53 protein-coding genes, 1 tRNA gene and 2 riboswitches (1 of these 56 running past the window's edge) are annotated in these 57671 nt (G+C 54.5%); of the genes, 13 read left to right on the top strand and 41 right to left on the bottom strand.

The window, feature by feature from the left end:
- The 4 genes in view from JAO79_RS15125 to sstT are tightly spaced (at most 37 nt apart) and all read right to left on the bottom strand, a layout consistent with a single transcriptional unit that may run on beyond the window.
- A protein-coding gene (locus JAO79_RS15125) for an AAA family ATPase (protein ID WP_199008061.1) crosses the window boundary here: on the bottom strand, positions 1–952 show its beginning. 1676 nt of this gene lie to the left of the window's left edge; 952 of the gene's 2628 nt are visible here — the first part of the coding sequence; it begins with the start codon at positions 950–952; the stop codon falls past the left edge of the window.
- On the bottom strand, positions 949–2067 hold the full coding sequence (locus tag JAO79_RS15120; RefSeq protein WP_199008060.1) for a metallophosphoesterase family protein: 1119 nt from the start codon (positions 2065–2067) through the stop codon (positions 949–951). The genes JAO79_RS15125 and JAO79_RS15120 overlap by 4 nt, the downstream gene beginning before the upstream one ends.
- A 37-nt stretch (positions 2068–2104) precedes the next feature.
- On the bottom strand, positions 2105–2614 hold the full coding sequence (locus tag JAO79_RS15115; protein ID WP_199008059.1) for a shikimate kinase: 510 nt from the start codon (positions 2612–2614) through the stop codon (positions 2105–2107).
- A complete protein-coding gene (gene sstT / locus JAO79_RS15110; protein ID WP_199008058.1) occupies positions 2614–3837 on the bottom strand; it encodes a serine/threonine transporter SstT in 1224 nt (407 codons plus the stop codon). The genes JAO79_RS15115 and sstT overlap by 1 nt, the downstream gene beginning before the upstream one ends.
- A gap of 352 nt (positions 3838–4189) precedes the next feature.
- Between sstT and JAO79_RS15105 the strand changes: the two genes are divergently transcribed.
- Positions 4190–4342, top strand: coding sequence for a hypothetical protein (locus JAO79_RS15105; RefSeq protein ID WP_199008057.1), 153 nt, complete (start codon positions 4190–4192; stop codon positions 4340–4342).
- An 85-nt stretch (positions 4343–4427) separates the two neighbouring features.
- On the opposite strand, the gene JAO79_RS15100 is transcribed toward JAO79_RS15105, so the two are convergent.
- On the bottom strand, positions 4428–7058 hold the full coding sequence (locus tag JAO79_RS15100; RefSeq protein WP_199008056.1) for a penicillin acylase family protein: 2631 nt from the start codon (positions 7056–7058) through the stop codon (positions 4428–4430).
- A gap of 279 nt (positions 7059–7337) precedes the next feature.
- On the opposite strand from JAO79_RS15100, the gene JAO79_RS15095 reads away from it, so the two are divergent.
- Positions 7338–8279 (top strand): sensor domain-containing diguanylate cyclase, encoded by a 942-nt coding sequence (locus JAO79_RS15095; protein ID WP_199008055.1) that lies wholly within the window; start codon positions 7338–7340, stop codon positions 8277–8279.
- A 25-nt stretch (positions 8280–8304) separates the two neighbouring features.
- On the opposite strand, the gene JAO79_RS15090 is transcribed toward JAO79_RS15095, so the two are convergent.
- On the bottom strand, positions 8305–10788 hold the full coding sequence (locus tag JAO79_RS15090; protein WP_199008054.1) for a neutral/alkaline non-lysosomal ceramidase N-terminal domain-containing protein: 2484 nt from the start codon (positions 10786–10788) through the stop codon (positions 8305–8307).
- Between the two features lie 36 nt (positions 10789–10824).
- Entirely contained in the window at positions 10825–12132 is a 1308-nt protein-coding gene (locus JAO79_RS15085; RefSeq protein ID WP_199008053.1) for a YncE family protein, read from the bottom strand.
- Between the two features lie 255 nt (positions 12133–12387).
- Here JAO79_RS15085 and JAO79_RS15080 point away from each other — a divergent pair, with 255 nt between their 5' ends.
- Together JAO79_RS15080 and JAO79_RS15075 are read left to right on the top strand one after the other, a co-directional pair.
- On the top strand, positions 12388–12840 hold the full coding sequence (locus JAO79_RS15080; RefSeq protein ID WP_199008052.1) for an MgtC/SapB family protein: 453 nt from the start codon (positions 12388–12390) through the stop codon (positions 12838–12840).
- An 8-nt stretch (positions 12841–12848) separates the two neighbouring features.
- The gene (locus tag JAO79_RS15075) at positions 12849–13541 is read left to right on the top strand and encodes a haloacid dehalogenase type II (protein WP_199008051.1); all 693 of its coding nucleotides are present in this window, start codon (positions 12849–12851) and stop codon (positions 13539–13541) included.
- Between the two features lie 77 nt (positions 13542–13618).
- Here the strand turns inward: JAO79_RS15075 and JAO79_RS15070 are convergent, their stop codons facing one another.
- The 28 genes from JAO79_RS15070 to rpsB form a co-directional block, all read right to left on the bottom strand.
- On the bottom strand, positions 13619–14203 hold the full coding sequence (locus tag JAO79_RS15070; protein WP_199008050.1) for a HupE/UreJ family protein: 585 nt from the start codon (positions 14201–14203) through the stop codon (positions 13619–13621).
- 72 nt (positions 14204–14275) lie between these two features.
- A complete protein-coding gene (ureG, locus tag JAO79_RS15065) occupies positions 14276–14914 on the bottom strand; it encodes an urease accessory protein UreG (RefSeq protein WP_199008049.1) in 639 nt (212 codons plus the stop codon).
- A gap of 31 nt (positions 14915–14945) precedes the next feature.
- Positions 14946–15653: an urease accessory protein UreF gene (locus JAO79_RS15060; RefSeq protein ID WP_199008117.1), complete on the bottom strand. Its 708-nt coding sequence runs from the start codon at positions 15651–15653 to the stop codon at positions 14946–14948.
- A complete protein-coding gene (gene ureE, locus JAO79_RS15055; protein ID WP_199008048.1) occupies positions 15643–16167 on the bottom strand; it encodes an urease accessory protein UreE in 525 nt (174 codons plus the stop codon). The genes JAO79_RS15060 and ureE overlap by 11 nt, the downstream gene beginning before the upstream one ends.
- Positions 16168–16188: 21 nt before the next feature.
- Positions 16189–17892 (bottom strand): urease subunit alpha, encoded by a 1704-nt coding sequence (ureC, locus tag JAO79_RS15050; RefSeq protein WP_199008047.1) that lies wholly within the window; start codon positions 17890–17892, stop codon positions 16189–16191.
- Positions 17889–18230: an urease subunit beta gene (locus tag JAO79_RS15045; protein WP_199008046.1), complete on the bottom strand. Its 342-nt coding sequence runs from the start codon at positions 18228–18230 to the stop codon at positions 17889–17891. Before JAO79_RS15045 ends, ureC begins: the two co-directional genes overlap by 4 nt.
- Positions 18231–18241: 11 nt before the next feature.
- On the bottom strand, positions 18242–18544 hold the full coding sequence (gene ureA, locus JAO79_RS15040) for an urease subunit gamma (RefSeq protein WP_114333983.1): 303 nt from the start codon (positions 18542–18544) through the stop codon (positions 18242–18244).
- A 100-nt stretch (positions 18545–18644) separates the two neighbouring features.
- A complete protein-coding gene (locus tag JAO79_RS15035; RefSeq protein WP_227664712.1) occupies positions 18645–19553 on the bottom strand; it encodes an urease accessory protein UreD in 909 nt (302 codons plus the stop codon).
- A 431-nt stretch (positions 19554–19984) separates the two neighbouring features.
- Positions 19985–21154, bottom strand: a complete 1170-nt coding sequence (locus JAO79_RS15030) for a metallophosphoesterase (RefSeq protein WP_199008045.1) — start codon at positions 21152–21154, stop codon at positions 19985–19987.
- Positions 21151–22899, bottom strand: a complete 1749-nt coding sequence (locus JAO79_RS15025; protein WP_199008044.1) for an alkaline phosphatase D family protein — start codon at positions 22897–22899, stop codon at positions 21151–21153. Before JAO79_RS15025 ends, JAO79_RS15030 begins: the two co-directional genes overlap by 4 nt.
- A 171-nt stretch (positions 22900–23070) precedes the next feature.
- Positions 23071–23688 carry a trimeric intracellular cation channel family protein gene (locus JAO79_RS15020; protein ID WP_199008043.1) on the bottom strand — a complete coding sequence of 206 codons (618 nt, stop codon included), beginning with the start codon at positions 23686–23688 and terminating at the stop codon, positions 23071–23073.
- 22 nt (positions 23689–23710) lie between these two features.
- Positions 23711–23809: riboswitch (glycine riboswitch) on the bottom strand.
- A riboswitch (glycine riboswitch) is annotated at positions 23810–23896 on the bottom strand. It lies immediately after the preceding riboswitch.
- 59 nt (positions 23897–23955) lie between these two features.
- On the bottom strand, positions 23956–25569 hold the full coding sequence (locus JAO79_RS15015; RefSeq protein WP_199008042.1) for a methyl-accepting chemotaxis protein: 1614 nt from the start codon (positions 25567–25569) through the stop codon (positions 23956–23958).
- A gap of 291 nt (positions 25570–25860) precedes the next feature.
- Positions 25861–25937: transfer RNA gene (locus tag JAO79_RS15010), tRNA-Met, on the bottom strand.
- Positions 25938–26011: 74 nt separating this feature from the next.
- Entirely contained in the window at positions 26012–26695 is a 684-nt protein-coding gene (gene rnhB, locus JAO79_RS15005) for a ribonuclease HII (RefSeq protein ID WP_199008041.1), read from the bottom strand.
- Positions 26695–27873, bottom strand: a complete 1179-nt coding sequence (gene lpxB, locus JAO79_RS15000) for a lipid-A-disaccharide synthase (RefSeq protein WP_199008040.1) — start codon at positions 27871–27873, stop codon at positions 26695–26697. The genes rnhB and lpxB overlap by 1 nt, the downstream gene beginning before the upstream one ends.
- Positions 27874–27891: 18 nt before the next feature.
- Positions 27892–28683, bottom strand: a complete 792-nt coding sequence (gene lpxA / locus JAO79_RS14995; RefSeq protein ID WP_199008039.1) for an acyl-ACP--UDP-N-acetylglucosamine O-acyltransferase — start codon at positions 28681–28683, stop codon at positions 27892–27894.
- Positions 28683–29117, bottom strand: coding sequence for a 3-hydroxyacyl-ACP dehydratase FabZ (fabZ, locus tag JAO79_RS14990; RefSeq protein ID WP_199008115.1), 435 nt, complete (start codon positions 29115–29117; stop codon positions 28683–28685). The genes lpxA and fabZ overlap by 1 nt, the downstream gene beginning before the upstream one ends.
- Before the next feature lie 14 nt (positions 29118–29131).
- Entirely contained in the window at positions 29132–30157 is a 1026-nt protein-coding gene (gene lpxD, locus JAO79_RS14985; protein ID WP_199008038.1) for a UDP-3-O-(3-hydroxymyristoyl)glucosamine N-acyltransferase, read from the bottom strand.
- A 40-nt stretch (positions 30158–30197) separates the two neighbouring features.
- A complete protein-coding gene (locus JAO79_RS14980) occupies positions 30198–30695 on the bottom strand; it encodes an OmpH family outer membrane protein (RefSeq protein ID WP_199008037.1) in 498 nt (165 codons plus the stop codon).
- A 43-nt stretch (positions 30696–30738) separates the two neighbouring features.
- On the bottom strand, positions 30739–33057 hold the full coding sequence (gene bamA, locus JAO79_RS14975; RefSeq protein WP_199008036.1) for an outer membrane protein assembly factor BamA: 2319 nt from the start codon (positions 33055–33057) through the stop codon (positions 30739–30741).
- 45 nt (positions 33058–33102) lie between these two features.
- Complete coding sequence (gene rseP, locus JAO79_RS14970) at positions 33103–34452, bottom strand: RIP metalloprotease RseP (protein WP_199008035.1); 1350 nt, start codon at positions 34450–34452, stop codon at positions 33103–33105.
- A gap of 52 nt (positions 34453–34504) precedes the next feature.
- Positions 34505–35689 (bottom strand): 1-deoxy-D-xylulose-5-phosphate reductoisomerase, encoded by a 1185-nt coding sequence (ispC, locus tag JAO79_RS14965; protein WP_199008034.1) that lies wholly within the window; start codon positions 35687–35689, stop codon positions 34505–34507.
- Positions 35686–36537, bottom strand: coding sequence for a phosphatidate cytidylyltransferase (locus JAO79_RS14960; protein WP_199008114.1), 852 nt, complete (start codon positions 36535–36537; stop codon positions 35686–35688). Before JAO79_RS14960 ends, ispC begins: the two co-directional genes overlap by 4 nt.
- A 19-nt stretch (positions 36538–36556) precedes the next feature.
- Positions 36557–37327: an isoprenyl transferase gene (locus tag JAO79_RS14955; RefSeq protein ID WP_199008033.1), complete on the bottom strand. Its 771-nt coding sequence runs from the start codon at positions 37325–37327 to the stop codon at positions 36557–36559.
- Positions 37328–37389: 62 nt separating this feature from the next.
- Positions 37390–37947, bottom strand: coding sequence for a ribosome recycling factor (gene frr / locus JAO79_RS14950; protein WP_199008032.1), 558 nt, complete (start codon positions 37945–37947; stop codon positions 37390–37392).
- 18 nt (positions 37948–37965) lie between these two features.
- Positions 37966–38700 (bottom strand): UMP kinase, encoded by a 735-nt coding sequence (gene pyrH, locus JAO79_RS14945; protein WP_133005034.1) that lies wholly within the window; start codon positions 38698–38700, stop codon positions 37966–37968.
- A 194-nt stretch (positions 38701–38894) separates the two neighbouring features.
- Positions 38895–39764: a translation elongation factor Ts gene (gene tsf, locus JAO79_RS14940; protein ID WP_199008031.1), complete on the bottom strand. Its 870-nt coding sequence runs from the start codon at positions 39762–39764 to the stop codon at positions 38895–38897.
- 91 nt (positions 39765–39855) lie between these two features.
- Positions 39856–40605, bottom strand: a complete 750-nt coding sequence (rpsB, locus tag JAO79_RS14935; RefSeq protein ID WP_199008030.1) for a 30S ribosomal protein S2 — start codon at positions 40603–40605, stop codon at positions 39856–39858.
- 251 nt (positions 40606–40856) lie between these two features.
- Between rpsB and map the strand changes: the two genes are divergently transcribed.
- From map to dapE, 6 genes are all read left to right on the top strand, one after another.
- A complete protein-coding gene (map, locus tag JAO79_RS14930; RefSeq protein ID WP_199008029.1) occupies positions 40857–41627 on the top strand; it encodes a type I methionyl aminopeptidase in 771 nt (256 codons plus the stop codon).
- A gap of 1 nt (position 41628) precedes the next feature.
- On the top strand, positions 41629–44274 hold the full coding sequence (locus JAO79_RS14925; RefSeq protein WP_199008028.1) for a [protein-PII] uridylyltransferase: 2646 nt from the start codon (positions 41629–41631) through the stop codon (positions 44272–44274).
- On the top strand, positions 44271–45473 hold the full coding sequence (gene dapC, locus JAO79_RS14920) for a succinyldiaminopimelate transaminase (protein ID WP_199008027.1): 1203 nt from the start codon (positions 44271–44273) through the stop codon (positions 45471–45473). Before JAO79_RS14925 ends, dapC begins: the two co-directional genes overlap by 4 nt.
- The gene (locus tag JAO79_RS14915; RefSeq protein ID WP_199008026.1) at positions 45470–45811 is read left to right on the top strand and encodes an ArsC family reductase; all 342 of its coding nucleotides are present in this window, start codon (positions 45470–45472) and stop codon (positions 45809–45811) included. The genes dapC and JAO79_RS14915 overlap by 4 nt, the downstream gene beginning before the upstream one ends.
- Positions 45812–45912: 101 nt before the next feature.
- Positions 45913–46941: a 2,3,4,5-tetrahydropyridine-2,6-dicarboxylate N-succinyltransferase gene (dapD, locus tag JAO79_RS14910; RefSeq protein ID WP_199008025.1), complete on the top strand. Its 1029-nt coding sequence runs from the start codon at positions 45913–45915 to the stop codon at positions 46939–46941.
- Positions 46942–47005: 64 nt separating this feature from the next.
- Positions 47006–48136: a succinyl-diaminopimelate desuccinylase gene (dapE, locus tag JAO79_RS14905; RefSeq protein WP_199008024.1), complete on the top strand. Its 1131-nt coding sequence runs from the start codon at positions 47006–47008 to the stop codon at positions 48134–48136.
- A 124-nt stretch (positions 48137–48260) separates the two neighbouring features.
- Here dapE and JAO79_RS14900 read toward each other — a convergent pair whose 3' ends face one another.
- Positions 48261–48479, bottom strand: a complete 219-nt coding sequence (locus JAO79_RS14900) for a SlyX family protein (protein WP_199008023.1) — start codon at positions 48477–48479, stop codon at positions 48261–48263.
- Positions 48480–48646: 167 nt separating this feature from the next.
- Here JAO79_RS14900 and JAO79_RS16535 point away from each other — a divergent pair, with 167 nt between their 5' ends.
- A complete protein-coding gene (locus JAO79_RS16535; protein WP_320158969.1) occupies positions 48647–49186 on the top strand; it encodes a cold shock domain-containing protein in 540 nt (179 codons plus the stop codon).
- A 62-nt stretch (positions 49187–49248) separates the two neighbouring features.
- On the opposite strand, the gene JAO79_RS14890 is transcribed toward JAO79_RS16535, so the two are convergent.
- Both JAO79_RS14890 and JAO79_RS14885 read right to left on the bottom strand, forming a co-directional pair.
- On the bottom strand, positions 49249–49623 hold the full coding sequence (locus JAO79_RS14890; RefSeq protein ID WP_199008112.1) for a hypothetical protein: 375 nt from the start codon (positions 49621–49623) through the stop codon (positions 49249–49251).
- Positions 49595–51004: a hypothetical protein gene (locus tag JAO79_RS14885; RefSeq protein ID WP_199008022.1), complete on the bottom strand. Its 1410-nt coding sequence runs from the start codon at positions 51002–51004 to the stop codon at positions 49595–49597. The genes JAO79_RS14890 and JAO79_RS14885 overlap by 29 nt, the downstream gene beginning before the upstream one ends.
- Positions 51005–51183: 179 nt before the next feature.
- Here JAO79_RS14885 and JAO79_RS14880 point away from each other — a divergent pair, with 179 nt between their 5' ends.
- Entirely contained in the window at positions 51184–52092 is a 909-nt protein-coding gene (locus JAO79_RS14880) for a DUF1853 family protein (RefSeq protein WP_199008021.1), read from the top strand.
- A gap of 25 nt (positions 52093–52117) precedes the next feature.
- On the top strand, positions 52118–52558 hold the full coding sequence (locus tag JAO79_RS14875) for a VOC family protein (RefSeq protein ID WP_199008020.1): 441 nt from the start codon (positions 52118–52120) through the stop codon (positions 52556–52558).
- Between the two features lie 14 nt (positions 52559–52572).
- Here the strand turns inward: JAO79_RS14875 and JAO79_RS14870 are convergent, their stop codons facing one another.
- From JAO79_RS14870 to JAO79_RS14860, 3 genes are all read right to left on the bottom strand, one after another.
- A complete protein-coding gene (locus JAO79_RS14870; RefSeq protein WP_199008019.1) occupies positions 52573–53646 on the bottom strand; it encodes a hypothetical protein in 1074 nt (357 codons plus the stop codon).
- The gene (locus JAO79_RS14865; RefSeq protein WP_199008018.1) at positions 53643–56963 is read right to left on the bottom strand and encodes a toxin VasX; all 3321 of its coding nucleotides are present in this window, start codon (positions 56961–56963) and stop codon (positions 53643–53645) included. The genes JAO79_RS14870 and JAO79_RS14865 overlap by 4 nt, the downstream gene beginning before the upstream one ends.
- Positions 56960–57671: bacteriophage T4 gp5 trimerisation domain-containing protein (locus JAO79_RS14860; RefSeq protein WP_413785063.1), on the bottom strand; the 712-nt coding region annotated here is incomplete at its 5' end. The genes JAO79_RS14860 and JAO79_RS14865, both read right to left, overlap by 4 nt.

Here is a 57671-nt window from a genome sequence, read left to right as displayed (position 1 = left end):
GGACTTCGGTCTGCGCTTTATCCAATTCAACCTTACGGGCCGCCAGTTGCCGGCTCAGGTTTTCCTGGTGTTCCTTGTTTTGCTCAAGCAATCGCCGGCTCTGCTGAAGCTGATCAAACGTTGCCTTCTCCTGAGCCTGAGCCTGCTCCAACTGTTGAACCTGCTGGTAACGCACCCGTGTTTCTTCCAGCTGCCGCTGAGCGTCTTCCCACGGACGCTCGGCTTCTGTGCGCTCGTACTCTCTGGTGAGTTTGCCTAAGCGATCTACCTGCTCCTGATACCTCAGAATGCGCTCTTTAAGTTCGGCAATCACCTGTTCCGCTTCCAGGCGATCCTTGTCCAATTGCGCGTATTCGCCTCGAGGCTTTCCGGTTGCGGTCAGAAGCTGATGGCGCTGGGCGCGAACCGCTTCGATAACCTCGTCCCCGCCGGAACTGGCCACTTCACCCACCAGTGAATTCAAAGCCGATTTCAAATGGTCCCCGGCGTGTTCCACCGACTGTTCCAGATCCTGCCCGGTGCCCTGCTCAACCCAAAGCAAACCCGGAATACCCCAATGTTCGGATTTACTGGCGCCGCGCTTGGGATATTGATAACCCAACAGTTCCGCCAGCTTCTCTTCTGCATCGTCTTCGCTGAAGCTTTGAGTTCCAACGATCAGATCGCACCGCTTGCGCTGCAGGAAGCTTTTGGTCAACCGCCACGCTTCGCCCTGGTGCTCAAACTCAAGGGTCACCGCGGGCGCGGCCGCAGAATCGCCCCACGGGCGCAGGTCATCCACCGCCGTTGATCGGTAACGTTCGAAGAAAGCGGCACGAATCGCTCGAACCAACGTACTTTTACCGGACTCATTCGGGCCGTGTATCAGGTTCAAACCGGGCTGTAGATTATTAAGAACAAAAGGGTTTCGGAACTGGCGCAACTGCTCTATGCGCAAGCTTTGGAGTTTCATTGGCCCGCCTCCTGCTCGCGTTCTTTCAGCAAGCCGGCAAGAATCGCCAGGGCATCCCGCGCTTCTTCGCTTTGCAGTTCCTGTTGCTGCCGCAGTTCAGCGATCACTTCGCCGACGTAACCATCGGCATGCAGCGCGGCAATATCATCTTCCGTAGGCTCAAGTTGGAGGTTACTGCGGTCGCATTGAATGCTTCGAAACCGGGCTTCGGCTACCGAGAGTGCGTCCAGGAGCCGGTCTTCGCCGGCCAGAGTGATCGCCCCGTCAAGGCGGAGATCCACCACAGAAGCATCAGGCAATGCTTCCAGCCGCTTTAGAAGCTCCGCAAGATCAGACTCGACCGTCAGGGTTTCCCGCCACTGGTGCCATTGATACTTGCCGGTCGGCACTCGGGTGACAGAGGGAACAGCACCGGGGGCAGCAATTTCAACGATGAGAGCATTACCGGCATCGTTGTTCCGGAACCGCTCGGCTTCGTGAGTGCCTGCGTACCAGGTACGCTCATTGACCTGCTTGGTACCGTGCCAATCCCCCAAGGCAAGATAATCCAACCGGCTGACTTCCGCTCGGTCCGGTGCAATAGGGTTGGTGGCATCAATGTCATCGGATAGAAGCCCTTGAACACTGCCATGGGCCAGACCAATCCGGAGCAAACCGTTCGGGGTTTCGTAATGCGAGAAGGGTTCGGTAAGGTCGCCGTAGGTGTGACGCTGGGTCAGAGGGGCACACAGTATCGCCAATCCTTGAGATTCCAGGGCGACGACGCCGGGCTGCAGCGCCAGATGCACGTTGTCCGGCACTGCACCCAAGCGAAGAGCCCGGGTCCACACGCTTTCCGCGAGCGCGGCATCGTGATTACCGGGCAACATCACCCAAGGGCCGGAAAAACCCTTGGTGGCATTAAATACGCGGCGGATAGTACGATCAGACACCGTTTGCGCATCAAAGACATCTCCGGCCACCAACACAGCATCGCACTGATGTTCATTGGCCAACTGCGCAAGTTTTTCAATTCCTGCAAAGCGGGCTTCTACCAGCGCCGCGCCGTCTTCGATGTCAAACCGGCTGTAGGAACGCCCCATCTGCCAGTCCGCTGTGTGCAAAAACCTCGGCATAACACCTTCCTTAGAGACATCCGACAATCTATGCGTTTCAGGCTCCGAGCCCTGTGATCACAGCCTCGCAAACCTGATCCTGATTCATATCTTCGCCGTGTATCGTCAAATCGGCGTACTGCGTATACAGCGCGAAGCGCTCATCAAACAGATCCGACAACGACTGATCAGGGCGCCGGGAAATCCCTCGAAGACTGTAATCTCCAATGCGCTCGATAACGCACTCCAACGGGATGTCCAGAAACACCACCGTACCATTGGCTTGGAGGTGTTTCATCGCCGCCTCACTGTAGACCGCACTGCCGCCGGTACTGATGACCTGCCCCTGGACATTGAGGCCCAGCAAGACCTGCTCTTCGATATGGCGCAGGGCAACGTAGCCATCCTGATCGACAATGTCCTGCAGGGTACGGCCCGCCTCTTGCTGGATCAGCAGATCAGTATCAACAAAGCCGAGCCCCAGGCGCTTGGCAACCAATACGCCCACGGTACTTTTACCGCTGCCCGGCATACCGATAAACACAAGATTTCGCGTATCCGCTACCATCACTTGCCTTTCGCTTCAGCAGCGCGGCTGGCGGTCGCCGTAAACAATACGTCGGTTGAAGAATTCAACGCGGTTTCCATGGAATCCTGCACCACGCTGATCACGAAGCCAATGGCAACCGCTTGCATGGCCACTTCGGTTGGAATACCGAACAAGCTGGTGGCCAATGGAATCAGCAATAACGAACCGCCGGCCACGCCTGATACACCACAAGCCGCCAGCGCTGAAACCACACACAGCAACAATGCTGTCGGGAAATCCACGGGAATGCCCAGGGTGTTGACCACCGCCAACGTAATCACGGAGATGGTAATCGCAGCGCCCGCCATGTTGATGGTCGCACCCAGCGGAATTGAAATTGCGTAGGTGTCTGCGTCCAGCTTCAGGCGCTCACTGAGCTCAAGGTTAACCGGGATATTGGCCGCAGAGCTGCGGGTAAAAAACGCAGTGATGGCACTGCCGCGCAGGCATGCAAACACCAACGGATACGGGTTCTGACGCAACTTAAGAAAAACGATCAGAGGGTTGGTCACCAGCGCGACAAACAACATGCAGCCAACGATCACCGACAGCAGATGACCAAAGCCCAGCAGCGCGCTAATACCGGCGGTAGCAAGGGTATTCGCCACAAGGCCAAAAATGCCCAGCGGTGCCAAGCTGATAATCAAGCGCACAACGCCGGAGACGGCCTCGGACATATCGCTGAGCACATTGCGGGTCGCTTCACTGGAGTGACGCAGCATCAAACCCAGAGCAATTGCCCAGGCAAGGATGGCAATGAAGTTGGCATCCATCAGCGCCGTTACCGGATTGGTAACCGCACTCAGAACAAGATTGTGCAATATTTCAACAATACTACCCGGAGGATTACCGCTGACTTCCGGGATATCCAGGACCAACTCCGTCGGAAAAGCGAAGCTGGCACCCACTGCCACCAGTGCCGCGACCAACGTACCTATGCCATATAGGATGATCACATCCTGAATATTCGTGGGCTGGCCCTTCTGGTGCCCTGAAATGGCTGTCATCACCAAGACAAAAACCAATATCGGTGCGACTGCTTTCAAGGCTTTAATGAATAGCTGGCCAAGCAATGAGAAGGACTGAGCCATTTCGGGCAGGAAAATCGCCAGAATCACGCCTGCAACAATACCAATGGCAATCTGGGTTATCAGGCCCAGCTGGAGAACCGGGCGAAACATACTGTAAAGCCGAGCGGACATAAAAAGCTCCTGTTGAGTGTTCAAAAACGGGCGCACTCCCCGGCACTCATGCGCCACCGGAACAACTGTCACCCAGAAAACAAAAAGGCAGATCAGCCTGTTACTGATCTGCCCTTTTATATGATCGTGGGATTTCGTTTCGTTGAAGAAAAAACGCGCACCCACGTCTGCTCCGCCTCGCGGCGAAACTTTTCTGTATATCCATATAATGGGCGAATTATTCCAGACCTGACTCCGAGAGGCAACGGGCACAGGGATGTAACAAGGGCGTCTCTTGCGTGTCTATCAGGTAACCGCAGCAACCACAAAAGCTCGTTGCTGGCAGTACCCGATAGCAAACAGGGGAACAATCATGAACAAAACCATACTGATGCTCGCAGCTGTCTTACTCGCCTTATCAGCCACAACAGTTCAATCCATGGACGGGCACGCTGACCGGGTTAATGAAGCGAAAACCTTTCCTAATAAAACTGTAGTGATGATGGATGATCACGGTAAACGGTAACGAGGCAAACCAATTGGAACAGACTTGTAGCCGTTCGCACAGCATAGGCAGCCCGGCTTGCCATCTGGCAGGCCGGGCTTTCTAGTTATGGCTTAGCAGTAGTGAATGGTGCCTGAAGCGTCATCGTCTTCTGATCCGGATCTGCACTAATATCCGCGTCCGTGTATGGGAAGCGAATCCAGTTTTTCTCAGCATAAGATTCCGTCATGTCCCGATAATAGGGCGAAGCCGGATCGGTGGATTGAGAATAAGTCACGAACCCCTCTGCCAGCGGTGTACCATCCTCTCGCCACGTGACCGTTTGGATATAGCTGTTTCCATAAGTCACCGGGTATTCTTTGCCATCAGCCAACCCCACACCTTTGGTGGCGGCAATGGTAAAGGCGCCTTCAAAACTCTCTCCTCCAAAGACCGGAATTCGGTCACCTTCATGAATACCGGAATACTGAATCTCCCTCAGCTCGGCATCGAAAGGCACCCCCGAATCCTCAACGGCCTGAATCGCCTCGGCAAAAGCCTTGATGGCTGCTGGATTAGCCGCATTGAACGTATTGGGCGTGTTGACAGGGTCCTCCACAAGGAACGGTACCACCCACTTCAAATCAGGGCCTACCGGCAAAAGGTTAATGCGGCGCCAGAACTCTCTCCAGATGTGCCCGCCGCGGGAATCCAGATTGTACTGACCGTCCCATTTTGCGAGCGCGTTACACGCCTCAGTTCTTGTCTGCTCCGGAAGGTCGGCTCCTGCACCTACGCCTACGCTTGCATCTACACCTGAGCCTGGACTTAAATCTTTGCCTGCACTCGCTTCCGAGCTACAGTAGGTGGTCAGCACTGCGTCTCGGGCTAAACGCTCAGACATCACGGCGCTGCTTAAGACAATATCCTGAAGATTGCTCATATCAAAGCCAAGGGTCCCAGCACCGCCATCCGAGCCGCTGAGGCGCTCCTCAACCTGTTTGATGCACAATCTCGTTCGCAGGGTTCGTGCGGTCTCTTCATCACCAATGATGCTTGCATAGCCGGTAAGTGGCTCGTCGGGATTTGTAAGCCAGTAACTGTCGTTACAGTTGTGTACCCAGTCGTTACGAACGAGACTCGGCAAATTCTCAGGGCCAAACACCCCTTCAGCAGGGGCATCATTGTCGGTACCCCAGGCGCAGTCAGGCCGGCTGCCGTCCAGAACCGGCAATCCAGGAGCTAATAGGGCGAAAGCAGGAGAAATGGAAGAAGAACACTCCAACGCCTGTGTGTCGGTTACATGGGGAACAACAGTAAGATCGCCATAATAGGCTGGCTGGCCGGGGCCTGTTGCGATGGTGTTAACCCATGGGACACCCAGAACACTGGCGTGTAGATCCTTGAATTCATCAAAACTGCTAGCCTGATTCCAACGGAAGAACTGATTCAGCATCCGGTTGTTTTCCGCATTGGCGTCCCGTAGGGTATAGGCTTTCGCCGGAGTCCACGACAATACAGGAACGCCTGACACCTCATACTGCAACATCGGCCCATATTGCGAGTGGTAAAGCGTTCGAATTTCCTCAGTGACTGAACCATCAGGCTGCAAAACTTCCACAGTGATTTCCGTCGATGTCATATCGACAAACTCACCATTGTAGAGATACTGAGTGGCGTCTGCCGGGTTAAGCGTTAACTCGTAAAACGTAAATCGATAAGCGGTCGAAACGGTGTGGCTCCAAGCAAAATGCTCGTTAAAACCGATCAGAACTGCAGGCAAGCCGTACAATGCTGCGCCCATGATTTCCGCTTTATCAGCCACTTTTAGATGCGCAAGGTATAAGCGCTCCGTTTTCTCCCAGGGGAAATGCGGATTTCCGAACAACAGTGATTGGCCATCTCGGGTAGCGTCCTTCGAAAACGCATACATGTTGCTACCGATTGGAAGTGCCCGAGACATCGGGAACGGGAGTGACGCTGAATTTTCAGTGAGTTTCGCGATATCATCCTCGCTCAGCTCGGGCGGCACGGGTGTACCGGGAGCCGGGGGTTGGGCGTTAGCGATACCTTCAACAAACACTGACGAGCTTGCCAGGATTGCAAGCCGGAAGTAGCGACGGAACATATCATCGAGAGTAATCGGAAGTAACCAGTCACTGTTCCGACAATCTTCGTGGCGCCCGGAATGTTCACCTACCCGAATTTCCTCAAGGTAGCGGTTGTAGCCATCTACAAACCCCTGCGAAGCTGCGAGTACTTCGGGGTCACTTTCATTTTTAAGCGATTCGAGCGCTTCGTTCGAGATAACCGAGCGCCAGAAGAAATCCGCATCAACGTTGCCCGTCTCCGCGCCATTGGAAGGTATCGTGTAACTTCCGCCTCCTCCGAGATACTTGGACCGCAAGCCTCTAACGGTCAGCGTGTCCTCAGCAAGCAGACACAGATTATCCTCCGCTTGCACATAGCCGTAGCCATAGCCCATGCTCGCGAAATCCGCAGCTTCAATATGCGGGATACCGTATGATGTGCGGGTGATTTTTGCGCTGTAACCGTCGAATTCCGGCGGAACATCGTCTGGCGGTGTGTCGTCCTTCGGGAGAGTTTCATTTTTCGGAGGCGTTTCAACCTTGGGAGGGGCTTCAACTCCGCTCGATGCGCCGTCAGAGCTTTCTTTTCCGGAGCCACCGCCTGAACCAAAACAGCCGGTCATTCCACTGATCGCGACTGCTAGAAGTAGATGCCTAGCTTGAATCATTGTATAGATTCTCTTTGTTGTTGTTGTGGTTGTTTTTATTTGTTTTACGAGCCATTCGCCACTCGCGCGACTATCCTATAACCCACAACACATCTCCGCAACGGCATACTAATTATTAGCCCACTATCAAACTGGCACCTCTCCCTGCTTTGGAAATATTCGATCCACCTTCTTTATGTCAGTACGACGCCTCAATAGAAATGAATAGGATTTCAAACATTCACAATATATACTTCAAGAGTACACATATTTAAGGTTCCCCGACCGGATACCGCTGCTATGACGGCCATCAACAATAACACTCCGCTCACCACGACCTCTGGCAACCTGTTGCCGTTCATCGAGTCGTTACCAGATGCGGTGGTTATCGTTGATCAGAACCATAAGATCGTGCTCGTTAACGCACTTGCAGGCAGCATGTTTGGTTATGCCGTGGACGAACTGAAGGGCTCAGATTTAAGCACCATCATCCCCATGCCCCTGCGCAACGCGCACCGAAAACACGTCAATGGCTATTTCAAAAAGCCGGTTTTGCGGCCTATGGGGGAAGAAAAGCGTTTTTCGGGCGTTCGCTCAAACGGGCAAGAAGTGCCGGTTGATATCATGATCAACACCATTGTGTTGGATGGCGCGAAAGTAGCCATGGCACTGGTCAGAGATGTCACTTACCAGCGCGAGCTGGAAGCGCGCCTGACGTTAGAGTCACTAACTGACGAAATGACCGGTTTTTATAACCGGAAACACTTCAAAACCCAGTTAAACGCACAACTCTCCGGCTACGTTCGCTGGGGCTTGCCAACCTCCGTGATCATGTTCGATCTTGATCACTTCAAAAAGATCAACGATCAATACGGCCATGCAGCTGGCGATTTGGTGCTGACCACTACGGCTAAGTTGGTACGCGGAGAGCTGCGGCCGCTAGATGTGGGGTGCCGAATTGGCGGAGAAGAGTTTGCAATTGTTCTGCCGAATACAAATCTGGAAGATGCCGAAACGCTGGCCGAACGCATCCGTTTGATGATCGAAGAAACTGAATTCGAACTCGATCAGGTAAGCTTCAAGGCCACCGCCACCATGGGGGTGGCCACATTCCTGCCGACCGATGATTCATACGATTTGCTAATGAAAAGAGCAGACAACGTTCTATACATGGGCAAAGCCGCCGGGCGTAACTGTACGTTATCGCAAAACGCGTTGTTGACCACTGACTCTGCCGGCTAGCTCTGCCCGTCGGTTCAAGTAACCCCTACGGACATCCTTCGCTTTTTCCAGCCACTTCAAACGCACCACTCACACCTTCCCAGGCGCCGCCCGGCTTCGCCACGCCTTTCGTTCTCAGGCGGTAGGTACCGGGTTGCAGATTTCTTGGCAAGTGCCAAGCCACCGTCGCTTCCGACGCGCCTGTGTAGGGCAACTCCATGGTAAACGGGGGCAAATAATTCGGATGCCAGGTATATATGAGGTTCGGCGAACGGTCTGTTGCTACCACGTCCCACGTACCATTTTCGGTGAATCGCTCGGCATAGGCATAGCTATCGTTCAGCATAAGATCATTACGCGGATGACTGGCCTGAAAGCGGGCCGAGATCTCATCGCCAGGCGAGGCAATCGCCGGCACATCCTCAAGCACTGTTCCGAACGCTTGTTCGCCGGGGCTATCGCTTGGAATATAAGGTAGCCTGTGCAGCACAGGCTTTACCTTTGGCAACGGCGGCCCAACGGGCATCACCGTACCCTGAGCCATGGAACCCGCGAGTTTTCGGAGTTCTTGAGTTACTGCCGCCAGGCTCCAGGGGCCAAAAGCATTTGAGGCACCCTCGTACTGCTGACTGGCGTACTCTTCGCGAGTGGTCAGGTAATGAATATACCCGTTCACAAGCCCGGCGATGACCACCGTATCAACCCCCACCGGCGCCAGTTCTTCCTGAACCATTTCCCGTAAACGCCGGGCAGACATGGTTGTGACTTCCCATGGCAAGCCCACCAGGGCCAGATTACCAAGCTGGAATATCTGCAATGGATGTATCGCAGGCTCAAAGTTTGACGTTAACCCGAGCAGCCCTGTTACCTTATTCGGTATTCCACCTGCAATTTCCCCAAGATTGGTGGGGAGCAAAATCGGCTTTTCGGCATGGCATCCCAATCCTAGCACCGGTAAATGCTGTACATTGCACAGCAACAGATCGCTGACCAACTTCAACGGCATCGCCATCTCGGTCAGCCCTGCGAAGTCCGCAGCAGCACTGCGCAGCAAATCTGGCGAGGCGCTGCAGGTCAGGCCTTCCTGACTAATGGGCCCCGGGCCATCCTCCGCCCCCGCAGGGAAAGACACGCCGAGCGCGGCATTACAGGTTTGCTTTTTAGGCTCATCCAGTTCCGGCGGGTGCTCCAGCCGGGAAAGAACGTTCGGATCCGTGACGGTAACCTTGTTCATCTGCACATGCATTAACCGATAATCCACCCTGCCCGATAATGGCTGTCCTTCCTGCCAAAGCTCGAGCGCACGCGCCAGTTGTTTGGTACCGGAAATAGCGTTTGAATCCATCGGTGTCTCCCCGCCTCCTCGGCGAGGATCAGGGTGCGGGAATTCGTTGATGAAGATGTTCGGCGAAGCATCCCCCTCATCCGCTTGAGCAAATGCCGCTACAAAACTGTCTTTGCCCGGGTCTGCCCGATAATCCGTGGCCATGATTTCTTCGAAGCCAAGTGATGCAAACCCTTTCACATCCGAGCTAACGTAAGGCACTTCGGGCCCCATCACCGTCGGGTGCACACCAAACCAGTTAATCACACCCACCGGGCTGCCACCCTCACGGCGAAGATTCAGTTGCACCATGGTCTTGGCCACATCCACTTCTTCGCCCCGGATATTCAGAAATTGCTGTCGCTCAGGCTCTGGATTCATGGCATAGGCGGGGCGCGAACGGTTGATATTGGTATTCAGCAACTCGCCCACGGCCAATTCTATAGGTGCCGTTTGCTCATTGCCTTCGATGTTCCTATGAGCCCGGCCGATGGCATCAACAATGCCATTGACGATGGTTTTGTATACCAGTGAATCAAACCCCAGATGCAACGCGTTCCCGGCTTCGTGGTGCGCATAGCCCGCGGGCCCATTATGGGTATGAGTGGCCGACAACATGAGGTTCTCAGCCGTGTAATTGGCCGCCAGCTCAGGATCTTTCGCCAAAGCCTCGAGGACACCATTACGAATAGAGCCCCACATCAAGCCGATGTCGGCCGAAACAAACATCACCCGTTTGTCGTTGCAGGGCGATTCTATAGCGAATGCCCGCGCATACTGGCGCTGGTGCAGGCCATGCATCACCTGTGCGGAATCTTCCCAACCTGCCCCGCTTTTCAGAGCAACGGGGCCGGTAATGTCTGACAAACCGCTACCAAACCGGAATTCCTGATTGGCGGCACACGCCCCGATGGTGCCTTGAGACAGATCCTGAATAACCGCGACTTCAGAGCTCGTCACCGAAGGCGCATCCATACCCTTGCCGATGTCCCGCAAAGGGCTGTCGATCACACACTGTGCCAGTTCAGGATTGGCAAAAGCCGCTACATTCGGCTCACTTTCAGCGGGAGAAACGGGCCCGCTGGGGGCCGGTGATTCGGAGACAACACCGGAGCTTTCTTGATCACCTCCGCATGCCATCAATAACGCACTGGCGAACACCAGGCTCAACTTACGAGACAGCAAACGCACGTTATTATTTTTCATAGAACGTCCTGTTGATCGTTGTCGATGGTTCGCGCTTTAAAACGGCGTTGTCCAGCCGTCTGGCACACTGCCTTCACGGATGCGCTGCGGGTGGTCTCCAACATCGATCCGAACCACTTCTTCGGCGCGCTCAATATTGATGACCGACATCTGATCGGTGCCACTCCAGGACACAAAACAGTTCTCGCCAGACGCATCACGAGTGATCCAATACGGCTTCTCACCCAAGCCTTCCAACAGTTCATACTCAAAGGTTTCACGATCAACAATGGCCACGTAGTCGCTCATGGTTCCGGCAACGCACAGTTTTTCGTCACCGCCACCCATCGAGATTCCATGATGCGCTGAATCGTTTACGTATAGCTCAACCGGTAGATCCGGCACCCGATTCGGAAGATTCGCAACTCGCGTAATTTTGTCGTTCTCCATATCGTATTCGACAAACCCATGGAAAAAGGACAGCTGGAAGTAGAAGAACTTTTCATCCTCGGTGTGCGCCATCGGCCGAATGGCCGGGCTCATGTTGGGATAACCCGCTTCCGCCAGCTTTTTGCTGATATCAAAGCTTTTGATGTCTTCCCAGGTTTCCGTATCCACCACTTTGAAAATGCGTTCGCCCTTGGTGTCTTTGAGCAGGCCCCTGTCTGCCGGTGTGAACACATGCCCGATACTGGCGTGATAAATTTTCTTTCCGTCTTTCGAGTACACGTTTTCATGCGGGGAGTTACCGGTCGGGAAGCGCGCTTTTTCTTCACCGGTCCAGACATCCAGAATGTGCACCACCTTGCCGGTTGACGCTGAAACCGCAACCTCCGAACCGTCTGGTGACAATGCCATGTGATCAGAGCGAATGCCGTCAACTTCAAAGCGCCAGACGATATCGTTGGAGGCGATATCGATAGCAACCACATCCGCAAAACTCGGCCGGGAGACGATCAACAGCTCCCCGTTGCGGGTACTGTACATATCATCGACATACTGGTTGTGACCCTCACCGATCAACAACGCGATACCGTGAAACGCTGCCAACTTGATGGGGTCAAGGCGAATTTCGTTCATCCGCTCTTCTAAGTCCGGGATACCATTAATTCGACCAATCTTTACGTAGCTTTCGCCATCAATAACATCGATAACGCCGTCCCAGTTGCTGCCGACGAATACCACGGGCTGCGCGCCATCCTCAACCGGAACGGTGACCGGGGGTTCGTTCTCAGGCTGCGTTGCTACAGATGAGTCCGCAGGCTCTGCCGAGCCTGTATTGCCATCGGAGCTGTCAGTTTCACCCATGCAGCCGGCGAGAATCAGCGTCATCAACAGAGGAGTAAGGGGGGCAGTAAAACGCATCGAAAGGGCTCCATTGTTATTTTGTTGTTCTTTGGCTGCACATAAACGTGACAGTCAGTCGCATTACATTATGCGTACACCGTCACATTTTCGGCTATGGCAGAAATGACAGAACTGTTGGCAGAATCGTCAATTCAGCCAATTCCTGAATTCCCAAACGGCCCCAAAGCCATTGAGGCCGGGCACTTATACGCGCAAAACCGAAACTGCTATTCTTTGCAGGGAGCACATAATCTTTCACCAGTGGAGAAGACGATGGACGAAAGCGAAATTTCTGTGCTGAACATGACCATTCGCCTCCTTTCGGCTGCCGGGCTTGCGTTTGTGTTAGGTCTGGAACGGGAGTTACGAGGGAAACCGGCGGGGCTGCGATCTCACATGCTGGTCTCTCTGGGGGCGTCTGCTTTCATTATGATGGGTATGCACATTTTGCTGGCAACGGCGGAGGGCGACCCTTCCGCTCGAATCGATCCGACCCGCATCGTGGAAGGGGTGGTCGGCGGCATTGGCTTTTTGGGGGCAGGCTGCATCATTCAGAGCCGCGGTAATGTGCAGGGTATTACCACAGGGGCCTCTATCTGGATTTCAGGTGCCATAGGTGTGGCCTGTGGTCTTGGCAACTTGGTTTTGGCCGGATTACTGACCGGGTTTGCACTCGTAACCGTGGTTATTTTAGGACGCTTTGAACGGGAAGTAATCGAGGAATAAGGTGCAGCATGATCAATAAAAAAGGTCCGTCCGTTATCGTTTTTGATGTCAATGAAACCCTACTCGACATTACCACTCTGGAGCCCTTGTTTAAGCGCATGTTTGGAAACCCTGCCCTGCTCAGAGAGTGGTTCGCTCAGCTTGTACTGTACTCCCAGACGATGACGTTATCGGGCCTTTATACCCCCTTCAACAAGCTTGGCGCAGCGGCACTAAAAATGACCGCATCAATTCATCAAATTGCCTGCACCGATAACGACCTTGAAGAATTGGGGGATCGCATGCGGCGCATGCCGGCGCACCCGGATGTCGCTTCAGCTCTTACCCGATTAAAAAACGCGGGCTATAGAATGGTCACGCTCACCAACTCCCCTGTTAGTGCTTCACCCACTCCGTTGGAAGAAGCCGGTTTAAGCGATTATTTCGAGCGTACGTTCAGCGTTGAAGTAACCGGTAAGTTCAAGCCGGCGCCGGAAACCTACCAATACGTTGCCCGGGAACTGTCGGTTGAAACATCCGAACTCTGCCTTGTCGCCTGCCATCTTTGGGACACCATAGGCGCGCAGGCCGCGGGCTGCCAAGGCGCGTTTCTTGCTCGGCCATATAACGCGTTTTTGCCCGCGCCCGGCGTTCCGCATCCTGATTTTATGGCATCTGATCTAACCGAATTGGCAGAACAGATCATCAACGCCGAGCTCTAAAGACCTGTTGCCCTGAAACGAAAAAGCCGCACGAGGTTCATGCGGCTTTTCAGGTCCATTCCAGGCTCAGTTTTAGGTCAACCGGCGGCTAGCACACCACCAACCACAGCGACCACACCACCCAACGCACGGGTTACCCGGTTATCGGCGCGGAGCATCAATTCACCCAAGCGACGACCAACGAAGGTGATAGCCAAGGTAGCAACCAGGAAACCGGCCATGTAAGAAAACAAGCTGGCACCGGCGGTCATTTCCGCTCCGTGAGCATAGCCATGGGTGATCATAAACAGTGTCACCAAGGTGCCGCCAATGGCGGTAGGCAACTTAGCCATGGTCGCAATCAGAACACCGGCCAACAGTACTGACATGGCGATGCCCGTTTCCACACCGCTCAAATTCAAGCCACCCCACGCCAGTGCGGCTCCCAGAATCATGCCGCCAACAACAAACAGCGGTGCACCATTTTTCATCGCGGTGCTTTGCCGAATGCTCCAGAAGCCAATGGCGGCCATTGCCAGCAGATGGTCAATACCCATCATCGGATGCAGCAAACCGCTGAGAAAATCACTGTGGGTGTGCACACCGTGGCCGGGGTGTGCCGCAGCAACCGTGGCGGTCAGCATCAGGCCAGTGGTCATCAACAATTTAGTCATTTTGTTCATGGTATTCTCCGTCTGTTCTTAGTATTTGTTTCGATTTCAATTCGTGCTGTTTGCACAGCTTTTGCTGAAGATTCAGGCGCTTTGGTCCATCTTTCCCGGCCGACGTTCAGGCAACATTCCCTGCTTCAAAATGAAGCTGATGATTTCCTCCAGACCCTCGCCGTCGTATAGGTTTGTGAACACAAACGGTCGCTCACCACGCATTTTCTTGGAGTCCCGTTCCATAACATCCAGTGAGGCGTGCACGTATTCGGCAATATCAATCTTATTGATGATCAACAAATCCGATTTGGTGATACCCGGGCCACCTTTGCGCGGAATCTTGTCACCCGCTGAAACATCAATCACGTACAGGGTCAGGTCTGACAGTTCCGGACTGAACGTGGCCGAAAGGTTGTCACCACCGGATTCCACCAGCACCAATTCCAAATCGGGGTGACGGGTTTGCAGATCATCAATGGCCGCCAGGTTCATCGAGGCGTCTTCGCGAATCGCGGTGTGAGGACAACCTCCGGTTTCCACGCCAAGTATCCGATCGGCTGGCAGAGCTTCGTGCCTCAACAGGAAGTCCGCATCTTCTCGTGTGTATATGTCGTTGGTCACCACCGCGATGTTGTAGTGATCTTTCAGCGCCTTACACAGTTGGCGCAGCAATGCGGTTTTTCCCGAACCAACAGGCCCACCAACACCTACTCGTAAACAATGAGTCATTGCAAAGTTCCTTCTGTTAATTCGAAGCCTCTTAGCTTCGGAACAATCTTGAATATTGGGTTTCGTGCTGAGCACTTCCCAGCGCCAACCCCGGCAGAATCGGGCCCAGTTCTTGGTCACTTAGCGCCAGTGCGGTTTCAACTGCTGCCACCAACTTGGGCCGCAGTTGCTCGTTCAGGCGCTGCGCCGCGGTATGCCCTAACGGCATGGCTTTACAGGCCACTGCCAACTGATTTTCCAACCAGCCCCAGGCAAAGCCGAGCAAGGCTTGACGCACCGGCACCTGTCGCTGATGTGCCGCCCAAGCAAACACGGTGACGTAACCCGGCTCAGCCGGTAGCTGGGCATCCCCTTCTTCGGGATTTGGCTGCAGCGCCAGACTGGTGAGCAGGCGTTTCAACGCCAACCCAAGCCGAATGTCCTCATCACTGAGTTCGGCGGTTTCACGATTGGCGTGAAGCCAATCGTTCCAGAACGCCAAACCATCGCTATCGGCGCTGGCCCAGCACTGCTGCAAGCGCGCTAACACTGGCAACTCGCAGCGACTCAAACCATCGTCGAGAACACCTTCCAGCCATTCACCCAATTCTTTTTCATTGCGGACCCAACCCAGCTCAAAGGCACTTTCGAGGCCCTGCGACCAAGCAAAAGCACCAATGGGCAGCGCCGGGCTGATCAACTGCATCAATCCCAACAACGCCAAGTCACTGGCCTCGGCGTGTTGGCGGTCAGTGCGCATGGCTATGGCCATCTGAGTGACTGTGCCCATGGTCATGGGAATGACCATGACTGTGCGCATGTTCCCGCCCGGCGTGCGCATAGGCGCCTGACTCTGGGTCAAACGGTGCCTCGTGGTGGCTAAGGCTGGCACCCAATAATTCAGCCAGCTCTTCCAGCACATGATCCGGCGGGAAGCGCACCCAATGACGGCCGTCGTCGTCAGCGCCAATGGCTAGCGACACATGGCGGTTACCGAGGTGGTAACACAATCGGGCCAGGGGCAGGCCGTTGCTGATATAGGCGGTGGTCACCGGCTCCGCCGCAGCGCATACCCTGATCACCTCGCCAGTTCGGGCCTGTAACAGGTCGCCGTGGCGCAAAACCGGCCCCCGATCCAGAAACAGGCCAACATCCTGACCGTTATCCGTCACCGCCTTCAGACGGCCACGAATTCTCAGCTCATAAGGTAGCGTCAGTGTGTCCGTTGCGCCCACCTCCGGGCTGCTGTCCATTCTCTTAATCAATTCAAGCATGTACGTTTCCTTCCAAGCCTCTCAGAACAAGTGATAGCGCTGCGCTAACGGTACTTCCGAAAGCGGTGCACAGGTCAGCAACACACCATCGGCGTGTACTTCGTAGGTTTGGGGGTCTACCGTCAGTTTCGGGCAGGCTTCGTTCAGTTTCATGTCGTTTTTCCGCACCTGTCGGACGTTTTTCACCGCCACCAGCGGGCTCTTCAGGCCCAGTTTTTCTTCCAGACCGGTATTCATGGCCGCTTGGCTGACAAACGTCATTCTCGTCGCTGCGGCGGCGCGACCGTAGGCGCCAAACATGCGGCGGTAATGCACCGGCTGTGGCGTGGAAATGGAGCCGTTAGGATCGCCCATGGCCGCTCCCGCGATCATTCCGCCCTTAACTACGAGCTCCGGTTTGACCCCAAAGAACGCGGGCCGCCACAGCACCAGATCAGCCAGCTTACCGATCTCGATCGAGCCGACTTCGTGGCCAACTCCGTGGGTGATCGCCGGGTTGATGGTGTACTTGGCGACATAGCGCTTCGCCCGGAAGTTATCCGCGCCCCGCTCTTGATCTTCAGGCAGCAACCCTCGCTGCACACGCATCTTATGAGCGGTCTGCCAGGTACGGCACACCACTTCTCCAATTCGACCCATGGCCTGGGAGTCCGAGGAGATCATCGAAATCACCCCCATGTCGTGCAAGATGTCTTCGGCGGCGATGGTTTCGCGGCGAATGCGAGAGTCTGCAAAGGCCACATCTTCCGGAATGTTGGGATCCAAGTGGTGGCACACCATCAACATGTCCAGATGCTCATCAACCGTGTTGATGGTGTAGGGCCGCGTCGGATTGGTGGACGACGGCAACACATTGGGCAACGCGCAAGCGGTGATGATATCGGGTGCGTGGCCGCCACCGGCGCCTTCGGTGTGATAAGTGTGAATACACCGATCCTTAAAGGCCGCCAAAGTATCTTCCACAAAGCCGGATTCATTCAGGCTGTCGGCATGAATGGCGATCTGGATGTCATAACGGTCGGCCACATCCAGCGCGTTGCTGATGGACGCCGGCGCGGCGCCCCAGTCTTCGTGAATTTTCAGACTCATGGCGCCAGCCTTGACCTGCTGTTCCAGCGCTTCCGGCTGACTGCAACTGCCTTTGCCGAGAAAACCAATGTTGATCGGCAAATCGTCCACGGCCTGCATCATCTTGCCAATATGCCAAGGTCCTGGAGTATGCGTGGTCGCGGTGGAGCCGGTCGCCGGACCTGTGCCGCCGCCAATCATAGTAGTCAGACCACTCATCAGCGCCTCGTCGACTTGCTGAGGGCAGATGTAGTGCACGTGCGTGTCGACGCCGCCAGCAGTCAAAATTCGGTTTTCTCCGGCGATAATTTCGGTACCGGCTCCAATCACAATATCTACATCGGGCTGGGTATCCGGATTACCAGCCTTGCCTATCGCGGCAATGCGACCACTTTTAAGGCCAACATCGGCTTTTACGATGCCCCACCAGTCCAAAATGATGACGTTGGTGATCACAGTATCCATTACAGCATCGTCGCAACGCTGGCTCTGGCCCATGCCATCCCGAATGACCTTGCCGCCACCAAACATGACCTCTTCACCGTAGTGGGTGTGGTCGTGTTCGATTTCGATCCACAATTCTGTATCGCCCAATCGAATGCGGTCACCGGTTGTCGGGCCGTACATATCTGAATAGGCTTGTCGGGAAATCTTCATGGGCGCGCTCCCCCTTTATCGTTCTGATCCAATGCCCCCATCACCTCTCCCCGGAAACCGTATATGCGGCGCAGACCGGAATACGGGATCAAAGGCACTTTTCGGGTTTGGCCCGGTTCAAACCGAATCGCCGTACCTGCGGCAATCGCAAGGCGATGGCCGTAAGCCTGCTCTCGATCAAAACGAAGCGCCGGATTCGTCTCGGCGAAATGATAGTGAGAGCCTACCTGCACAGGCCGGTCGCCCGTATTGGCAACCTCGACACTGATTATTGAATCGGCGCGGTCCACGCACAGTTCGATATCGCCGCTTTGGAGTTGATATTCCCCTGGAATCATGACGAGCCTCCTTAAACAATCGGATTGTGAACGGTGACCAGCTTGGTTCCGTCTGGAAAGGTTGCCTCGACTTGCACGTCTTGAATCATCTCGGGCACACCATCCATGACATCGTCACGGGTTAGAATTTCCCGGCCGGCACTCATCATATCCGCCACGGTCCGGCCCTCTCGGGCTCCCTCCATAATCGCGCAGCTAATCAACGCGACCGATTCGGGATAATTCAATTTGAGCCCTTTCGCCTTTCGGCGTTCAGCCAGCAACCCGGCGGTAAACAGCAGTAACTTATCTTTATCTCTGGGTGTTAATTCCATCGCTAACTCCATCGTCATCGATGTTTTGTTATGAAACCTGTGCGTGTAATCAACACAGGCGGTGGGTCGTCGCCAAAGCCAGCGCTCTGGCGCAAACGTGTCAGGTAAGCCAAATTCGCGGAATTGTGGCCTCGTGCCCGGTCAGGCGTGGGCGCAGAACAGCTCGCGCTTGCAGGAAGAGGTCCCAGGCTTCGTTTCGTTCCATGCCAAGGTAACGAAGCAGCAATACACCGCGACGGAAGGTAACTGCCCAGCGTTCGTTTGCCGGCAGGTATTCGCGCAAAGCAGACACTGCCTCAGCGGGATCGGCCAATCCTATCGCCCAGAAGGTCGCGTGTACGGTGGCTCCGCCCTGCCCCCATTTACCGACGAACCGGCGGTGGTTTGGATCTAACGATTGGCGCTCGATCCACAAGGGCCGCCCGCCCTGGGATACGTGAAAACGCTGTTCCAGATGTCCGGTTGTGAAAGGTAAGTCGCTCGCCGGCCTGCCAAGGCCAAGAATTTCCCACCCCAGGCACTTGGCGTTGTCTTCCAGCTCGATCAGAAAGGTTTGCTCACCGCGAGATCCGTCAAAGGCAAGTGTTTCCTGGGGTAACCACTCCAGGGTGGCTTGGCTTGCAACTTTCAGGTGAGTGGTCTGGGTCCAGGCAACACCATTGCTGTCAGCCCGGTAAAGTTTGTTGGCGGCTGGCGTCGTCAGCAGGGCATGTGCACCTGCGGCTACCGTAACGTCAATGTTGAGAGCATCGCCGCTGACCAGTCCGCCGGGCGGATGCAAGAGGTAAACATGGCAGCATCCATCGCGACCTTCAGGGTAAAACGGCCGCTGAACACGAAGGGGGCCGTAATGGTGAGATTTATTCATTCTGGTGATACTGCGATCACCGTCCGAGTAGGCACCAAAACCCAAAGTCAGAGAGGCTGCCCAATGGCGATTTGCATCAAAACGATGCCCGGAATCCGAGGCTGCCCGTTGTTGAACAGGCATAAAGGGTAGAGTCGTCATGCGATCGTGTACCTTTGTAATAGCCCAGCGCAGCATCTTCCGCGGATTCCACAGCAGACTTTCCTGACAGACAGGGCTATATGCTGAAGACAGCAGAAAGATCTCGAACGTCCACGCGCACGGGTACGGTCAGATTGACGGAATCGGCTTGTCAGCCGCCGTTGGCGATCAGCTTGCAGGTATTGCTTGAGATGAAAAAATGCAAACTGATGCGAAATATCAGATAAACAGAATCAGGGCGGAGACGAACGTCTCTGGGTGTGTATGCCGACTTGAGGAACTCAAAGGCCTAAAAAGACTTTCACGAACCACCAGCTATGCCCTGACGCAATTATACTCTTGAGGAATTTTTATAGTCAACAAAATTATAAAAAAATTACCAAAATTTTTCGTTAGGTGGCCGGACAAACACCCCGCCACCTAACGGAACCTCACGCTGGCTCAAACTCCTGTACCGAAACAGGCTTATTCTCTTCGCGAGAGTAGCCCAAACGAAACTCGCCAGTCTCCTCATTAACGAGGTAAAACTCCAACAGCATGCGCTCTTCGGTGAGGTGAACCCACACAAAGCCCAGCTCATTCTCAGCCTGGTAATAGGTTGGGTTGCGCTCCGGGTCTTGGAATTTATCGGTTTTGCCGCCAGCGCCCGAAACCAGAATGTGCGCAGGCCCCATGCTGTCTACCGGCTTTATCCACTGCATCGAGTGATCGTGACCGGTGACCAACATATCCACCTTGTCGCTAAACGCCTCTTCGAGGAACAACTTATAGCGCTGACCATCCGCATCCGGATTAGTAAAGATCTGCCGCATTCCTTCATCCAGATTACCGGCATTACCATGCTTTCCGTTCGAAAGGTACGGCACATGACTCATCGCAATCTTCCAATGGGCCCGGCTTTCCTTAACCGACTCCTTCATCCATAACTGCTGCGGGTAGCCATAATTTTGCCAGTTGAACCGCTCATCGTAGTCGGTATAAAAGCTGGTCAACGGATTGGAATCCACCACAAACAGGTCGAGAAACGGCTTTTCCTGCGCAAGCTGCCCGAACGACTCCTTATAAAAACGTGCCGGCATGCGCCACTTTGTGGAATACCTCTTGTCACTGTAGTGGTAATCCACTTGGTAATCGCCACGCTGGTTATCGGAACCACCACCGAATATGGTGCTGGCACAATCGTGATTGCCCAGACACATGTAGAAAGGCACATCCAGATTCTGATACGGGTACTCAAAGCTCTCCAAGAATCCGTTGTCATCGACTGATGTGACGCCATCTTCGTAGATGTTATCTCCGGCACCGAGTACGAAATCACAACCTTGGGCTTCGATAATTTGCCGCATAGCCTCGGCCACGTGATACTGGCCGATATTGCCGGTACCCATATCCCCGATAGCAATAAAACTCAGCGACTCCGTTTTCGTTACCCCTTCGGAGGCAACAGGTGGTGCGTCCGTTCCGGGGCTCCCCTTTGGCGGATCGTTAGGCAAATCATCTCCACCATCGGAACCGCCTTGCCCTCCACATGCGGCCAAAGCGGTAACACTGGCTCCACCAATCAGCAGCTGGCGCAAAAAAGTGCGGCGATCATTACTCATGCCGTAGCCTCCTCTTGTACATTATTTTCTGGTGCTAACGGCGGCGCATTGCGCTTCGGCGCGCAGGGCACCCTGCTAGACTGAACGTGATTTTCACCACTGGCGGTATACCAACCCATCGCAAAATGCTCTTGGTTACTGGGCTCAGACACGGTTTCCAGATGGAACCAATCGGCCTGACACCGCTCTGGCGTGACATCAAGCACCATGTAGCCACGGTGGTAAAAATCGAGCCACTTGATGTGCGGGTTTGCCGGAATCAGATAAGCCTTCGCCAAGTCCGAGATTTCTTTCGAGGGCGCTCCAGGCGAGGTAACAGCCGGGGTAACGAACTCAACCGCTAATGAACCCTCGCCGGTGAACCGGTTATAGGCGAACCAGTTACCGGGATCGAGGCTTACATCCATCGCCCATGAGGAATGAATATCTCCCGTCAACACCACCGCATTATCCAGGCTCATCGCCTCGATACGCCCTAACAAAGCACGGCGACTGGCTTCATAGCCATCCCATTGGTCGTAGTTCACTTGCGCACCACCGCCCAAATCCAGATTGGGCATATCGGGCAAAGCGCCCAACGTTAGCGGAGACAACATCACTTGCTGGCCCAGCAAATGCCACTGGGCACCCCGGGTTTGAGAATGCTCCAACTGTTCGAACAACCACGTCTGCTGGTCATCGCCCAGCAGAGAGCGGTTTCGGTCACGGGCCGTGACCGGGGAATCGGTTTGCTGATCGCGGCCGATCAGACGGGTATCCAGCATCATCAGCGAAGCAAGCTGGCCAAACTCAAACGACCGGTAGATACGAACCTGCCGGTCCGGAAGCACCGGCCTTATCGGCATCCATTCGTAGTAGGCCTGCACCGCAGCCCGCTTACGATCTGCATAGCTGCCCTCGCCCTCATTATGGTTCTCGGCTCCTCCAGACCATGCGTCGTTCGTGATTTCATGATCATCCCACACGCAAATAAACGGGTGCTGGCGATGGCACTCCTGAAGATCCTCATCGGTGCGGTTTAACGCATATCGGCGCCGATAATCAGACAGGGTGATGATTTCGTGAGGAGGATCTAGCGGGCGAAGTTTTTCAACCTCGGGGTCGCCGTATTCACCTGGGGCGTATTCGTAGATGTAGTCGCCCAGGAACAGAACGGCGTCCAGGTCACGGCGAAATGCCACTTTGCGATACGCGTTAAAGAATCCGTACGCATAATTTGCGCAGGCCATGACAGCCAGACGCACATGCTCAACAGACTCATGAGCGTGTGCCGTTGTTTTGGTTCGCCCTATCGGCGAGAAGTAGCCCAACGACTCAAACTGATAGAACCAAGTAGTATCTGCTTCAGGAAGCATAGCGTCGATTTTGACGGTGTAGTCGGCTTGTGAGCGCGCATAACCAACGCCTTCGTACACGACATCATTAAGTTCAGGATCCCGGGAGACACGGACAATAACCGGTACTTCATCCAGCCCGTCAGCCGTAATCCGGGTCCACAAAATCACCTGTCGGGCCAAGGGATCGCCGCTTGCAACACCATGCTGAAACGGTGAAGGGCCACCCCATTCCGGCATCGCCGGCTTTACGAAGCCTTGCTCTCCAGTACCTTCTGAACTGCCACTATTACCGTTAGGAGACGCCGCAACAACATCCGTTCCGCCAGACCCTGCTCCGTTACAAGCAGACAAAGCCACCAACGATACGCCGGCAGCGCTGCTTTTCACCAAAAAGTCCCTACGCTTCATCAAATACTCCCGCGATGATTTCGATTGGTCGCAAGCATGACCTGAATATGTGTCAGCTTTATGACTCGAGCGGGGATAATGTGAACTTATGTCACGTTTTTAGAAATGGTAATAGAGACGAAGACAGAAGCCGATTAGGCCAATTGCGTCGAACAGTCACAACTGATGAAGCTACTCCCAGCTCGCCTGCGAATAACTGAACACCGGCAGCGATACACGCCAACGAATAGCGACCATGCGCATCAAAAGACCAACGCTGAAAGCGGCAAGCAATGTAATGTTCTCGCTCACACCTTCATGAACTAACAGCAAATAGAGTATCGCGACAACCAAGGAGACACTGGCATAGAGTTCATGGCACAAAACCTGAGGCGTACGATTGCACATTATGTCACGAATAATACCGCCGAAAATTCCCGTGGTAATTCCAGCCATCACGACAACAACGGTGTCATACCCCAACCCCAGTGCGACATTACAGCCGATCACCGTGAAGGCCACGAGACCAATGGCATCAAGAACGAGAAAAAGCTGGCTGAGATGGCGCATGAAACGCGCGATCACGACCGTCAAAAGACCGCCAGCAATGGTCATGTAGATATAGCGAGGATGCTGGGTCCAGGTCACCGGAAAGTTACCCAGAAGAATGTCCCGGACTGTGCCACCGCCCAAGGCAGTAAAAAAAGCAATCACAGCCACGCCGAACAGGTCCATGTTTCGTCGACCAGCAGCAAGAGCGCCGGACATAGCTTCAGCGGTAATGGCAATCATATAGATAGAGGTCAACATACAGGACTCCTGCATTTCTGTTGCCTCTCCCCCTGTCCCTGATACCTGAGAGTTTACAGAACCCGGTTCTGCTTGCCCCTTCGGTGGACTGCCACAGCAGCCTCTCTCCAGACGGCTTTGAATGGTGACCGCAGTACATGTGCCTGAGCGTTTATGGGAGGTTGCGCCTTCGGCGGGGCTGACAAGCCCGCTCTCCTGCGGAGCGCGGCATTATAAAGAGACACAGCCAAGGGGTCGAGCAATTCAGAAAGCAATCCGCTTTTTCGCTCAGGCTTCTTGAACTTGAAAACGAGCAATCAGGGTTCTTAATGATTCGGACTGTTCTCGTAGCTGCTCACTAACCGCCTTGGTGCTGCCAATATGCTGCTGCAGCGACTCGGAACTTTCACCCAGCGCAGTCGCTCGCCGTCCCACACGACCTATCTCATCACGCTGAACGGCAATCGCTTCATCAACCTCACTTGTAAAATGATTCAGCTCGTCAAAGGTCTTCTTGAGTGCCAGAAGATGATTTTTCAGAATCCCCAAGGTTTCCCGGTTGGAGTTACCCGCCTTACGGGTCGCGCCCAGTAACCCATGAGCGCCGTCAACCTGGCTAATCAACTCGCTAACCCATTGACGCACCTGAGTGGTGGATTCCCCCGTTCGGCGGGAAAGATTACGCACTTCATCTGCAACAACCGCGAAGCCCCTTCCCTGCTCCCCGGCACGAGCAGCCTCAATGGCAGCGTTCAAAGCCAGCAAGTTTGTCTGCTCGGCAATGTCAGCAATCACACCAATGACGTTCTCTATTTTTTCGCTGGATCCACGAAGCGCTTCGATGGCGCCTGCCACTCGGTTAATCACCTCAACGGCGTGTTCAGCGGCCTGCTCACTCTCCCGCAGCAGAGCCTGAACATCCTGATTGCCCTTGACGGCATCCGTAACCTGAGCCCGGGAAAACTCGGCGGAGCGCTCAATCTGACCAGCACTCTCCGTGATAGCGCTCATAGATGACACCACATCATGGATTTGCCGGTTGTTATGCTCTGAAGCCGCCTGAACGTCATCAGCCTGCGCATCCAGATTGCCAGAACGCTGCTGCAGGGCGGCGGCGGCAGCGGCAACATCCTCTACAAACACGGAGAATTTGGCTATTAACCCGTTGATAGCCTGCGCAACGGCCGTTACCTCGTCGCGCCCGGAAATTGGAAGTGGCCTGGAAAGGTCTGACGTTGCCTCCATGATCCTGAGGCGCTCCACGATCAACTGAAGCCTCGTGGTTACCGTCCGGCGGAGCCAATAGGTGAGAAGCAAAGCGCCAAGCAAAACAAAGAACGAACCGGCGAGTATCAAATACTGTTTCTGTTCGAGAAACTCGATCAAGGATACTGACCCTGCATGCGCCTGCTGACGACCCACCGAGCGTTGGGTATTTATGTCTGCCAGCATAGGATCAATCGCTTTGTGCAGTTGAAAATCGACAACTTTACCGGCGGAATAGTAGCTCTTCTCATCAATAGGTTGTTTCAGCGCCACAAGAAGATCCAGAACCACCTGATGTGCCGCCATGTTCTCCTCTGCCCAACTCTGCAAGCGGGGGTTATTAAGCGCAGACTGCCATTGAGATCTTATAGCGCCGGAAGTTTCCTCGAACTGTTCGTTGATCTCGTTCCACAATAAAAGCTGAGCCTTTATCTTATAAGCAAGGTCTTTGAGCTGACGATGACTACGATCAAGATCCGTCAGCAACCACACATCCGACATCTGCTCCCGAACCAAACGGTCCGTTGCCTTTTGAGCGTCCCCCACCACTGACACAGAAAGCCATGCCAGCCCAGAAAGCGCAATCAAACAAAATCCGGAAAACACCACCAACCGCTGACGGACCGTAAGACTCATATCGCGAACTGCCTTTCGAAATGTTCTTGACGAGCCTAGAGAGCAATGATGACAGTTTTGCTACAAAGCACCGGAATTAAGCCAGACCTAGGGTTGCCATACTGAGCAACAAAAAGACTCAAACCCACTCAGGCGAAGGATATGCGGCAATCTACGATTGGGCATGACTCAGAACGCCTCTGCGGCCAGGTATTCCTGCTGAATCTGCAGGGTGACGAGCACAGAGGAATTTCGAGACGCAGAAAGCAAAAAAGGCAGACCAGTAAGTTACTGATCTGCCTTTCTTTTATATGGTAGCGGGGGCTGGATTCGAACCAACGACCTTCGGGTTATGAGCCCGACGAGCTACCAGACTGCTCCACCCCGCATCAAACTGGTTGTTTTATTTCGGGGTTAACCCCGATCAACGTGGCGCAAATAGTACAGATAACTATCTGACGCGTCAACCAATATCTTCAAACAAATCGGTTGGGTAATTCAAAACGTCATCCCCACTGCCCTGCTGCTGGTACAAACCTACCGTTTCAATTGCCACCTGTACCGGCTTGAATGACCGCCGGTGTTCCGGAGTTGCACCCAATCGCATCAAAGCTTCCTGATGAACCGGTGTCGGGTACCCTTTGTGCTTGGCAAAACCGAAACCGGGGTATTTTTCCTCCAGCTCGTCCATTTCCCGATCACGGGTAACCTTCGCGATGATTGACGCCGCGCTGATCGCCTCTACCCGGCCGTCGCCTTTGACCACGGGCTCGGATGGCCAGTTCCACTTGGGGCAACGGTTCCCGTCCACCAAGACGTATTCCGGCTTGGTCGTCAAACCGTCTACGGCTCGCTGCATGGCCAGCATTGTGGCCTGGTATATGTTTAACCGATCAATTTCTTCGGGTTCGCAGCGGCCAAGACTCCACGCGGCGGCCTTCTCGAGAATTTCGTCGTAGAGCGCTACCCGCTTTTTTTCGGTTAACTTTTTAGAATCGGCCAAACCTGCGATGGGCCTTTCAGGATCGAGAATAACGGCCGCGGTAACAACAGCACCAACCAATGGCCCCCGTCCGACTTCATCAACACCCGCCAAAAGCTTTCCTTGATAGGCACACTCGAATGGCGGAAGTTCTTTGGCAGGCATCAGCGTTTGCTCTCGATTAGCTCCGATACCGCAGCTGCGGCGCGTTCATCGGCATCTTGTTTCAGGGCAACGTGCAGTTCGGTAAACGCCTCTTTCAGGCGGGCACGTCCAGCCTGATCTTCTAGCCGTTCGAGCACTGCCGCACCCAGTGCTTCAGGTGTCGCATTATCCTGCAGCAGCTCCGGCACCAGTTCTTTATTGGCGAGCAGGTTTGGCAAGGCGACCCAAGGCACTTTGACCAGACGCGACAACAATTTAAAGCTGAAGTTACTCAGCCGATATCCCACCACCATTGGCTTTTTCAGCAGCATGGCTTCCAACGTGGCCGTTCCGGATGCCAGCATCACTACGTCACTGGCAGCCATTACCTCACGAGAACGACCGCGCACCAAAGTCACCGGGAGTTTCACCTCAAGTGATTCCACTAGCGCTTCAATTTGTCTCTCGCGGTCACGATTCACGCAAGGAATGACCAACTGGATATCTGGGCGACGCCCTTGCAGCCAACGGGATGCTTCCAAAAACAAGGAGCCCAAGCGCTCGACTTCCCCACCGCGACTGCCGGGCAATACCGCAAGAACCGGTTTATCCGCATTCAGGCCGAGCGCTTCTCGAGCCGCCAAGGTGTCCGGTTCCATCGGCACCCGGTCAGCGAGTGGATGGCCGACAAAGGCCACGGGTACGTTGTGCTCTTCGTAAAAGCGGGCTTCGAAGGGTAGCAGCGTCAGCATCAAGTCGATCGACTTGGCGATTTTGAAGATTCGTTTTTGGCGCCATGCCCAAACAGATGGGCTGACATAATGCACCGAAGGAATACCCGCTTCGCGGCATCTGCGCTCGATAGTAATCGTGAAATCAGGAGAATCGATGCCTATCACAACATCAGGAGGGGTTGTGAAGAAGTAATCGAGAAGACGGGCGCGGATGCTGAACAACTCTCGGATGCGCCCCAACACTTCCACGAGCCCCATCACAGAAAGCCTCTCCATGGGAACCAGGGAATGGAACCCTTCGGCAATCATCTCGTCACCACCAATGCCGACAAAGCGGGCGTTGGGGTAGCGTAAGCGAAGCGACCGAATGAGGCCGGCACCGAGAATATCCCCGGATGCCTCACCCGCGATAATCGCAATGGTTACTTTACGAAAGCTGACTGGCTCAACCTGAACATCTGCCACCGACAGGCTCCTGTCGACTTAGCGGATGATGCCGCGGTCCGATCCCCGGAGCGAGGCAATCAGAGGCTTCATCACGGGGTTGTCAGCGTAGCTTTGCTCTAGCTCGGCCAACGCTTGCTCGCTGGTTAAGCCCTGACGGTAGATAACTTTGTAGGCTCGCCGTAACGCCAACAAGTCTTCTTTGCTGAAACCACGGCGCTTCAGGCCTTCCACATTCATGCCGTGGGGCTGAGCGGATTGGCCACTGGCCATAACATAGGCAGGAATATCTTTAAGTACGATACTGCCACCGGCCGCCATACTGTGCGCACCGATGTGACAGAATTGATGAACCATCGTGCCACCGCCTAGAATAGCAAAGTCACCAACCGTGACATGGCCAGCCAAGGTCGCGCAGTTCGCCAGAATGGTGCCATTACCAACCACACAGTCGTGCGCAACGTGAACATACGCCATCAACAGATTATCACTACCGATGCGGGTTTCGCCGCGATCCTGAGTGGTGCCTCGATGAATAGTGCAGTTCTCGCGAATGGTGTTGTTGTCACCAATAACGAGTGTAGTGGGCTCACCCGCGTACTTTTTGTCCTGACATTCTTCTCCAACGCTGGAGAACTGGAATATACGATTATTTTTGCCAATAACCGTTGGACCTTTTACAACAACATGGGAAAGAATCTCGGTGTTATCACCGATTTCCACATCCGGGCCAATATAACTCCAAGGACCTACGGTTACGTTAGCCCCCAGCTTGGCTGATGGGTCCACAATCGCTTGAGGATGGACACCCGACCAGTCATTTGTCGCCATCAAACTTCTCTCTCAGCGGTTAATATTTCTGCCACACACACAACGTCGCCATCGACCAACGCGCGGCAATTAAACTTCCACAGGCCGCGCTTGGCAGAAACAAGCTCGGACTCGAGTTCCAAGCGATCGCCAGGGCGCACAGGACGCTTAAAACGAGCTTTATCGGAACCAGCCAAATATTGTATCACGCCGTCTGACGGTTTCCGCCCCACAGTCACAAATCCGAGAATGCCAGAAAGCTGGGCCATGGCTTCAATGATCAGTACACCCGGCATGATCGGGTTATCCGGAAAATGTCCGGTAAAGAACGGCTCGTTAAACGAGACGTTCTTATAGCCTTTGATCGAAACACTCTTTTCGACGTCGGTTACCCGATCAACCAGCATAAACGGGTATCTATGGGGCAAATATTCCAGGATTTCTTCGATGTTCATCGTCATGACCGGCCTCAGCCCTTAAATTTCTTTTCGAGTTCTTTAATTCGTCGCGCCAGGCCGTCTAGCTGCCTGAAACGAACCGCATTTTTTCGCCACTGCCGGTTTTTATCTGCTGGCAGGCCGGAAGAATACACGCCCGGTTCCGAGATATCATTGGTGACCATACTCATGCCGGTCAGGTGGACACCATCTGCCACTTCCAGGTGCCCGGCTACGGCAGAAGCACCACCAAACACACAGTATTTACCAATGCTTGTGCTGCCGGCTATAGCCGTCAACGCTGCCATGGCCGTGTGATCGCCAATCTGGACGTTGTGGGCTACCTGAATAAGATTGTCGAGCTTTACCCCATCACCTATGACGGTCGGCTCCAACGCTCCCCGGTCAATCGTCGTATTGGCGCCTACTTCAACGTCATCACCCAAAACCACACCTCCCAACTGGGCAATGCGATGCCACTGGCCCTTCTCGTTGGCAAATCCGAAGCCTGCGCTTCCGATCACGGCACCGCTCAGAATATTGCAGCGTTGGCCAAGTTGAACATCGTGAGCAAGCGTTACCCGCGGGCTCAAAATCGAGCAATCGCCAATGCGAGAACGTGCTCCCACTACAGAGCCCGCGCCAACAACCACCTGTTCACCAATCTGAACATCGGCCTCAACGACGGCGTGAGGCCCAATGCTGGCAGTAGCGGCAATCGTCGCGCTCGGGTCAATGAACGCTGTGGCGTGAATACCGGCTGGAGCCACGGGGGTGCGGTCAAACCAATGACTCAGGCGAGCATAGCCCAGGTATGGGTTGTCCATAATCAAGACATTGGTCTGGGCTTGATCGGCCGTTGCCGGGGACACAATAACGGCACCGGCCTTAGTGTCTTTCAGGTACTTTCCGTAGGAAGGATTTGCCAGAAAGCTGATCTGGCCTGGACCTGCCGCTTGCAGGGTTGCCATACCAGATACCCGGGCGTCGGGATCTCCCCGCAGGCTGGCCCCCAACGCATCAGCAATTTCCTGAAGACGGTAGGATGTTTCTGCCATTTTAATCTCCAAATACCTGGACCGGGGAGGTCCTGTGTTATTAACGGTTCAGCTTTTCAAGCAACTGGGGCGTCAAATTCATTTCCGGCTTCACATAAACAACCGCTTCGCTTGGCAGGATCAAATCAAGACCGTGCTCTTCCAATAGCTCTTTAACCGCTGCATCCACTTCTGGGCGCGCGCCTTCGAGGAACTGCTGCTTACGCTGGGCTACCGTGGAATCAAGTCTCTGTTTGAGGAAATTAAATTCCTGAACCTTTTCCTGAAACTCTGTGGCCAGCTTGGTGCGCTCGCTTTCATTCATCATCGCACCGTCTTTTTCCAGACGGTCTTTCAGTTTACGGGCGGCTTCCTGGGCTTCGCGAACCTTGTTTTCATCGGCAGCGAAATCCTTCTGCAGCTTTTCACTGAACGCCTGCGCGTCGTTCGAAGAAAACAGCGCCTGGCGTAGATCTACCACGCCCACACGAGTATCTGCCGCAGCATGAAAAGAGAAGGCCAGCAATAGCGAACCAAGAACGGCTGTAATACGCTTCATCAAAACTCTCCTTTATTTCCTGTTTTCGTTTTTATATTACGTGTCAGAACGTTTGCCCCAGCGAGAACTGGAACACCTGAGTATCGTCACCACTCTTATCATTCAGCGGCTTCGCCAGACTGAACGCGAGCGGACCAACGGCGGTAATCCACTGGAAGCTCACACCCGCCGAAGTACGCACTTCGGTCAGTTCCGGGTCGAAACCACGGTCAGTGTCAAAGACCTGCCCCGCATCCAGGAAGAACGACGTACGCATGCTTCGGGAATCTCCGGCAAACGGGGTCGGGAAGATCAGCTCAAGGCCAGCTTCCGTTAACAGGTTGCCGCCGAAGGGGTCCGGATCGGAGAAGTCGTTTGGCTGATTTGTCGCTTTATTACCCAGAGAATTGGCACGGTAACCTCGGACCGAACCGTAGCCGCCTGAGTAGAAATGCTCGAAGAACGGCATTTGTGAACGATCGCCATAACCATCACCAAACCCGACCTCTGTTCGGGCCCGCACAATCCATCGCTGACTATCGACCAGCGGGAAATAAAAATCCGTGCGGTGACTCGCTTTATAGAACGTCAGATCGCTCACCGGCACGGCTACGTCCAACGACAAGGAATGACTGTAGCCATTGGTCGGAAGCACACCACGGTTCAAGGTACTGCGGCGCCAGCTACCAAACAGGAAGTAGTTAGTGAAGGAATCGCCTTCGTCTTCAATAAAAGTTCTGACTTCCTCAGAAGAGAAGACGCCTTTCTTGATATCTGATCGGGTAACACCCACACCAAAGTTCAGACGGGTAATGGAATCGGTCGGGTAACCAAACGTCATCCGCGCACCGTACTCATCCAGCAGGTAGGATGAAATATCCTCTTCTTGGTAATCCGTCTCTCGAGCGAACACGCTGAAGCCGCGGCTTACTCCGTCCACGGTGTAATACGGATCCATGTAGGACACGTTCGCACTCTTGACGGAATCGCTGAAGTTCACCCCGAACGATACCCGCTTGCCGCTGCCGAAGAAGTTATTCTCGGAAACCGACGCCCCAAGAATCACGCCAGAGTTCTGCGAAAAGCCTACCGAAGCAGACAAGCTTCCTGTCGGCTGTTCTTGTACGCTGTAATTCACGTCTACCAGATCATCGGACCCGGGAACCGGCACCGTTTCCACATCAACCGTCTTGAAGAAGCCCATGCGCTCAAGGCGGGTTTTGGAGAATTCGATCCGGTCGGAAGAGGCGACGCCGCCTTCCATCTGAGTCATTTCCTGGCGCAGCACTTCGTCTTTTGTAGACACGTTGCCGTCGAAATTCACACGGCGCACGTAGGCACGTTTGCCCGGCTCAATATAGAAAGTCACCTTGGCGGTGTGATCGTCGTTAGGCTCCGGAACTGCGTTTACACTGGCGAACGCATAACCTTCCCGACCGAGGCGGAACGAAAGGGCTTCGGAAATCGCCGTCATCTGAGCGCGCGAGAAGACATCGCCTTCTTTCACCGGAATAAACTTGCGCAGTTCTTCCTCTTCAAGAATCAGGTTACCGCGAAGCTGGATGTCGGAGATGGTGTACTGCGGGCCTTCGTTGAGAGCCATCGCAATGAAGACCTGCTGTTTGTCCGGCGAGATCGACACCTGGCTGGACTCAACATTGAAATCCAGATAACCGCGGTCAAGGTAAAACGACCGCAAGGTTTCCAGATCGCCGCTGAGTTTTTCACGAGCGTACTTGTCGCTATTGGTGAGCGAGTTCCACCAACTGCTGCTGCGAAGCTCGAAAAGATCCGTCAAAGTCTCATCATCGAACTCGCGGTTGCCGACGATGTTGATATGTTGAATAGCGGCTACCGAACCTTCATTGATATCCAGCCGGATGGCGACACGGTTACGCGGCAGCTCTTCTGCTGTTGCCTTCACGCGAGCATTGTAGCGCCCCTGCGCAATATACGAACGCAGAATCTCAAGCTCCAGGCGCTCTAGGGTGGCCCGGCGAAAAACCTGCCCTTCATCCAGGCCCGCACCAGCCAGGGCATCCTTTAGCATATCGGTTTCGATGTTCTTGTTGCCTTCGATTTCGATCGACGAAATGGAAGGCCGTTCACGTACCGTTAAAATCAATACGCCAGCGTCGCGGCTGACTTCGATATCGGTAAACAAACCGGTACGAAACAGATCTTTTATGGCGGCCGCCAGACGTGCTTCGTCAATTTGCTCGCCCATATTGATCGGAAACGCGGAAAACACAGAGCCCGCAGAAACCCGCTGCAGGCCTTCCACCTCAATGTCCGCAACCGTGAATTCGTCCGCCAACGCTGGCTTCATACCGGTTGCGGTAATCGCGAGGCCAACAGCTACAGCTAGAAGAGAACGTCTCATTCAGTTATATCGCCTGGTTAATGTGCGGTAAGGAGCCCGCAATTCTCACAACCGCATCAGGTCGTTGTAAAGAGCAAACACCATTAAAGTCAGGATCAAAGCCATACCAATTCGTAACCCTAGCTCTTGAGCCTGTTCCGATAGGGGTTTACGGCGAATCGCCTCGATCGTGTAATACACGATGTGGCCACCATCCAGCACCGGTATCGGCAGCAAGTTCAAAACCCCCAGACTTACACTGAGGTAGGCCAGAAAGCGAACGAAATCTTCAAACCCCGAACTGACACTGGCTTCCGCAACCCGGGCAATGGTAATCGGTCCGCTAAGGTTCGTTGGCGACAAGAGCCCCGTTACCATCTTTTTGATGGCAACCAGAGTTAACCGGGTATCCGCCCAGGTTTCGTGAATGGCATTCGGAATCGCAGCCAAAGGTCCAAACTGCACTTCCCGGAGCGCTTCGTCAGGCCATGAAATGGCCTCGGCGCCCGCACCCACAAAGCCAATCACCTGCCCCTCGTCGAGCGTGCGCGCGCCCGGCGTAACCGCCAGCTCAAGGCGAGCACTGTTGCGCTCGATCGACAATACAAGTGGCTGTTCTGGCGCCCCGCGAATATATTCAACCAACTCAAACCAGTCCTGAACCGGCTCGCCGTTTACTGCCAATACTCGGTCGCCCACTTGCAGCCCGGCCGCTTGAGCTCGCCCGTCCTCAACAATCTGCCCTAGCACCGCCGGCACGTCCGGGCGCCAGGGCGTCAAACCAAACTCCGCCAATGGGTTCGGCGCATCGTCGCTCAACGCCCAACCGCCTAACGGCCCTGAGACAACCCCCCGGGAACCGTTCTCGGTGATTTCCAGAGACACCTGCCCGTGCTCCCCGGCACGCTCCAACAGGCGCATATTGACATCACGCCAGGACGTTACCCGGTGCCCGTCCACCGAGTGAATCTCCATGCCTTCCTGCAACCCCACACGCTCAGCGGTGCTGCCAGCAGCCACATCACCAACAATAGGGGCGACCGTCGTTACCCCCACCACACTGATTAGCCAATAGGCCAGAATGGCAAACAAAAAATTGGCTATCGGGCCGGCAGCAGCGATGGCAATGCGCTGAGAAGGCGGCTTGGACGTAAACGCCTGATCCCGAAGTTCTTCCGGTACCGGGCCTTCCCGTTCATCCAGCATTTTAACGTAGCCACCCAGCGGGATGGCTGCAATGGCGTATTCAGTACCGTTCCGGTCGTACCAAGAGAAAATCGGTTTACCGAAACCCACCGAGAATCGAAGAACTTTCACGCCGAAACGACGAGCCACCCAGAAATGCCCGTACTCGTGCAGGGTAACCAGGATGCCCAGAGTCAACGCTAAGGCCAATACGCTTTGAATAATCTGCATAGGTCTACCGGTGTTAGTCGGGGCTATAGCTTAACGAAACGCCGAGGCAACATCAGGCCGACAACAAGTCAATCTGGTTGCTGGCCTGCTTACGGGCTTCGGCATCTTTCGCGAAAATGGTGTCGAAGCTATCGGCATCCACCACTTCAGTAGCCGCCAGCGTTCGCTCTATGATAACGGGGATATCGGTAAAGGACAGCTTACCTTCAAGAAATGCCGCGACCGCGATTTCGTTCGCAGCATTGAGAACAGCCGGTGCCGTTCCGCCAGTTGCGAAGGCATCGGCCGCCAAACGCAAACACGGGAAACGTTGCACGTCCGGGCGTTCAAAGTGAAACTTTCCGATCGCGAACAAATCAAGCGGAGCTACGCCCGCTGCTATACGCTCTGGCCAGGCCATACCGTTGGCAATGGGGGTGCGCATATCGGGGCTCCCCATCTGAGCCAGAACCGACCCGTCGGCATATTCCACCATCGAATGAATAATGCTTTCCGGATGTACATGTACTTCGACATGGTCCGGGGTGGTGTTAAACAGCCAGCAGGCTTCGATAAGTTCCAGCCCTTTGTTCATCAATGTGGCCGAATCAACCGAGATCTTTTGGCCCATTGACCAGTTCGGGTGCGCACAGGCTTGTGCCGGTGTCACCGAATTCAGGGATTCAGCTGTAAAGGTACGGAAAGGGCCACCGGAAGCGGTCAGCAGAATCCGAGTAATGCCTGCCGCAACGGGGTTGCGCACTTTGTCGGCGGGCATGCATTGAAAGATAGCGTTGTGCTCGGAATCAATTGGCAATAGCTCCGCGCCTGATTCGGCCACTGCGTCCATAAACAGCTTTCCGGACATCACTAATGCTTCTTTGTTGGCCAGTAACACCCGTTTTCCGGCACGAACGGCGGCGAGTGTTGGCGCAAGCCCTGCCGCACCAACAATGGCGGCCATCACCGTATCCGCCGCTTCCGCCTCAGCGACCTGACACAAACCCTGTTCACCGTTAAGAACGGTCGTTTCTGGCTGGTCTGCGAGCAGGCTTTCAAGCTTGCGGGCGGCGCCAACATCGGCCATGACTGCAAAAGCGGGTTTGAATTCCCGACACAAGGTGGCCAACTCTTGCGCTTTGGTTCCGGCGGTCAACGCCCACACAGAAAAGCGTTCGGGGTGCCTGCGAACAACGTCGAGAGTGCTTAAACCAATGGAGCCCGTCGCCCCCAGAACGGTAACGCTGCGCCGGGTCATACAGATACGCTGGCCGCGCTCAGCCAACCAAGCAAGGTAACGATTAACGCGAAAATCGGGATGGCGGCAGTGAGACTATCAATCCGGTCCATAATGCCGCCATGCCCGGGCAACAATTGACTACTGTCCTTGATGCCACGGAAACGCTTGAGCATGCTTTCAAGCAAATCACCCAACACCGACACGAAGCCGGTAAACAAGCTGGCGATGAGCAGCAATAGGGTCTCGTGCATACTGGCTTTGGCAATGTAACTGGCCACCAGTGCCAATACACCAACCGCAACCAAACCGCCCCAGACACCCGCCCAGGACTTTCCGGGACTAACCCGAGGGGCCAACTTAGCCTTGCCAAACGCCCGGCCGGCGAAATACGCACCGATGTCTGCGACCCAAACCATCAGGAAGATATAAAGAATCACCAACAGACTGTTGGTCAAAGCACCAAATTCCAGAACGCCCGTGCGCAAATGATTCAAACCGACCCATGCAGGCAAAAGCACCAACAACCCCATCAGCGCCCTGACCGGCGTTGAACCCCAACTGTCAGAGCCTCCCGGGTAACGGCTGACCAAACCAAAGCAAATCAGCCACCAAGCAAACGCCAATGACAAAACCGCCACTGCGGGCACGTTGAGCTGAGCGATCAAGGCCATCAGAATGGCAACGCCGACAGCGTATGACACGCGACCACCCTGCCCTTCAATACCCGACATGTTTGCCCACTCCCAGGCCCCAAGAGCGATGATGGCACCGGTAAACAGGGAAAACCCAAACGCGGGCAAAAAGAAGATGCCGCCGATCGCAATCGGGGCAAGGATAAGAGCAGTAATAATTCGAGTTTTGAGCACGGTAATAATCGCTATGTCGTTATTGTTTTGTGGCTTGTGATTCGAGCTGATCGTCTGTCTGGCCAAAACGACGTTTGCGGGTGCCATAGGCCTCTAACGCTTTCAGCATCTCTTCAGCTTTAAAATCGGGCCAGAAAACGTCGGAGAAGTAAAACTCCGTATAGGCCAAGTGCCACAATAAGAAATTGCTGATGCGCTGCTCACCAGCGGTACGAATCATCAGGTCAGGCATCGGCAAATCGCCAATACTCAAATGCTGCTGAATCATATCATCGGTAATATCGGAAGGAGCCAACTCACCGGCGCGAACTTTTTCGGCGACCGCCTGAGTGGCCTGGGTGATATCCCAGTGCCCGCCATAATTGGCGGCGATCACCAACGTCATCGCCGTATTATCGCGGGTCAGCGCCTCGGCTTTCTCCATATGCTCCTGGAGTATGGGATTGAACGCAGATCGGTCGCCGATAATCCTCAACCGGATGTTATTGCGGTGAAGTTTGCGAACCTCCCGCTCAAGCGCAATCACAAACAGGCGCATCAACGCCGACACTTCGTCTTTAGGGCGTCGCCAGTTTTCACTGGAGAAGGCAAACAGGGTAAGTACCTCAATGCCCTGCCGCGCACAGGTTTCCACAACGGCTTTAACCGCATCCACTCCTGCTTTATGGCCCGCGACTCCCTTCAATCGCCGCGCTTTCGCCCACCGATTGTTGCCATCCATGATAATGGCCACATGCCGGGGACGACTGCTAGCCGTCACCGGAATTTCTGCGGTTATTTGATCCGTCATGAAACCCTCTGTGCAGTGGCACGTTCAACCACTGCTCACTCTGTTTCTGAACAATCTGACGGTTAAACCGCCATCAGATCCTCTTCTTTCGCCTTGAGCATCTTTTCGATCTCGGCGATGTACTTGTCGGTCAGCTTCTGAATCTCATCTTCGCCACGGCGCAAATCGTCCTCGCTGATCTCCTTCTCTTTCAGAAGGTCTTTGAGCATGCCGTTCGCGTCACGACGCGCGTTACGAACAGATACACGCCCTTGCTCGGCATCACCACGCGCCTGCTTGACCATCTCTTTACGGGTCTGCTCGGTCAGCATGGGCATGGGAACACGAATGGCATCGCCGTTGCTAGACGGGTTCAGGCCAAGATCCGACATCATGATGGCTTTTTCAATCGCTGAAATGATGCTCTTTTCCCAGGGCGCAACCAGCAACGTACGGTTGTCTTCCACGTTTACGCTGGCCACCTGCTTCAGCGGGGTGTCTTGACCGTAGTAGTTCACCATCACGCTATCAAGAATCGCAGGGTGAGCGCGACCGGTACGGATTTTGTTGAAAGCCGAGGTAAGCGCCTCAAGGCTTTTCTTCATTTTCGATTCAGCTTCTGTCTTAATATCGTCAATCACGTCGAAACCCTCAATTCATTACTCAATCAATGTGCCTTCTTTCTCTCCCGTCACGATGCGGGTGAGAACGCCTGGCTGGTTCATATCGAACACCCGCAAAGGCATGCCGTGATCACGAGCCAGACAGATAGCGGTAAGATCCATCACGCCAAGCTTGCGATCCAACACTTCATCGTAGGTCAGGCGATCATATTTTACTGCGGTGGGGTCCAGATTGGGATCCGCGTTATACACACCATCCACTTTGGTGGCCTTCAGAACGGCATCGGCCTCAATCTCAATACCGCGAAGGCAAGCGGCTGAATCGGTGGTAAAGAAAGGATTGCCGGTACCCGCACTGAAAATCACCACGTCGCCTTCTTTCAAATCGCGCACAGCGCGACGGCGGTCATAGTGCTCAACAATGCCGCTCATGGGGATCGCGGACATAACCCGAGTACGAATATTGGAACGTTCAAGCGCGTCGCGCATGCCAAGGCCATTCATCACAGTTGCCAGCATCCCCATGTGGTCGCCAGTCACCCGATCCAGCCCGGCTTCACTCAATGCTGCACCACGGAACAGGTTGCCGCCACCAATAACCAGAGCAACCTGCACACCGATACCCACAAGGGCACCGATTTCCAACGCCATGCGGTCAAGTACCTTAGGATCAATACCGAACTCGTGCTCCCCCATCAGGGCCTCACCACTGAGCTTCAGCAGAACACGCTTATATCTGGGTTGATTGGTTGAAGATGTCGGTGTCGGCATGGTGATCCCCTTTTCGTCTTTTGGCTGTGCAGCTTCAAACCTTTGGCAGGCTTGTATCTGACATACCCCTCTGAGGCTAGCGCTTAAAAAGGGGTATCTCAGATACAAGCCCGCCACGAAAGCCGGGCGAACCCGGCTGACGTGGCAGACTTAGGTAGCACGACTGTCTTTGACAGACGTACTCAAAAAATGGATCAGGCCTTGCCTGTGCCAGCGGCCGCAGCCACTTCAGCAGCAAAATCCACTTCTTCTTTTTCGATGCCTTCACCCACTTCCAGGCGAGTAAAGCCAACCAGCTCGCCGCCTGCGGCTTTGATCAGCTCACCCACTTTCTGCTCTGGGTTTTTAACGAAAGGCTGTTCGATCAGGCTGTTTTCAGCCAGGAATTTCTTGATACGGCCGCCCATCATCTTTTCAACGATTTCGGCAGGCTTGCCTTCCATATCAGGCTGAGACTTGATGATGGCTTCTTCTTTAGCCAGCTCGTCTGCAGGCATGTCTTCCGGCTTGCCTACGCGCGGGTTAACCGCAGCTACGTGCATAGCGATGTCGCGAGCCAGCTCTTCAGTACCAGCACTCAGAGCGACAACGGAAGCGATCTTGCTGTTGCTGTGAACGTATCCACCAACAACCGGACCTTCAACTTTAACCAGACGACGAACCGTGATGTTCTCACCGATCTTCTGAACCAGCGCTTCACGCTTGCTTTCCAGATCGCCTTCCATCAGCTTCGCAACGTCAGTTTCGCCTTTTTCAAACGCAACGTTCAGAACGTCGTTCGCGAAGTTCATGAAGTTGTCGTCACGGGCAACGAAGTCAGTCTCAGAGTTAACTTCCAGAATGAAAGCAACGGTCTTGTCGTCAGAAACCTTAACCAGAGAAACACCTTCAGCAGCGGTACGACCGGCTTTCTTGGCAGCTTTCAGGCCAGATGACTTACGAAGCTCTTCGATTGCAGCTTCAACACTGCCTTCAGCTTCAACCAGTGCTTTTTTGCACTCCATCATGCCAAGACCAGTGCGCTCACGCAGCTCTTTGACCATTGCAGCGGTAATTGCAGCCATGTTCAGTCCTCTCAATCAGTTACAAATTCGGTGGGAAGGCATGCCCGGTAAAAAGGGACATGCCTTATAACTCAGACCTGACGGTCAAGCATTACTCGGCAGCTGGAGCAGCGCCTTGGGCATCTTCGCTAACTTCTACGAACTCGTCAGCGCCGCCGGCAGTCTGGGAAGACTCCAGGCAAGTATCAGCAACCGCTTTTACGTAGATCTGGATAGCGCGGATTGCGTCGTCGTTACCCGGGATCACGTAGTCAACACCGTCAGGATCGCTGTTGGTATCAACAACACCAATAACAGGGATGCCCAGCTTGTTCGCTTCTTTAATAGCGATACGCTCGTGGTCTACGTCAACAACGAACAGCGCGTCAGGCAGGCCGCCCATGTCTTTGATACCACCGATAGAACGCTCAAGCTTATCCATTTCGCGGGTACGCTCAAGTGCTTCTTTCTTGGTCAGCTTGTCGAAAGTACCGTCTTTGCTCTGGGCTTCCAGATCGCGGTAGCGACGGATAGACTGACGAATGGTCTTGTAGTTGGTGAGCATGCCACCCAACCAGCGATGGTTAACGTACGGCTGGTTAGAACGCAGTGCTTCTTCCTTGATGATCTTGGCTGCGGCACGCTTGGTACCCACAAACAGGATCTTGTTCTTGCTTTCAGTCAGTTGCTGAATGAAATCCAGCGCCTGGTTCATCGCAGGAACAGTCTGCTCAAGGTTGATGATATGAATCTTGTTACGAGCACCAAAGATGTACTTACCCATCTTCGGGTTCCAGTAACGGGTTTGGTGTCCAAAGTGAGCACCTGCTTTCAGCAGGTCACGCATATTTACCTGAGCCATGATAGTTACCTTTTAGCTTCGGGTTAGGCCTCCACGCATCCAATTGCCCCAACCTGTCTCCTTAAAGCAGGAGCCGGCACCCTGGGACAACGTGCTGACACGTGTGTGAATTTACCGAGTTTTGTTTCGGCGGGCGCGTTTATACCATATTCCGCTCCCGCAACGCCATTACTTTTGGCAAATACCTTCCTTGTACCTATTGCTTCAGCCCCTTAAAATGCTGGCTTGATGCACATACAACAGGAAGACCGATGCAAGTATCTATTAAGACCCCCGAAGAAATTGAAAAGATGCGGGTAGCCGGCCGCCTGGCAGCCGAAGTTCTGGAAATGATCGGCGAGCACGTCAAACCTGGCGTTACCACCGAAGAGCTTGACCGAATCTGCCACGACTACATTGTGAATAAACAGCAGGCCATTCCAGCGCCGCTGAATTACAAAGGTTTCCCGAAGTCTATCTGCACCTCGGTGAACCATGTTGTGTGCCACGGCATTCCAACCGACAAAAAAGTTCTGAAAGATGGCGATGTCATCAACATCGACGTAACCGTCATTAAAGATGGCTATCACGGCGATACCAGTAAGATGTGGATTGTCGGCAAGCCTAAGCCCGGCTCAGAGCGCCTGATCCAGATCACGCAGGAGTGCCTGTACAAGGGCATTGAACTGGTCAAGCCCGGTGCGCGTCTTGGCGACATTGGTCACGTAATCCAGAAACACGCGGAGAAGCACCGCTATTCCGTGGTCCGGGATTATTGCGGTCATGGCATCGGCGCAGTATTCCATGAAGAACCTCAAGTCTTGCATTACGGCACGCCGGGAACGGGTCTTGAGCTGCAAGAAGGCATGACGTTCACCATCGAACCCATGCTGAACCAAGGCAAATACCACACAAAAATTTTGGCTGACGGATGGACTGCAGTCACCAAAGATCACAAATTGTCGGCCCAATGGGAACACACCATTCTGGTAACCGCAGACGGCCACGAAGTTCTGACCAAACGTTCAGAAGAGTCCTTCTAAAGTGGACCCAAGCGAGCTGGAGCCGCGCATCAGCCACGACCCTTCCCCGGTCGTGGCGGCAAGAGAGTATTTGCAGCATCACTACGAAGCCGATGCCGAAGCGTTTCAACAAGGCGCTGATGTCAGAGCTCTGGTGCACGCCAGAGCGACGACAGTAGACACGGTGCTTCGACTGATCTGGAATCGCTACCCCTTTTCCAGCTCGCCCGACATCGCCTTGGTTGCCGTAGGCGGATATGGCCGAGGCGAACTTCACCCCCATTCCGATATCGACCTGCTCATACTCACTCGCAAGGGTACAGAAAGCGCGTGGCAAGACGATCTGAGCGCCTTCATCACCTTGTTGTGGGATCTGAAACTGGATATCGGCCATAGCGTTCGCAGTGTTGACGAATGCGTTGCCGCGGCAAAACAAGACATCACCATTCTGACCAACCTGCTGGAAACCCGGACCATCGCAGGGCAAGACAGCCTTCGAGAGGATCTCACCGAGCAGGTATATCTGGACGACGTGATGTCCGACAAAGATTACTTTGTCGCCAAGTGGGAAGAGCAGCAAAGCCGTCACAAAAAGTACGGCGATACCGAGTACAACCTGGAGCCCAACGTCAAAGGCTCTCCCGGCGCACTGCGGGACATACAAACCATCGGCTGGATTACCAAACGGCATTTCCGGCTTGAGAGCACCGCCGAGTTGGCCCGTTTCAGCATCATCACCGATGAAGAGCACAGAGTGTTGCTGGAAGGCGAAACCTTTTTATGGCGTTTACGCTTCGGCCTGCAGCTCATTGCCGATCGGAATGAAAACCGGCTGCTGTTTGATCATCAGCGCGCCCTCGCTTCCATGCTGGGTTACAAAGACGAAGGCAAACGCCTCGGCGTCGAGCTGATGATGCAGTCTTACTACCGCACCGTGCTGGCGCTGGCAGAGCTGACTGACGTTATTCTCCAATACTACGACGAAGCGATTTTGGGCAGTGGCGGTGAAGACGAAATCCGGCCTCTGAACAAACGCTTTCAAATGCGCAACTTCTACATCGAAGCCATCAACAACCAGGTGTTCGCCTACGCCCCCTACGCCATCATGGAAATTTTCGTGCTGATGGCGCAGCATCCGGAAATCAAAGGCATTCGAGCAACCACCATCCGCTCACTGCGTGCGCACCGGCACCTGATTGACGATGTATTCCGCTCCGATCTCGCAGTAACCAGCCTGTTCATGGAGCTTTTGCGCACGCCCCACCCGCTGCACAAAACGCTCTCGGCAATGAAGAAGTACAACGTGTTGGGCCGTTATCTGCCGGAATTTGGCGACATCATTGGCCAGATGCAACACGACCTGTTCCACATCTACACGGTGGACGCGCACACCATGCGCGTGATCCGCAACATGGTCAGGCTGACCAGCGACGAAGCCAGAACCGAATACCCCTTGGCCTCGCGCCTGATTCATCGCCTGCCGAAAATGGACACCCTGTTTATCGCCGGCCTCTACCATGACGTCGCCAAAGGCCGCGGAGGCGACCATTCGGAACTCGGCGCCATGGATGCCGAAGCATTCTGCGAGCGTCACCACTTAAGTGAGCGCGACACCCGGATGATCGCCTGGCTGGTGGAGAACCACCTGCTCATGTCGATGACTGCCCAGCGTAAAGACATTTCAGACCCGGACATCATTCAGGCCTTTGCTCGAGCCATCCCGAGTCAGGCGCATTTGGACTACCTGTACACGTTAACCGTGTGCGATATCAGCGCCACCAACCCCAAGCTCTGGAACACCTGGCGCGCCTCACTGTTGCGCCAGCTCTATATTGAAGCCAAGCGAGCATTACGCCGCGGTATAGACACACCGGTTAACCGACAAGCGTGGATTGACGCCACCCGCGAAGAAGCCCGGGAAATCCTCAACGCCCAGAACATGACCGACGAACAGATCGATCAGATCTGGGATACGGTGGATGAGGAATACTTTTTGCAGGACTCCACCGTCGATATCGCCTGGCAGACTGCTGCGATCATCCGCCACGGTGACAATCCAGACCCACTGGTGTTGATCCGGGACACCCGCGGAGGGCCAACTGACGGCTACTCACAGATCATCATCTACATGCGGGACAGGGTCGCCCTGTTTGCAGCCACAACCGCCGTGCTGGAACAACTGAACCTGAACATCGTCGATGCTCGCATCAATTCCAGCGAGGGCCCCCACTCGATCAGCTCTTACATCGTGTTGGACGAGAAAGGGCAGCCACTGGGCATCGACCCAGCTCGAAAGGAGCGAGTGCGCAAACGACTGATCGAAGAACTGGATGACCCGGAAGACTACCCGGACATCATCCATCGGCGCACGCCCCGACAGCTCAAACACTTTGCGTTCCCGACCGAAGTGACCTTTTCAAACGACACCATCAACCAACGAACGTTGATGGAGGTCATTACCCCCGACCGCCCCGGCCTGCTGGCCCGGATTGGTCAGGTTCTGCTCGAACACCGGGTTCGGCTGACCAACGCCAAAATCGCGACTTTAGGTGAACGAGTAGAAGACGTTTTCTTCATTACTGACGAACAAGGCCGACCACTAAGCGACCCCGCTAAGTGCGAAGCCCTGCAACAGCACCTCTGCAAAATGCTGGACGAGATTCAATGAATTCCAACCTAGAAAGACTGCACCCTTACCCGTTTGAAAAACTGGCGAAACTAAAGGCCGGCATCTCCGTGCCTGAGCATCTCGCGCCGATTTCACTGGGTATTGGCGAACCCAAGCACCCGGCCCCGGCTTTCGTTAAGCAGGTGGTGGCCGACAACCTCGGCAAGCTTGCCAACTACCCCACCACCAAGGGCATCGACGAACTGCGCGAAACGATTGCCAATTGGGCCACTCGCCGTTTCAATTTGCGCGAAGGCTCACTCGACCCGGCCCGCAACATTGTTCCGGTTAATGGCACCCGCGAAGCCATCTTTTCGTTGGTACAGGCCGTAGTGGATTCGAGCAAACCTGCCACCGTAGTCAGCCCAAACCCGTTTTATCAGGTTTACGAAGGGGCCGCCTTCCTCGCCGGAGCCGATCCTGTTTACCTGCCTTGCGATGCCAGCAACGGTTTCATTCCGGATTTCGACAAGGTGCCGGAATCGGTCTGGGCCAGCTGCCAGGTCTTGTTCCTGTGTTCACCCGGCAACCCCAGCGGCGCCGTGGTCAGCCGTGAAACTCTGACCAAAGTGATCGAACTGGCCGACCGCCACGAATTTATTGTGGCGTCTGACGAGTGCTACTCCGAACTCTACCCGGACGAAGCCAACCCGCCCGAAGGCCTGCTGCAAACCTGTGCCGCCATAGGCCGCCACGATTTCAAACGCTGCGTGGTGTTCCACAGCCTATCGAAGCGCAGCAATCTGCCCGGCCTGCGCTCCGGCTTTGTCGCCGGCGATGCAGACGTATTGGCGGGTTACCTGAAATACCGGACCTACCACGGCTGCGCCATGCCCATTCATAATCAATTGGCCAGCATTGCAGCGTGGAACGATGAAGAACACGTTAAAGAAAACCGGTCGGCGTATCGCGCCAAGTTCGAAGCGGTAGTGCCTATCCTGCGCGAAGTGATGAACGTCGACTTCCCGGATGCCGGCTTCTACCTCTGGCCGGAAACACCCTTCGATGACGAAACCTTCGCCCGGGAATTGTCGGCACAGCAAAACGTCCATGTACTGCCTGGCCGCTACCTTTCCCGCACCGTGGACGGCCACAACCCCGGCGAAAACCGGGTTCGCATGGCCTTGGTGGCACCTGTAGAAGAGTGCGTTGAAGCGGCTCACCGCATTGTGGAATTTGTAAAAGGGTTTAACGCATGAAGCTCTACGGCATCACAAACTGCGACACCGTCAAAAAAGCCCGTAAATGGCTGGATGAAAACGGCATCGCCTATGAATTCCACGACTTCAAAAAAGACGGCCTCACCAGCGAAAAGCTGGCCGAGTGGGAGCAATCGTTGAATTGGGAAACACTGATCAACAAGCGCGGCACCACCTGGCGAAAACTTCCGGATGAGGTTCGTGATACCATGACCGCCCAAAGTGCCCACCAGGTCATGCTGGAGAACACCTCCATCATTAAACGCCCGGTTGTTGAACGCGGCGAAACGGTTACCGTGGGTTTTAACGCAGACGAATGGGCTGCGTGGACAAACTAACAGATTAACCCCTGCCCCAGTCTCCTTACACAAGTAGAGGAGACGTAAGGCAGCGGAAAAGAACTCAGTTATTAAACTTCAGAAACAGGAGCAACCACCAGATGAGTTTTGCATTCGGCATCGGCATCGGCACCCAGAACAACCAGGGCGAATGGCTGGAAGTGTTCTACCAGCAACCGGTTATGACCCCAGGCAAAGACCTGATCGACGTGGTTGAAACCGCGCTGAACTACAAAGGCGGCAACCAGGCCATTGAAGCAAGCGCCGAGCAGCTGACCCAGTTTGCTACCTCCCTGCGCCAGTTGGGCGAAACCGCTCAGGCAAAACTGGCCGAGCAAGCAGCCGAAAGCAAAAGCCCGGTCGTGGTTACCGTTTTGGCAACCGACGACACTGCCTCCAGCACCCCGGAGGTGTACCTGAAGCTGCACCTGATTTCTCACCGCTTGGCCAAGCCCCACAGCCTGAAGCTGGACGGCATCTTCGGCCTGCTGCCAAACCTGGCCTGGACCAACGAAGGCGCCATTGACCTGAACGAACTGCCAACTCGGCAGCTGCAGGCTCGCGTTGAAGGCCGCACTCTGGAAGTAAAATCTGTCGACAAGTTCCCGCAGATGACCGATTACGTAGTACCTAAAGGCGTGCGTATTGCCGACACCTCTCGTGTTCGCTTGGGCGCTTACGTGGGCGAAGGCACCACCGTCATGCACGAAGGTTTCATCAACTTCAACGCAGGCACCGAAGGCACCAGCATGATCGAAGGCCGCATTTCTGCAGGCGTGATGATCGGCAAAGGTTCGGATCTGGGCGGCGGCTGCTCCACCATGGGCACCTTGTCTGGCGGCGGCAACATCATCATTTCCGTGGGCGAAAACTGCCTGCTGGGCGCGAACGCGGGCATCGGTATCCCTCTGGGCGACCGTTGCACTGTAGAAGCTGGCTTGTACATCACCGCAGGCACCAAAGTGGCTCTGCTGGATGACAACAACGAGCTGGTTGAAGTGGTTAAGGCTCGCGATCTGGCCAGCAAGAACGACCTGCTGTTCCGCCGCAACAGCCAGACCGGCGCCGTTGAGTGCAAGACCAACAAGTCAGCTATCGAGCTGAACGAAGAACTGCACGCCAACAACTAAGACCCGCACAAGCCCCTCTTCCGCCGCGAAGAGGGGCCATTCCAGAACAAGCAAGAGCCTTCCTATGACCTTATCGCCTACTCTCCAACTCGCCATGGACCTCATTCGCCGCCAGTCGGTCACACCCGACGACGCCGGTTGTCAGGAACTGATGATGTCCCGCCTCGCCCCACTCGGCTTTGCCGGCGAGAACCTGCGATTTGGCGAAACCGACAACCTCTGGGCACGAAAAGGCACCGATGGCCCGGTGCTGGCTTTTGCAGGCCATACCGACGTGGTGCCAACTGGCCCCGAGCGAAACTGGGCCAACGCCCCTTTCGAACCGGTTATTGAGGAAGGCTTTTTGTACGGCCGCGGCGCAGCCGATATGAAAGGCAGCCTTGCGGCGTTTGTCACGGCCTGTGAGCGCTTTGTCGCCAAGAACCCCAACCATCGTGGCTCTATTGCCCTGCTCATCACCAGCGATGAAGAAGGCCCGGCTCACGATGGCACGGTTAAAGTGATTGAAACACTCGAAGCCCGAAACGAGAAAATCGACTGGTGCCTTATTGGCGAGCCGTCCAGCACCCATGAAGTGGGCGACGTAATCAAAAACGGTCGTCGCGGCTCACTGCACGGCTACTTGACCGTACACGGTACCCAAGGCCATGTGGCCTACCCGCATCTGGCAGAGAACCCGGTTCACACCGTCGCCCCGGCATTGGATGCCTTAGCCAAAGAGTTCTGGGACAACGGCAACGACTTTTTCCCGCCGACCACCTTCCAGATCACCAAAATTGAATCCGGCGTGGGCAGCAACATCATTCCCGGCGAATGTGTGGTGCACTTCAACTTCCGTTATTGCACCGAAAACACCGCCGAAAGCCTGGAAGAACGCGTGGTCGCCATTCTGGACCGCCACAATTTCAAATACGACCTGCAGTGGCACCTGAGTGGTCGTCCCTTCCTGACTGAGCGAGGCGCACTGGTGTCCGCCAGCCAAGACGCCATCCGCAACGTCACCGGCCGGGAAACCGAACTATCCACATCGGGCGGCACATCCGATGGCCGTTTTATCGCGCCCACCGGCGCACAAGTGGTCGAACTCGGCCCCATCAACGCCACCATCCACAAAGTGGACGAATGCGTGAAAGCGGACGATCTGGATACCCTGTCAGAAATCTACGAACAGATTCTGGTCGAACTGCTGGGATAATTCAGAAGGCGGTAGACCCACTCGGATTGATGGGCCTTTACACTGAGGGGTCAGCCCCCCGCGCGTCTTTGGGCCCTAAGGCCGCGCGAGGGTCTGACCCCGGAGTTAAAACCAAGCTCCAAAATCAATAATGCGGCGGAGGAGTCTCCTCATCCTCCCGCCGGATATTGGAAGGCGATACATCCTTTAGCTGCTGGTGCATCAGCCGCTTCGCCTCCCACAGCTCCCGAATGTCCATTTCCTGCTTGGTCACCTGCTCGCTCAAGGTGTTGATGACGTCATCCTGAAACGCAAGTCGCATTTCCAGATCTGCAATCCGGTCTTCGAGAGTCTTTTTACTCATGAGATTTGGTCAGCCCTTTCTTTAATCTGGTATCATGGCGCCTTTTACCGCCAACGCCAGATATTCTAAACACAGAATTCAGCGGCGGTGTTCACTGCCGGACATGCCATTTTACCCGATGTGCGGCTTTTTATCGTTAGCGTTTGAATATGGAGAATAACCAACCAATGCGTAATCCAGCCAAAGCGATCCTTGTTGCTATCCTGATCGCAATTCCGGCACCGTTTGTTCTGGGCCTGCTACTGTCTGCCACCCCGGCACCGCTGAAACTGCTCGCCATGGGCGAAGGCGTTGAAGCTCTGGGTAGCCAAGGTGGTATTGCCGCGTATTTGATGGCGTTTGCTGTTTTCGCCATTGTGGGTTTTATCGCTGTTTTGGTTGCCGGTAAGCAAGCAGCACCTGCTGCCCCAGCTCGCACCCAGAACCGCCCGGCTCGTGCCAGCCAGCCACAGAACGATTACGACGACGAAGACGACTTTGACGACAACACTCCGGAAGGAGACGAAGAAGGTACCGTTAAGTGGTTCAACGTCAAAAAAGGCTTCGGCTTTATCGTGCGTGACAGTGGGGACGAAATCTTCGTTCACTTCCGCGCCATTCGTGGCCGTGGCCGCCGCGTTCTGCGCCAGGGCCAACTGGTTCGCTTCAACGTGGTTGATGCCGACAAAGGCCTGCAGGCTGACAACGTATCAATCCTGAGCGATTGATTGTCCCCTGCGGAAACAAAAAGGCAGCCTTGATTGGCTGCCTTTTTACGTTCAGGGCATTGTTAATTCCAAACGACCTGCTGTTCTCCGCGATGATCTAATCGCCACCACTTTTCATCATCCAGTGAATCGCCTTCCTGCCACTCGCCTAAGCTGCAGCGGATCTCCCCTTCCATCATTCTCCAGGCGCTTCGAGCGCACTCAAGATCGTTGTTCCACGGCAACTCGTCGCCCTCAATAACCAGCGACGTAAATCGTTTCCCGAACGCGCCCGGATACAAGGTAATGCGCAGCGTGCTGCCGTTGAAACGTGCACTGCCTTTAGCAACCGAGGTCACATCGGCATCGTCCAGCCGAACGTCATCAAGCTGCCCTTCAAGCCACCGGGATACGGCACCCGGCTCTAGGTCACGAATGTATATTTCCAGATCCTGCACCCAAGGTATCTCCATGCTGTTGCTCATACTGCCGCACATAGTGAACCGGCTCTGGCGCGGCTGCAAGCCATCGCTCCAATTCCTGCCGAAGATCATCCACCGTCAACCGGCGCAAAGTACCGGCCCGTTGGCGCTCATGCCAGAGCACTTCAGACGCGGCCCTGGCCAGTTCCAGATCCTGTATTTCCTGATCTTCATGGCGAATATGCTCACCCCGCGCCGCCGATACCAGCCCCTGCCTGTGCGCAACTTCCTGCCTGCCTGCAAGTGCCACTGATTCCAGAGGGCCTCGATCAGCAAACAGTTGAAGGCAGGCCGCCGCTCTTTGCACCCACTCCAGCATTCCTCCCGGCGAAGCAACGCAGCGGCTTTGGCGGGTAGCTGCGTATTCCAGCGCCGAAAGCGCAATTTCGATGTTAAAACGTTTCTCAATCAAGGGCTGATGTGCGGTGATGATTGCACGCCGTTGCGCCGTACTGATCGGGGGCAACGACAAACGCTCAAGCCTTCTGCCCAGTAAATGATTTAGCCGTTGCTCTTCGCTGGCGTTGCTTCCCTCGCAGGGCGCGAGCAGCAAAATCGGCCCGCACCAGCCAGAGACGATCTCACGCGCCACACCGTTCGGCTGCGCCATCAACTCCAGCAGTTCCAGCGGCGATACGTTATCCAGCACTAAGACCGGCCAACCGACTACATCCTCGTTTTGGGAAGGCACCACCGGTTGCTCCAGCGCCATCACTTCGGCCTGCCGCCGCAAATCGACCTGCACCCAGAAGAGGCCGGGCGTATCTACAAGCGACTGCAGCCACGCGGTTTTACCACTACCACGCTCCCCCTGAACCCAAATTAACCCGTTTTTATTAGCGGCGAGATTAACCGCGACATCTTCAACGAATGCCAGCCAGCCCGGTTCCACAAGCGTTAAAGGGGTATAGGCCGATGCGTTCGCATCTTGCTGAGCAGAGGATGTAATGTCTTCGCCCGGCCAGACACCCACCAATTCCAGTACCGCAACGTACGCTTTATCCTGCAAGCGCTCGGCACAAGTCACCAGCCCACGTAACAGCTGCGACCAGTTCAACCAGGGGCTTTCGATAACCTCCCGAGTCGCCGAGATCCAATAGATGAGCTGCGACGACAAATCGCCATCGCCGTGGACTTCCGCCACGATGGGCTGCTCACCCTGAATGGTGCGAACCAACTCATCAAAATCCACGCCTTGGCGTTTGAGGAAGGGAGCAACAGCATCAATCACATCCAGCATTGCCAGCAGAAAATCTTCCGCGGTAATGACCGAACCGCCCCGTTTCCCAACATTGTCGCGAGCGACAAGCAGTGCTTGCTGACATTGGGGCTCCAGGCATCCTTGCCAATCTTCCATTGCGGCGTTCTCCATCGGGGGAATAATTCAAGCCAAAACTCTAGCAAAGCACTCGCTTCACTTTGGCGCTTAACATCACACGCCGCCCACTGAGTTGGATTAAACTTCTGAAAGCTAACGCTTTGAGATGGCCGCGCTTCAGGCTCTCAACCACCTTCCAATTCAGGTATGCTGAGCAAATGGATACAACCTCAGCGCCCTTCTCACTACACCGGATAAAAACACCCGCCATACGCCATTTGGCCTGGTTATGTGAGGCCCCCCAGTTGGTGGCATCAGCAATCAATTTTCATCCCTCGGAGTTCCTTGCTGCGGACTACCTGAACACCTTGAATCATTGGGATAACAATCCAGACGCTGCACCGGCTCGATTAAGGGCTCCTTCAGAGAATCGGCTTGGCCACTACTTCGAGCGGCTTTACGAAGTCATGCTGAGTGAGCTCATGGGCTGGGACCTTGTCCTGAAAAACCAGCAGATACGAACCGATAAACAGACCTTGGGCGAATTGGATTTCCTGCTACGAAACCCGGTTTCCGGCGAGCTTGAGCACCATGAAATCGCCATCAAATACTATCTGGGCGTACCGTCAGCCAATGGGCCCACCTTGTGGTACGGGCCCAATGCGCGTGACCGGCTGGATTTGAAAACGAACCACATGCTGTCTCATCAAAGCCAAATGACACAGCGGCCTGAAACCCGAAAGGTGCTAGCGGAACTCGGCATTCACGAACCCGTCAAACCACGGATATTCATGCCCGGGTATCTGTTCTACCCGAACGGCGGTGACGCTAAACTTCCGAGTACTACTCCCGGCAACCACTTAACCGGGAAATGGCGCTATGCCGATAACGTCGGCGCGGAAGACACTAGCCGCTGGGTGCGTCTCAACAAGCCTCACTGGATTGGCCCTTGGCACCAAACAAGCAGGCCACACGCCGATGCCGCCCGGGACACCATCCAATGGGTTCAGGCAGAGGGGATTCCGGCATTGTTTGCTGAAATGGTATGGCACGCCGAGCTATCCTGCTGGGTAGAAGCCGACCGTTGCTTCGTGGTGCCCCGCAACTGGCCCCAAAACCACGCCTGATACAATACCAACACAGGAGATCATCATGAAATATCTGCACACCATGATTCGGGTCAGCAACCTGGATGAAACTCTGCACTTCTTCTGCGACCTGCTTGGAATGGTGGAAATCAGCCGAAAAGACAGCGAAAAAGGCCGCTTTACTCTGGTGTTTCTGGCCGCCCCTGAAGACGAAGAGCGCGCCCGGCAAGATAAGGCGCCCACCATAGAACTGACCTACAATTGGGATCCTGAGGAATACACCGGCGGCCGCAACTTCGGCCACCTCGCGTTTCGGGTAGACGACATTTATGCGCTGTGCGATAAGCTTCAAGCGAACGGCATTACCATTAACCGCCCGCCGAGAGACGGTTATATGGCGTTTATTCGCACGCCAGACGGGATTTCTATCGAGTTATTGCAGAAAGGCGAGGCTCTGCCGGTTCGGGAGCCTTGGGCAAGTATGGAGAATGTGGGGAGTTGGTGAGGGAATGGCCGATATTAAATCGGCCATGCTGTTTCAGGGCGCAGCTTGCGGTATTCATCCATTGAGATCTTGCCAAGCTGCGGCGTGAGTTTGCACTTGCGCTTACCCCAAGGGTATTCCACCTGCCGCTTCAGCCACTCTGCGCCCTCCCCTTGCTTCCAGGCTTCTAAATCCAGATCGCGCCAGAAGCGAGGGTTGCGGCCGGTGCGTTCGTCATGCTCCGCGGTGACTGGATCCAAGTGCCGGAACGGCTCGAGCCTTGGTATGTCGGGCAGAGGCTGCGTAACGTCCATGTAGGTCTGGAGCACATCCCAAAGCGCCAGAACTTCTGATTTACTGGATTCAATAGTGCTGAAAGCCGTTTTGTGGAACGATTTTTGGGTATATCGGTGCACGAAAATGAGACGGTAGAACACACCGCTCTGCTGAATCACCCGATCCACATAAGCATCGAATTCTACAAACGGCGCTTCGAAGAAACGCTTGCGACCCAAAGCCATCCGAACCTGCCCGGTTACGCGGTTAAACTCACTGCAGCCATCTTCCAGGGTGTCATCCAGTTTCTTGTTAATGCTCTTCTCAAAGGGTTTGAGAATGAACCCCATACCGGTGCTCATGAGCCAGTTGGTGGTGACTGGGGTAACCCAAATTGCAAAACCAAGCCAGCCTAACCCTAGTAGAAAGCCACTGATAATGACGAACCAAATAGTTACATCACTCAAGCCACGCTGCTCAAGAATTTCTGCCATCCCCCAAGTGACCGCCCCCAGCCCACTAAGCCAAAGGAACATCACCCAAGCAATCGGCAGGACTAACAGTAAGAATTTCAGGCCCAGTTTCCCATTCAGGAACCGAATCCGCTCGTGGTCCCACCACCAATCTTTGGAACTGAACTCTGGATCTGTCTTTTCGTGGTCTTGGAGTACTTCAACATCCTCGATCGTGCTGTTATGAGGGATAACGCCTGCATAGCTGCCGACGGGCTGTAGCTCCTCGCCAAGGCGAGCACGCTCCTTTGAGGATTTCGGAAGAGGGCGAATCTCAGACGACCGAAACGCCCCATCGACAACGTCGGACATCGAATTCATACACTGACCTCAGTAAAGTACCAATATGGAGATTTGGGCTGCCCATAGGGATTCATGAACGTGCGCTCCTTCGGCGGTGGCTGGCCGTGTCGTGCCAAGTCGAACGCTTCATAGTCTTCGAACACGGGCGCTGGAAAAACCAAAGGGCCCAACTCTGTGCCCAAAGTTACCTGCAGCCCTACCCTTAGTCGGGTTTCGATAGATTCCTGATAATGAAAACCTTGGTATTCACTATCCTGAATTTCACGTCTGACTAAAAAACGCACTGCTGACTGCCGAGGCAAAGACTGGCGGGCAGTCACCTTAGTGAGCGGGGTCGTTTTAAGCATATTGGTAACCGTATTGGATTCCGTTAGCCCCGCTGCAGGGAGGTTAGTGGTTGAGGAGAGATAGGCAACCTCTTGGACTACGAGCCTGAATGGACTGGAAGGGTATCCAGCCTCAGATTCTTGATGCAACCTGATACGACTGATTAGTGGCAGCTGCAAGGTTATTACGTAATCGTCTGGCTTAGGCCGATAATCAGGATGGCTTAACCCGGGATCCGGCTCAATTTCTTCGTATCGCTGCGCAGTCACCTGAACCGGAGATAAAAGGGAAAGAAGTTGGCTGTAGTAAGCTTTATCATCCCGACCTGGTAGCGAATTATCGGGGTGAATCCCCCAAGGCCCACGTTTTAGAAGTTGCTCGAACGCGTCGTCCGTAGCTGACGCTGCATAAAGGCCACCTCCAACAGCCATTGTCAAACCAAAGATCGCCCAACCCCAGCCCGGAATCGCCAACAGAGCATGCATAAGCGGCGACGCCAACACTATTAAGCTGCCTGTCATCGCGATAGCATGGCCGGCCGCAGCGTCAAAGTCTTTGTTGGTCAAGCTAATACGCATCTCCCAAAAACTCAAACCGGCACCGATCGCACCCGCAGCGAATGTTGCTAAGCCAACCACTCGCACTAAGGTAGGTGCTCCGAAGGCTTTCAATCGATTTCCTACAAAAACCCAGTTTTTCATATCGAATAGCGGCCGGGTAGCTATCCGATACATCCGTGTTGCCTGGTCGTGGGCCGCCGCACTGAGCCCCATAAGTTCACTGTATTTTAATGAGGCTGCCAGAAGGTCGCTTCCTGCGCCCATAATCAGCTTTGCCGCTGCAAAAGACACATTTCCATCTTGAGATACTGCCGCCTTCGAAACCGCGTGAAACTCCAGAAACACATTAAAAAGCGCCAACGCCACCAGTCCCCGAGACAACGCAGGCCCATCAACCACCTCATTAACACGCTTAGCCAGATTCACTCTAACCAAGCTCAACTTGCGTACTTCCGGATGATCATCCGGTGCAACGAACACTGAAGTCGAACCGGCAACCTTACGGATCGCCTGCTCAATCGTTCCGTGCATGCGTGCGGGGCTGGTAGAGGCCATTACTCGACTGGAATCGTCCAGCAAATCTGCGTACAGATAATCTTTTGACCGGGTGAGAACACCCTCCGTTCGATCAAAATCAGTCAGCCCCCGCACCACTCCATTTCCGGACACACCTATGATCGCCCCGGAAATCTTTTCCCCTGCCCTATTCATTATATCGATGCGTTTAAGGCCAGGATCCACCAAAGCAAAATTAGAGAGTGCTCCCTGCATGATACGCTGGAGTTCAACCCGCTTAATAAGGTCTTCTTCTATCAGCCGCTTACCCACAGTAAGCACTGCAGAACTCCACTCATTAAGCGAACCAGCGATCATTCCACTCACTTTGCCCGCATTAGCAACACCTTTGATCCCTGACTCAAGCCCACCATTTTGCTCATTCAACTGCTTTTCCAGATAAACCAGAGACTGAAGATTGAGTCGCTTCAACAGCTCTTCGTCAATCTCAGCGATATCTTGAACCCGCCTCTCTAAACTCTCGAAAAAGCGTTGTCCCCCGACTTCTGTTGCTTCCGGTGCCCACTTACTCAAAAACGAACGTTCGAAAAACCAACGACGGAGCTCTGGCGGAATCCACTCCCCACGAGTTACGCCCTGAGCCTGAAGCACACCAGGGATCTGCTGAAGCAGATTAAGTGTATCCGCAACCAACAAGTAACCTTCACAGATCGCCACGTCACTACACGTCCGATAGTCCTCGAGAATCACGTCAAGATTGGCGCTACTCAGCATTGTTCTCATCTTGGCTAAGTGCCGATCAATAACGTTGATAGCATGATGCTTTTCTTCGGCCTTGAGCACCTGATCGAGCTTGGAGCGGTCAACTGCTGAGGCATATCTTGCCAATGGATTTTGTCCCCGGGGTACAGGATCAAATACAGCCTGGCGGATGAGCATCGCGGAGTGCACCATCGGATTGCTCTGGATAGACACATCCACGGCATCCAGATAATGCAAAGCCAGGTGCAGCTGCGACATCGAATGCCGAAGCGTGAACAAAGGATCAGAAATCGCCAAACATGCCACACCTTGCTTCTGTCTGATTTCTGATAATTGATCCTCGCCCGATTCACACCTCATATCGAAAGGAGCTTCGAGTAATCGGCCAAGCTTAGCGCACAATTCACCCTCAGCCGGTCCTTCGAACCCTATTCCAAAATCACTGGGATTTTCGAGCATCAGTTCGACACCCAGATCTCGTGTGCGAAGCTCTGCCACATCTTCAATGCGCGAGGCCGGAAAACCGCCACTAAAACTTAAGCCTTCGATACTTGACGCTGCCCATGCAGAACCTGCATATGTGGTTCTGGCTATGCGAGCCGTCTCGTTTTGTTCAAGATGCTCAATATAGGACCAGTCCCACTGCACTTCGCTATAAGCCATGTGAAATTCAGACATGACTGCTTGTCCCTGGAGAAATACCGGCATTAGCACATCCTCTAGCCAATCGCCGCTGGATGGTCTAATCATCCGCAATCTGGAATCGGGATCCGTCACATCCGCACGAATTGCCGTAAGGTCAATGTCACTGAACCGAGAGCTTTCATCGATCTCCAACTCCCGCCAAAGCCGATCTTTCCGGAAAATATACAAATACCCCGGCCGCAACAGCGCTACGCCTTTACCTTGATTAATCGTTAACCCGCCAGATTTCACAGGCAGGTTATCAGCGATCTCGGCCAAAGGCTTTACCCTAAGCAGGGTATTCTCCTGGTAGTCCTCACGCTCAATATTGGACCGAGCATTTTCAAGAAGAGGAATAGTAATCTTGCCGCCATCTCGCTTGGGTACCGTCAGCACCAAATCCTTTGGGTCTGCGTCATCGTATTCGGCCTTTCTGACAACCGAGCGATCCCGTGATTCATCTATAAAATCCACTGTGTCGGTCATGCGTTGTCCTTTCCTTCAGTTCCTTTAACAGCCTCAACGGAATCCTGCTCGAGATTCCCTCCAATGACATCGACAATCAGTTTTCGATCAGAGCCCGGTAACTGCTCAACATCCATCTGATCAGGACCGGCTGATCTACGCTGCGCCACATTATCCAATGTGGGTGGCTGCGGCATTGCTGCTCCGTTATTTTCAAGCACCTGTGGCAGTTCAGGAGCAACGGTGCTTTGTCCGCTCCCACTCCCCGGCGCCCCACCCGAATTAATCTTGATTCCCGGCCCGCTCAGCGTCGCACCGCTGGGGTCAAGTTTGATAAAGCTCCCACCCCCGGAAATGGTCAGTTCAGCACCCGCATCCAACACCACTTTGGCCCCGGCCTTGTGATGCACTTCGGTGCCGGCTTCCGAGGCCATGGTGCGCGCGGTTTTCTGATGGTAGGTGCCCCCCACGGTCTGGCTGCAGTCTGCGCCAACGGACAGGCGGTTTTCACCGTCGGTGGTGCAATGGTCCGCCGCTTTGATGTGGCTGAATTGGTTGTTTTCCACCGTCTCGTGGCGATCGTTTTTGATGACTTCGGTGCGGTTGTGTTCTGTGAGCAGGTCCAGGTCTTTCTGGGCATGAACGTAAATCTGCTCTTCACCGGCTTCGTCTTCAAACCGCAGTTCGTTGCTGCCTTCGCCCTTGTGGGTTTTCGTCTTCAGGGTGGTC

The sequence above is a fragment of the Marinobacter litoralis genome (assembly GCF_016427555.1).
In the GTDB taxonomy this organism is placed as follows: Bacteria; Pseudomonadota; Gammaproteobacteria; order Pseudomonadales; family Oleiphilaceae; genus Marinobacter; species Marinobacter litoralis_A.
Note: the sequence above shows the minus strand (reverse complement) of the source record. Positions and strands in the feature narration are given on the sequence as shown.

Bases quoted from the DNA above. Each gene is read 5' to 3' on its own strand.
- JAO79_RS15020 (WP_199008043.1), bottom strand. From the start codon at position 23,688: ATGTTGACCTCTATCTATATGATTGCCATTACCGCTGAAGCTATGTCC.
- fabZ (WP_199008115.1), bottom strand. From the start codon at position 29,117: ATGAACATCGAAGAAATCCTGGAATATTTGCCCCATAGATACCCGTTT.
- bamA (WP_199008036.1), bottom strand. From the start codon at position 33,057: ATGAGACGTTCTCTTCTAGCTGTAGCTGTTGGCCTCGCGATTACCGCA.
- ispC (WP_199008034.1), bottom strand. From the start codon at position 35,689: ATGACCCGGCGCAGCGTTACCGTTCTGGGGGCGACGGGCTCCATTGGT.
- dapE (WP_199008024.1), top strand. From the start codon at position 47,006: ATGACCTTATCGCCTACTCTCCAACTCGCCATGGACCTCATTCGCCGC.
- JAO79_RS15095 (WP_199008055.1), top strand. From the start codon at position 7,338: ATGACGGCCATCAACAATAACACTCCGCTCACCACGACCTCTGGCAAC.
- JAO79_RS15030 (WP_199008045.1), bottom strand. From the start codon at position 21,154: ATGAGTAATGATCGCCGCACTTTTTTGCGCCAGCTGCTGATTGGTGGA.
- JAO79_RS14955 (WP_199008033.1), bottom strand. From the start codon at position 37,327: ATGACGGATCAAATAACCGCAGAAATTCCGGTGACGGCTAGCAGTCGT.
- JAO79_RS14915 (WP_199008026.1), top strand. From the start codon at position 45,470: ATGAAGCTCTACGGCATCACAAACTGCGACACCGTCAAAAAAGCCCGT.
- JAO79_RS15115 (WP_199008059.1), bottom strand. From the start codon at position 2,614: ATGGTAGCGGATACGCGAAATCTTGTGTTTATCGGTATGCCGGGCAGC.
- JAO79_RS15070 (WP_199008050.1), bottom strand. From the start codon at position 14,203: ATGAACAAAATGACTAAATTGTTGATGACCACTGGCCTGATGCTGACC.
- JAO79_RS14865 (WP_199008018.1), bottom strand. From the start codon at position 56,963: ATGACCGACACAGTGGATTTTATAGATGAATCACGGGATCGCTCGGTT.
- ureA (WP_114333983.1), bottom strand. From the start codon at position 18,544: ATGGAATTAACACCCAGAGATAAAGATAAGTTACTGCTGTTTACCGCC.
- JAO79_RS15060 (WP_199008117.1), bottom strand. From the start codon at position 15,653: ATGCGCACTGACCGCCAACACGCCGAGGCCAGTGACTTGGCGTTGTTG.
- sstT (WP_199008058.1), bottom strand. From the start codon at position 3,837: ATGTCCGCTCGGCTTTACAGTATGTTTCGCCCGGTTCTCCAGCTGGGC.
- dapD (WP_199008025.1), top strand. From the start codon at position 45,913: ATGAGTTTTGCATTCGGCATCGGCATCGGCACCCAGAACAACCAGGGC.
- JAO79_RS14875 (WP_199008020.1), top strand. From the start codon at position 52,118: ATGAAATATCTGCACACCATGATTCGGGTCAGCAACCTGGATGAAACT.
- rpsB (WP_199008030.1), bottom strand. From the start codon at position 40,605: ATGGCTCAGGTAAATATGCGTGACCTGCTGAAAGCAGGTGCTCACTTT.
- JAO79_RS14885 (WP_199008022.1), bottom strand. From the start codon at position 51,004: ATGGAAGATTGGCAAGGATGCCTGGAGCCCCAATGTCAGCAAGCACTG.
- JAO79_RS15120 (WP_199008060.1), bottom strand. From the start codon at position 2,067: ATGCCGAGGTTTTTGCACACAGCGGACTGGCAGATGGGGCGTTCCTAC.
- lpxD (WP_199008038.1), bottom strand. From the start codon at position 30,157: ATGGCAGAAACATCCTACCGTCTTCAGGAAATTGCTGATGCGTTGGGG.
- pyrH (WP_133005034.1), bottom strand. From the start codon at position 38,700: ATGCCGACACCGACATCTTCAACCAATCAACCCAGATATAAGCGTGTT.
- JAO79_RS14880 (WP_199008021.1), top strand. From the start codon at position 51,184: ATGGATACAACCTCAGCGCCCTTCTCACTACACCGGATAAAAACACCC.
- JAO79_RS15045 (WP_199008046.1), bottom strand. From the start codon at position 18,230: ATGATTCCAGGGGAATATCAACTCCAAAGCGGCGATATCGAACTGTGC.
- JAO79_RS15035 (WP_227664712.1), bottom strand. From the start codon at position 19,553: ATGACGACTCTACCCTTTATGCCTGTTCAACAACGGGCAGCCTCGGAT.
- JAO79_RS15075 (WP_199008051.1), top strand. From the start codon at position 12,849: ATGATCAATAAAAAAGGTCCGTCCGTTATCGTTTTTGATGTCAATGAA.
- rseP (WP_199008035.1), bottom strand. From the start codon at position 34,452: ATGCAGATTATTCAAAGCGTATTGGCCTTAGCGTTGACTCTGGGCATC.
- dapC (WP_199008027.1), top strand. From the start codon at position 44,271: ATGAATTCCAACCTAGAAAGACTGCACCCTTACCCGTTTGAAAAACTG.
- JAO79_RS15100 (WP_199008056.1), bottom strand. From the start codon at position 7,058: ATGATTCAAGCTAGGCATCTACTTCTAGCAGTCGCGATCAGTGGAATG.
- JAO79_RS15105 (WP_199008057.1), top strand. From the start codon at position 4,190: ATGAACAAAACCATACTGATGCTCGCAGCTGTCTTACTCGCCTTATCA.
- ureE (WP_199008048.1), bottom strand. From the start codon at position 16,167: ATGCTTGAATTGATTAAGAGAATGGACAGCAGCCCGGAGGTGGGCGCA.
- lpxA (WP_199008039.1), bottom strand. From the start codon at position 28,683: ATGGCGACAAATGACTGGTCGGGTGTCCATCCTCAAGCGATTGTGGAC.
- JAO79_RS14980 (WP_199008037.1), bottom strand. From the start codon at position 30,695: ATGAAGCGTATTACAGCCGTTCTTGGTTCGCTATTGCTGGCCTTCTCT.
- JAO79_RS15080 (WP_199008052.1), top strand. From the start codon at position 12,388: ATGGACGAAAGCGAAATTTCTGTGCTGAACATGACCATTCGCCTCCTT.
- JAO79_RS15090 (WP_199008054.1), bottom strand. From the start codon at position 10,788: ATGAAAAATAATAACGTGCGTTTGCTGTCTCGTAAGTTGAGCCTGGTG.
- JAO79_RS15015 (WP_199008042.1), bottom strand. From the start codon at position 25,569: ATGAGTCTTACGGTCCGTCAGCGGTTGGTGGTGTTTTCCGGATTTTGT.
- JAO79_RS15085 (WP_199008053.1), bottom strand. From the start codon at position 12,132: ATGCGTTTTACTGCCCCCCTTACTCCTCTGTTGATGACGCTGATTCTC.
- JAO79_RS14870 (WP_199008019.1), bottom strand. From the start codon at position 53,646: ATGAATTCGATGTCCGACGTTGTCGATGGGGCGTTTCGGTCGTCTGAG.
- tsf (WP_199008031.1), bottom strand. From the start codon at position 39,764: ATGGCTGCAATTACCGCTGCAATGGTCAAAGAGCTGCGTGAGCGCACT.
- rnhB (WP_199008041.1), bottom strand. From the start codon at position 26,695: ATGCCTGCCAAAGAACTTCCGCCATTCGAGTGTGCCTATCAAGGAAAG.
- JAO79_RS15025 (WP_199008044.1), bottom strand. From the start codon at position 22,899: ATGAAGCGTAGGGACTTTTTGGTGAAAAGCAGCGCTGCCGGCGTATCG.
- JAO79_RS14900 (WP_199008023.1), bottom strand. From the start codon at position 48,479: ATGAGTAAAAAGACTCTCGAAGACCGGATTGCAGATCTGGAAATGCGA.
- JAO79_RS16535 (WP_320158969.1), top strand. From the start codon at position 48,647: ATGCGTAATCCAGCCAAAGCGATCCTTGTTGCTATCCTGATCGCAATT.
- ureC (WP_199008047.1), bottom strand. From the start codon at position 17,892: ATGAAGATTTCCCGACAAGCCTATTCAGATATGTACGGCCCGACAACC.
- ureG (WP_199008049.1), bottom strand. From the start codon at position 14,914: ATGACTCATTGTTTACGAGTAGGTGTTGGTGGGCCTGTTGGTTCGGGA.
- map (WP_199008029.1), top strand. From the start codon at position 40,857: ATGCAAGTATCTATTAAGACCCCCGAAGAAATTGAAAAGATGCGGGTA.